Below are 54,745 nucleotides of genomic sequence, written 5' to 3'. Positions count from 1 at the left end.
TAGTGGACTGCTCCCCTCGGGGGGGGCCGGGTCGGCGGCTTCCGCCCGGGGGTTGCTCTTCGATGTATTCCGATATATCGTTGAGCTGTCGCGAACGATCAACGATGGAAGGAGCGACATCATGCGTTCCCAAGGACATGCACATGGACACGGAAAGCGCGGACCCGGACATCACGGGTGGGGCGAGTACGAGGGGTCGCGGGCGGCGTTCGGGCCGTTCGGGCCGCCCTTCGGCGGCGGGCCGTTCGGGCCCGGCGGGCGGGGGCGCGGCGGACCGCGCGGACGCGCCCGGCGCGGTGACGTGCGGGCGTCGATCCTGGCGCTGCTCACCGACCGCCCGATGCACGGCTACGAGATGATCCAGGAGATCGCCGACCGCAGCGGCGGCGCGTGGCGGCCGAGCCCCGGCTCGGTGTACCCGACGCTGCAACTGCTGGAGGACGAGGGCCTGATCGGCAGTGAGACCGAGGGCGGCAAGAAGCTGTTCACGCTCACCGACGCCGGCCGGACCGAGGCCGAGGCCGGCCCCGACGCGCCCTGGGAGGACGCCGGTCGCGGCGTCGACTGGGACGCGCTCCATGAGGTCAGGAAGGCCGGCGGCGGGCTGATCGAGGCGTTCCGCCAGGTCTGGGCGACAGGCACACCGGAACAGCGCGACAGGGCGCTGACCGTGGTGAACGACGCGCGCAAGAAGCTGTACCTCATCCTCGCGGACGAGGACATCGGGAAGTAGGACCCGTGGCGGCGCCGGACGGACCGGCGCCGCGTCCGACGTATCCGAGCGGTCCGCCGCCGGGCATCGCGCCCGGCGGCGGACCGCTCGCGCGTGGCGGGCCCTACCCGCCGCTGGAGCCGCGCACCAGCAGCCGGGTCGGCACGATGTAGGAGTGCACGAGGTCCGCCGGGCGCCCGGCCTCGGTGTCCAGCAGCCCGCGCAGCGCCGCGACCGCGGCCTCGCCCAGCGCGCGCTGGTCCTGCGCGACCGTGGTGAGCGCCGGGCGGACCAGCGCCGCCGCGTCGATGTCGTCGAAGCCGACGACCGCCAGGTCCCGCGGCACCGACAGCCCCGCGTCCGCCGCCGCGTGCATCGCCCCGATCGCCATCTGGTCGCCCGCCGCGAAGATCGCGGTCGGCGGCTCGGGCAGGTCCAGCAGCCCCCGCGCCGCCGCCTCGCCGCTGGCCAGGAAGAAGTCCCCCTCGACCACGTAGGAGTCCGGCACCGGCAGCCGCAGCCGCTCGCACGCCCGCCGGTATCCGGTCAGGCGCTCGGCCGCGGGCGGCAGGTGCAGCGGGCCGGTGACCGTGGCGATCCGGCGGTGCCCCAGCTCGTACAGGTGCTGGACGGCCGCCGCCGCGCCCGCCGCGTTGTCGGAGCTGACCCGCACCGTACGCGGGCCGGTGAACGCGGTGTCGATGCCCGCGCAGGGCACCGTGGAGGCGGCGAGCGCGCGCAGGCAGCGGTCGTCCGGCGGCGTGGTCAGCACGATCACGCCCTCCAGGTTGTGCCGCCGCACCGCTTGGAGATAGGCCCCGTCGGGCTCGTCGGCACCCGCGGTGGTGAGCAGCATCAGGTGGTAGTCGGCCTCGGACAGCGCGGTGCGCACCGCGCTGAGCAGCCCGAGCAGGAACGGGTTGTGCAGGCCCTGCGCCTCCTGCCCGCTGTCCCAGATCAGCCCGATCGTGTCCGAGCGCCGCCGGACCAGGGTGCGGGCCGGCTCGTTGGGCGCGTACCCCAACTCCGTGGCCAGTTGGCGTATCCGCGCGCGGGTGGCCTCGCTCACCTCCGCGCGGTCGTTGAGCGCCCGCGAGACGGTGGCGGTCGACACCCCGCTGCGGCGGGCGAGTTCACGGATGTTCACGAGGTACCCGTTCTGCGCGAGTTCGGACAGGAAAGCGCTCCCGTAAGGGTGCGGCACGACAACGGCCTGCGTACAGTCCCGGCCGCCGGCGAATACCTGCGGGGGCGTCCGCGGGGCCGGAAGCGTTTACGGCTCCGGCGGCCTGCTCGGGCCCGCCGGGCGGGGCAACCCGCGCTTCCCCCGGGCGCGGTGTGTGATGGACGGTGCCCGCTGCGACAAGGTGGCGGGACGGCGCAAGCGGGACGGCGCAAGCGGGCCGACCCAAGCAACACGGCGCAAGCGGCACGGCAGAAGGGGCACGGCATGGACGAGCAGGCGGACGGCGGCAACAGCCCGGGCGAGGGCCCCGGTTCGGACCCGGCGCGGCGCGCGGACGAGGAACTCCTCGCCCGTACCCGCGCCGTGCCCGTACTCGCCGGAGCGCTGCCGCACCTCGATCCGGAGCGGGTACCGGACGCCCCCGGGCCGCTCTTCGCCCGCTGGCTGGCCGAGGCGATCGACGCCGGAGTGCCCGAGCCGCAGGTCATGACGCTCAGCACGGCCGCCCCCGACGGCGCCCCCAGCGCCCGCGTCCTGATCCTGCGCGGCATCGACACCGCCGGCTGCGCCTACGACTTCGCGTCCGACTCCCGCAGCCGCAAGAGCCGCGATCTGGCCGCCAACCCCCGGGCGGCCCTGACCTGGTACTGGCCCGCGCAGGGCCGGCAGATCCGGATGGCCGGACCGGTCGAGGTGCTCGGCCGCGACGCCGCCGCGCGCGACTTCCGCGGCCGCGGCGAGTCCGCCCGCGCCGCCGCCTTCGCCGGCCCGGTGAGCGCGCCGCTGGAGTCCGCCGGACAGTACGACGCGGCGCTGCGCGCGGCCCGCGACCTCGTCGCCGCCGAGCCGGAGCGGGTGCCGGCCACGCACACCCTGTACCGGCTGCACGCGGCCGAGGCCGAGTTCTGGCAGGCCGACCCGGCGCGCTTCCACGTACGGGTCCGGTACGGGCGGGCGGCCGCGGGGGAGGGGTGGTCGCGGACGCTGCTGTGGCCGTGACCAGGGTCTTCCGGATGATCGGCTTCCGGATCGCCGCAGGTGGGCGGGCGGCACCCGGCGTGACGCTGCTGTCGTGGACTGCCATCATGTCCTGATGCGGTCAACTCAGGTGCGGAGCAACGGTGTCGGGCTCGCCCTGCTGTCGGCCGCGGCCTTCGGCGGTTCCGGGGTGGCGGCGAAGCCGCTCATCGAGGCGGGCTTCGAGCCGCTGCACGTGGTGTGGATGCGGGTGGCGGGGGCGGCGCTGGTGCTGCTGCCCGTCGCGCTGCGGCACCGGCGGCTGCCGTTCCGGCAGCCCGGGCTGGTGATCGGCTTCGGGCTGCTCGGCATCGCGGGCGTCCAGGCGCTGTACTACCTGGCGATCTCCCGAATACCCGTCGGCATCGCGATCCTCGTGGAGTACCTCGGCCCGGCGCTGCTGCTCGGCTGGGTGCGGTTCGTGCAGCGGCGCCGGGTCAGCCGCTCCGCGGTGGCCGGTGTGGTGCTCGCCGTCGGCGGCATGTGCTTCGTGGTCCGGATCTGGTCCGGGCTCGCCTTCGCTCCGGTCGGCCTGGCCTGCGCGTTCGGCGCGGCCTGCTGCCAGGTCGCGTACTTCCTGCTGGCCGGCCACCGGGGGCGCGACGGCGTGGCCGCGGACATCGGCCGCGAGCGGGCGGACGGCCTGCTGGACGGCGGCGGTGACGAGGAGGGCGGGCCGGACCCGGTCGCGGTCATCGCCCACGCGCTGCTGGTCGCCACCGCGGCGCTCACCCTCGTTGCGCGCCCGTGGGACATCGCCTGGACCTCCCTCGCGCACCAGGTGCCGCTGGGCGACGCGGACGTCCCCGGCATCCTGCTGGTCGGCTGGATCGTGCTGGTCTGCACGGTCGTCGCCTACCTGACCGGTGTGATGGCCGTACGGCAGCTGAGCCCGCCGGTCGCCGCGGTCGTCGCCTGCATCGAGGCCGTGGTCGGCGCGGTGCTCGCCTGGTTCCTGCTCGGCGAGCACCTCGGGCTTCCGCCGGTGCTGGGCGGTGCGCTGGTGCTGGCCGGGGCGTTCGTGGCGCAGACGGCCCTGCCCGGCGCGGTGCCGGAGCCCGGCCCGGCCGCACCGCCGGCGCTTCCCGAGCAGCCCGCCGAACCGGACCTCGCGCCGCCGCGGTAGCGCGGGGGCCTGCGGGCGCGGGCCGGCGGATCTGTGGGTCGGCGGTCTGCGGGTCGGCGGTCTGCGGGTCGGCCGGTCTGCGCGTTGCCGCCTCCGCCGGCTTGTGTGATCGCGTCCGTCCGTCGGCCGCACGGGCGTTAGGGTGGTCGCATGCGCTCTTTCGCTGTGCTTCCCCCGCCCGCCGCCTGACGCGGGCGGCGTGAACCGGGCCGCAGGCCGGTCCGGGTCCAGGTAACGGCCCGCCGTGGCGCCGTTCGGCGCCCCACGGCGATGTGTGCTGCCCGCAGACGGTGATGTTCGCTCCTCAACTCACCTTTCCGGCGGGAGACTTCCTTTGTCACGTCCACAGGTTTCGGCTGCCCGGGTCACGTCCGGGCGAGGGCTGCTGTATGTGGTGTTCGCGGCGACCGCGTGGGGCACGGCGGGCGCCGTCGCCGCACTCCTCTACCGCGGGAGCGGCCTCGGCCCGCTCGCGCTGACCTTCTGGCGGGCGGCGGGCGGCTTCGCCCTGCTGCTCGCCGCGCGTGCGCTGCGCCCGGCGCGGGGCGCGGCCCCGGATGCGCTGCCCGCGCCGCGGGCGGCCGCGCCCGGGGCCGTCGCGCCGGCGCCGGTCGCCGTACCGGCCGGCGGCACCGCGGGGGCGGCGCCCGACCCGTACGAGGGCGTCTATGAGGGCGCGTACGACGCCGACGCGGGCGGGCTGCGGCCGTCGACCGTACGACCGGTTCCGGCCGTGCCGCTGCGGGCGCGGCTGGTGCGGATCGCGGTCACCGGCGCCGGGCTCACCCTCTTCCAGGTCGCGTACTTCTGCGCGGTGCGGTCGACCGGGCTCGCGGTGGCCACGGTGGTCACGCTCGGCTCGGGGCCGGTGCTGATCGCGCTCGTCGCCCGGGCGGTGATGGGCGAGCGGCTCGGCCGGGGCGGCGCGATCGCGGTGGGCGGCGCACTGGTGGGCCTGGCGGTGCTGGTGCTCGGCGGCGGTCACGCCCAGGTGCGCCCGGCCGGGGTGCTGCTGGCGGTGCTGTCGGCGGCCGGGTACGCCGGGATGACGCTGCTGACCCGCTGGCACGGCAGCCGCGGCGACGCCGGCGACCCGCTGACCACCTCGCTGTGGTCGTTCGGGATCTGCGCGGTCGTCCTGCTGCCCGCCGCGTGGGCGGAGGGCCTGCTGCCGCACGCCGAACACCTCGGCCGCACCCTGGCGCTGCTGTGCTTCCTCGCCTCGGTGCCGACCGCGCTCGCCTACGCGCTGTACTTCGCGGGCGCGGCGGTGCTGCGCGCGGCCACGGTGTCGGTGGTGGCGCTGATCGAACCGGTGTCGGCGGCCGTGCTGGCGGTCACCCTGCTCGGTGAGCGGCTCACCGCGGCCACCCTGGCCGGGACGCTGGTGCTGCTGGTGGCGGTCGGGGCGCTGGCCTGGGAGGAGGCCAGGCAGCAGCCGGACGGCGCCGAGGCGACCGCTTCGTCAGCCGGCTGACCGGCGGCGCAGCTGGTGGGCTCGCGCGGCCGCGTCGCCGGGTGCGGCGCGGTCCGCGAGCAGGCCGGTGACGCGGCGCTGCACCTCCTCGGGCTTGTTGCCGCCGTACTTGAACTTGGCCCGGACCCGGGTGACTTCGATCCGCACCCCGCGGATGCCGGCGAGCATGCGGCCGAAGGGCTCCTGGCCCGGGGCGACCGGGGCGGTGCCGGCATCGGGCTGGAAGTGGGCGAGTTGGCGCTCCAGCAGGTCGGCCTTGGCCCGCGGGTCGTCCAGGACGTGGGCGGTGCCGGTGAGTTGCACCGCGGCGTAGAAGCTGGTGGGGGTGCCGTGCTCGGGCGGGGCGCCGGGCGCGGCGTGCCAGGGGCCGGGGATGAAGGTGTGGTCGTCCACGACGCTGAGGGTGACCTGCGGCGCGGCCGCCAGCGCCGGCCACATCGGGTTCGGCCGGGCCAGGTGCAGCAGGACCTCGCCGTGCGGGCCGGGCGCCGGGTCGTAGAGGAAGTGGGTGGGTTGGACGAACGGGGGCTCGCCGTCGAGGCCGTTCACCGCGAGCTGGCCGAAGTCGTGGGCGGCCAGCCACTGCTGCCACTCGGTGTCGTCGGCGGCCGCGTCCCAGGGGTGGATCAGCATGCCGCGCCCTCCGTCCGGGCGGTGCCGCGCGGGCCGGCGGGCGCGAGGTAGCGGGGCAGCGGCGCGGCCGGGGCCTGGTGGGCGGCTGGGACGGGGGCGGCGTAGGCGGGCGCGACCGGGACCACCCCGGCCCAGTGCGGCAGGTCGAGGTCCTCGGGCTCGTCGTTGGGCCCGCCGGTGCGGATCTTCGCCGATACCTCGTGCAGGTCGAGCCGGATCACGGCGGTGGCGGCCAGCTCCTTGGAGTTGGCCGGGCGGGAGTCGGCGGCCCGGCCCGGTACGGCCTGGTCCACGATGGCGTCCAGCGCGAGGGCCCGCTCCTGCGGGTCGGTGACCTGGTGGGCGGTGCCGTGCACCACCACGGAGCGGTAGTTGATCGAGTGGTGGAACGCCGACTTCGCCAGCACCAGCCCGTCGACGTGCGTCACCGTCAGGCACACCGCCAGGCCCTCGGCGCCGCGCGCGCCCCGCAGCGGCCGCGAACCGGTCGACCCGTGCACGTACAGCCGCTCGCCGTGTCGCGCGTAGAGGGTGGGCAGCACCACCGGGGCGCCGTCGCGGACGAAGCCGAGGTGGCAGAGGTAGCCCGCGTCGAGGATGGCGTGCACGACGTCGCGGTCGTAGGAGGCCCGGTCGGCGGAGCGGGTGGGGACGGTGCGGTCGGTGGCGGGGTAGGGGCCCGGGGCGGACGCGGTGGAGGCGGCGGAGCCGGCAGGGGGTGCGGGTTCGGCGGGGGAGGGCGCGTCGGGGGCGGTCGGCACGGTGGACATGGCGCGATCCTTTGAACTAGTGCATACTGTCGTTTGTGCTAGGAGAATACTCAATCACCGGGCGCGGCGCATCGGCAATTGCGGCCGACATCGAACGCGCGGTCGGCGCGGGCGCGTTGGGGCCCGGTGCCCTGCTGCCGCCGCTGCGTGAACTCGCCCGCGAACTGGCGGTGAACCCCAACACGGTGGCCGCCGCCTACCGGCTGCTGCGCGACCGCGGTGTGATCGAGACCGCCGGGCGCCGCGGCAGCCGGGTGCGGGAGCGCCCGGCCGTCGCGCCGCGCGCGGCCATCCGGATCGAGGTCCCCGCCGGCACCCGCGACCTGTCGACCGGCAACCCCGACCTCGCGCTGCTCCCGCCGCTCGCCGACGCCCTGGCCGCGGCCGCCGCCCACCACGCCATCGCCCCCGGCCTGTACGGGAGCACCGCTGTCGACCCCGACCTCGCCGACCTCGCCCGCGCCGCCCTGGACGCCGACGGGGTGCCCGCCGGGCCGATCGGCCTCGCCTCCGGCTCGCTCGACGCGATCGAACGCGTCCTCACCGCCCACCTGCGGCCCGGCGACGCGGTCGCCGTGGAGGACCCGGGCTGGGGCAGCGTGCTCGACCTGGTACCCGCGATGGGGCTGCGCGCGGTGCCCGTCGCCGTCGACGACGAAGGGCCGCGCACCGCCGGCGTCGAGCGCGCGCTGTCCGCCGGGGTACGGGCCCTGCTGGTCACCGACCGCGGCCAGAACCCCACCGGCGCGGCCCTGTCCGCGCCCCGCGCGGCCGAACTGCGCGCCCTGCTGGCCGCCCACCCGCATGTCCTGGTCGTCGACGACGACCACCTGCACGGCATGGTGGACCTGCCCCTGCACTGCCTGTCCGGCGCCACCGACCACTGGGCGCTGATCCGCTCCACCGCCAAGGCGTACGGCCCCGACCTGCGGCTGGCGGTCTTCACCGGCGACGAGGTCACCGTCGCCCGGGTGCGGGGCCGGCACCGGCTCGGCGCCGGCTGGGTCAGCCACCTGCTGCAACGCGCGGTGGTGCACCTGTGGGAGCAGCACGCCGTGGACCCGGTGCGTACCGCCCGCTCCTACGCCGTACGCCGCGACGCGCTGATCGGGGCGCTCGACGCGCGCGGGATCGCCGCCCACGGGCGGTGCGGCCTCAACGTCTGGGCGCCGGTGGCCGACGAGACCGGCGCCGTCGCCGGGCTGCTCCAGCGCGGCTGGGCCGTCGCACCCGGCGCCCGCTTCCGGCTCGACTCCTCACCGGGCATCCGGATCACCGTCTCCCCGCTGGGCCCGGCCGACATCGAGCCGCTCGCCGACGCCGTGGCCGAGGTGCTGCACTCCCCGGGGGCGAGCCGCTTCGGCTGAGCCCGGCCGGCTCGGGGGCGCGCCGACTCCCGTGCATGCGGCGGCTTCCCTGCACGCCGACCTTCCTGCACGCGGCGGGCGCCGGGCCGCCGCGGTCAGTGCGCGGCGGCCGGGGCCAGCAGGTCCGTCGGGTCGGTGTTCGCCCCGCACAGCACCACCGCGACCTTCTCCCCGGGCGCGGCCCGGTACCCGTGGGAGGGGTTGCCCGGCGGCAGCAGCGCGGCCAGCGCGGTGGCGGCGGCGTGCTCGACCACGATCCGGCGCTCCTCCCACAGCAGTCGGCGGGCCGCGACGATCTGCTCCTCACCGACCAGCACCGACCGCGCGTCCTGCTGCCGCACCGCGGCCAGCGCCCCCTGCCAGGCGCGGCGCGCGCCGAGCGCGTCGGCGGCCACGGACGCCACCTCCACGTCGACCAACTCGCCCGCCGCCAGCGCCGCGTTGAGCGCCCGGCAGTGCTCCGGCTCGACCGCGACCGCCCGCACCCCGTGCTGCCGCGCGGACGCCGCGACCCCGGCGAACAGCCCGCCGCCGCCCACCGAGACCACCACCGTGTCCAGGTCCGGCACCAGCGCGTGGATCTCCTCCATCAAGGTGCCCGCCCCGGCGCTGACGTACGGGTCGGCGTACGCGTGCGCGGCGAGCGCCCCGGACTCCGCGGCGAAGTGCTCGCACGCTTCCAGCGCCTCCGCGTACTGCGTGCCGGCCAGCCGGACCTGCGCGCCGTAGCCGCGCAGCCTGGCCACCTTCAGCGCCGGGGCGTTCTCCGGCAGGAACACCGTGGCGGTCAGGCCCTGCTGGCGGGCCGCCCAGGCGCACGCCAGCCCCGCGTTGCCGCCGCTGGCGATACAGACGCCGGCCTCGGGAAGGGTGCCCGCCTCGCGGTGGGCGGCGAGGAAGTTCTGCGCGCCGCGCGCTTTGAAGGAGCCGGTGTGCTGCATGTACTCCAGCGCGAGCCACACCTGCGGCTCCTGCGGGTCCCGCGCGCCGCCCGCGGGCGGGACGACCGTCACCGGCCGGACCCGGCCGGCCACCCGGTCCGCGGCGGCCTTGACGTCTCCGTAACTGATCTCGTGCACCTGGGCTCCGTAGCGATAGGGGTTCGTGAGGGCGGGCGGCGGCCGGTCGCGGGTGGAGGCGCGCCGCACCGACACGCTACGCCCGGCCGTCCCTGGGCCGCCGCTGGGTCAGCGCCGCACCCACCAGGATCACCACGGCCCCCACCGGTTCGTTCCAGCTCAGCGACTCGCCGAGGAGCAGCACGCCGGCGGCGGTGGCGACGATCGGTATGAGGTAGGTGACCATCGACCCGATCGTGGGGCCCTTCTCCGCCACCAGTCCGTACTGGACCAGGAAGGCCGCTCCGGTGCCCAGCGCGCCCAGCGCCAGCACCGCGAGCACCGGCCTCACCGGGAACGACGACGGCATCGAGGTGAACAGCGGGGTGATGACGAGGAGTTGCAGCGCGGCAAGCGCCAACTGGCTCGCCGACATCGCCAGGTGGGAGCTGCCGGTGGTGCTCAGCGTGCGCCGCACATACGCCCAGCCCACCGCATAGCAAAGCGCCGCGGTCAGCGCCATCAGCGTGCCCTTCGGGTCCTGGCCGGAGAAGCCCTGCCAGGCGCCGAGCACCGTCAGCACGCCCGCGAAGCCCAGGCCCACCCCGGCGAAGCGCTGCCGCGACGGCCGGTCCTCCGACAGCGCCACCAGCGAGACCAGCATCGAGAACAGCGGGGTGGCCGCGTTGCATATCCCCGCCAGCATCGACGGGATGCTCTGCTCGGCGGTGGCGAAGAGCGTGAACGGCAGGGAGTTGAGCAGGATGGCGGCGACGAACAGATGCAGCCAGGTGCGGGCCCCGCGCGGCAGCCGCTCCCGCTTCACCGCGACCGCGACGGCCAGCACCGCGGCGCCGAACACCAGGCGGCCCAGGGTGACCTGGAGCGGCGCGAACGCTTCGTTCCCCACCTTCATAAAGAGGAAGCTGAAGCCCCAGACCAGGCCCAGCGCGGTGAAGCGCACCCGCCAGTCCAGCAGCCGCCCCAGCCGCGGCAGGCGCGCGGCGGGGACCGGCTCGGGGAGGGCCGCGGCAGGCACCGGGACGAGTGGTGCGGCGGACGGCGCGGCGGGAGACCCGGCGGACGGCGCGGCGGACAGGTCGGCGGCCGCGCCGGGACGGGCGGAAGTCGTCATGGCTCCACGATGACCGCTACGACGTCGTAGAACAAGCGAGTTTTTCTGCACGAACACCGTAGAATCACTTACATGTTGTCCCTCGAACGGCTCCGTATCCTGCACGCCATCGACACCTACGGCTCGGTGAGCGCCGCCGCCGACGCGCTGAACGTGACCACGTCCGCGGTCTCGCAGCAGATGTCCAAGCTGGAGCGGGAGACCGGGCAGGCGCTGCTCGGGAAGAACGGGCGCGGGGTGCGGCTCACCGACGCCGGGCGGCTGCTGTCCGGGCACGCCGAACGGATACTGTCGCTGGTCGAACTCGCCCACGCCGACCTGGAGGCGCACCGCGGCGCCGCGGTCGGCGAGCTGCGCGCCGCCGCCTTCCCGACCGCGGTGCGCGGGCTGTTCCCCGCCGCGCTCGCCCACCTGCGCGCCGCCCACCCCCAACTGCGCACCGTCGTCCACGAGATGGAGCCGCACGACGCACTGGCGCGGCTCGGCCGCGGCGACATCGACCTCGCCGTGGTGCTCGACTGGTACAACAAACCGCTGTCCCTGCCCGGCGGCCTCGCCAAGGCGCCGCTCTTCGACGACATCGTGGACGTCGCGCTGCCGCTGGGGCACCCGCTGGGGGACCGCGCCGAGATCGCGTTGGACGAACTGGCCGGCGACGAGTGGATCGCCTGGCCGGACGGCGGCTTCTGCCACGAGTGGCTGCTGTTCACGCTGCGCGGCAAGGGCATCGAGCCGCGCGTCGCCCACCACGCCGAGGAGCACGCCACCGTGCTCGCGCTGGTCGCCGCCGGACTCGGGGTCGCCGTCATGCCGCGGCTGGGCCGCGACCCGGTGCCGCCGGGGGTGCACATCATCCCCGTCCGCCACACCATGCGGCGCCATGTGTACGCGGTCTGGCGCGAGGACGCCGACCGCCGCCCGGCGATCCGCGTCGCCGTGGACGCGCTGCGGGCGTCCGCGGGCGGTCACCGGCCGCCCGCGGCCTGAGCCGCGGGCGGCCGCCGGCCGGCCATCCGCAGGACCGGCCGGTGGGCCGGTCCGGGTTCGGGGCCCGCCCCGCGAACCCGGACCGGCGTTCGGGAGTCAGGCGAGCGTGATCTCGCCGCCCGACACGGTGACGTTCTTCGCGGGCAGCGCCGAGGTGGCCGGGCCGCTGGCCACGGAGCCGTCGGCCACCTTGAAGGTGCTGTTGTGGCACGGGCAGACGATCACCCCGTCGGCGACCTTCGCGACCGTGCAGCCCTGGTGCGTGCACACCGCCGAGAAGCCCTTGAACTGGCCGCTGCTCGGCTGGGTCACCACGACCTTCTGGTCGGCGAAGACCTTGCCGCCGCCGACCGGGATGTCCGAGGTCTTGCCCAGCGACGTGCCGCCCGCACCGCTCCCGGCCGACGGGGTGCCGGAGCCCGCGGCCCCGGTCGAGCCCTGCGCGGCCGAGGAACCGCCGGCGTCGTCGGAGGAGTGGGAGGAGCCGGAACCGCAGGCGGTCAGGACGGCGGCGAGGCCCACGCCACCGGCCGCCGCGACAACGCCGCGGCGGGTCGGTGACTCGGGGATTCCGGAGCTTTCTGCCATGGGGTTGCATCCTGTTCATGGGTCGGACCGGACGGCGGGGCCCTCGCCGCCCGGCAGCGTGCTGTCACGCGTACCCGTTCATACGGCCGCCCGCGGCGCGGTGTTCAACGCGTCCCGAAGAAATTTCACCTGGTGTCGCAGCAGCCCCTCCACCACCACCGGATCGCTCGGCCCGTGCGTGGCGTGCGACAGCGGAAGCACCTGGTGGTAGCGGCCCGCGGCGAGCAGCGCCTCCGACAGGCGCAGCGTGTGCGCGGCCACCACGTTGTCGTCGGCGAGGCCGTGCACCAGCAGCAGCGGCCGCTCCAGCGCCGCCGCCGACGTGATCGGCGAGCACCGGTCGTACGCCTCCGGGTCATCGTCGGGGTGGCCGAGGAACCGCTCGCGCCAGTGCGTGTCGTACAGCCGCTGGTCGCTGGGGGCGGCGCCGCTGATCGCCGCGTGGAAGACATCCGGGCGGCGCAGCACCGCCATCGCCGCCAGCGAGCCGCCGAAGCTCCAGCCGCGGATCGCCACCCGGCCCAGGTCCAGGTCGGGGCAGTGCGCGGCCGCCGCGTGCAGCGCGGTCACCTGGTCGGCGAGCGGCACCTCCAGCGTGTCCTTGTACACGCTCTTGTCCCACCGCGGACCTCGCCCCGGGGTGCCGCGGCCGTCCGCGACCACCACCGCGAAGCCCTCCTCGGCGAACCACTGCGCCTCGGCCAGCGGCCAGGTCGCCGCCCGCACCACCAGCCGCAGCGCGGGGCCGCCGTACGGCGCGAGCAGCACCGGCAGCGGGCCCGAGCCGGGCCGGTGCCAGGACGGCAGCAGCAGCGCGGTGCGGACGGCGTGCTCGCCCGCCCGCAGCCAGGTCACCCGCGGCGTCACCACCGGCCGGGCCGCCAGGCACGGCACCCGCAGCTCACCCCCGGACCCCGCCGCCCCGGCGGGCGGCAGCACCCGGATGTCGCGGCCGCCCTCGGTCAGCGACGACAGCAGCAGCGCGCCGCCGGCCCGCTGCCCGGTGTGCAGGCCCGGCCCCTCGCTCAGCCGGACCGCGCCCTCCTCGGGCCCGTACGACCACAGGTGCTCCTCGGTCGGCTCGTCGCACGCCGTGAACAGCACCGACTCGCCGTCCACGGACAGCACTTCGCACACCTGGAGGCCCTCGGGCGTGACGGGCGCGCCGCCGACCGCAAGGAAGCGGGTGCCGCCCGCGTCCTCGGTGTGCACCAGGGCGCCGGACGCGGTCCGCGCGGGAGTGCCGGGCACCAACTCCACCCACTTCGGGTCGCGCTGCTCGTGCAGCAGCCGTGTCGCCCCCGTCGCCGGGTCGGCGGTCAGCACCCGTACGGTGCCCTGGTCGCGGCTCTGGACGCTCAGCAGCGGGCCGTGCGCGTCCCAGGAGACGGCCGTCAGGTACTCGAAGCCGGCCCGGTCCCAGACGACCTCGGTACGGCGGCCCGACCCGTCCGCGTCCAGGAGGTGCAGCGACACCTCGGCGTTCGCGGTGCCCGCCGCCGGATAGGCCGTCTCGCGCGGCGGGTGCGCCGGGTCCGCCGGGTCGGCGATCCACCAGCGCGCCACCGGCGCGGTGTCCACCCGGGCGGCCAGCAGCCGTTCGCCGTCCGGCGCCCACCAGTAGCCGCGGTGGCGGTGCATCGACTCGGCCGCCACGTGCTCGGCCAGGCCGTACGCCACCTCGCCGCTCTCCGGTGCGGCGAGCACCCGGTCCGCGCCGGTCGCCAGGTCCCGCACGTGCAGCGCGCCGCCGGTCACATAGGCGACGCGGCGGCCGGTCGGGTCGGGCCGCGGGTCGATCACGGGCCCGGCGGTGGGGTGCCGGCGCGGCGGCCTGAGGCCCGCGGGGTCGGCGGTCCACAGCGCGCCGTCCAGGGCGAACGCCACCAGGCGCACCGCCCGGTCGGCCGCGTAGCCGACGATGCCGGTGGTGCGCTGCCGGGCCCGCTCGCGCCGGACCAGCTCCTCCGGCGGCACCTCGCCGCCCGGGTCCGCGAGCGCGGCCGGGTCGGCGAGCAGGCGCTCGCCGTCGGCGTCCAGCCGCCACAGGCAGCCGGCGCGGTCCTCGGGGCCGCGGGTGCGCACATAAAGAACCGACGAACCGTCGGGGGAGAGGGTGAGGGCCTGCGGGACGCCCAGCGAGAAGCGCTGGGTGCGGGCGAACTGGCGGGGGAAGTCGCGGTGATCGGTGATCGTGTCCATAAGGGCAGTCTTCACCCCGCTAACCTGGGGGGATGTTGAGAGAAGTGACCGGCATCCGCTATGTCACGCCGCTGCGTGAGGGCGGTTCGGTGCCCGGTGTGGTCGAGGCCGACGACCTCGGTACCTACGTCGTGAAGTTCAGCGGCGCGGCCCAGGGGCGCAAGGCGCTGGTCGCCGAGGTGATCGCGGGCGAACTCGGCCGCCGACTGGGGCTGCGGGTGCCCGAGTTGGTGCGATTCGACTTCGACCCGGTGATCGGACTCGGGGAGCCCGACCAGGAGATCCAGGACCTGCTCAAGGCGAGCGGCGGCCTCAACCTCGGGATGGACTTCCTGCCCGGCTCGCTCGGCTTCGACCCTCTGGTGTTCACCATGGAACCCGAGGAGGCCAGCCGCATCGTCTGGTTCGACGCGCTCATCGGCAACGTGGACAGGTCGTGGCGCAATCCTAACATGCTGGTCTGGCACCGGAACGTGTGGCTGATCGACCACGGCGCCTCGCTCATCTGGCACCACAACTGGAAGTCGGCGCAGGCCGCTTCCGCCAAGCCGTACGACGCGACCGACCACGCGCTCTCCCGCTTCTCACCCGAACCCGCGGCGGTGGCGGCGGAGTTGGCCGCACAGGTGACGGAGCCGCTCCTCACCGAGGTGACCGCCCAGGTGCCCGACGAGTGGCTGGTCGACGAGCCCGGGTTCGACGCGCCCGACGACGTGCGCGCCGCCTACCGCGAACTCCTCGGTGCCCGGGCGCTGGACATCCACGAGCGCATTACCACGGCCCGCCAGAAGGCGAAGCAACCGCCACCCGAGTGGCTGCGGACCTGGGTCGAGGGGAAGAACGCGAAATGAGCGGGCGCGACGTCTTCGAGTACGCGCTCGTGCGCGTCATGCCGCGGATCGAGCGCGGCGAACTGATCAACGCGGGCGTGCTGGTGTACTGCCGCGCCCAGGCGTACGTCGGTGCCCGCGTCCACCTCGACGTCGCGCGCCTGCGCTGCCTCGACCCGGACGTCGACGTCGAAGGCGTCGAGGCGGCGCTGCGCGGCTACGAGGGCATCTGTGCGGGGGGCGCTGCCGCTGGGCAGGCGGGGGAGGACGACCCCGGGCGGCGGTTCCGCTGGCTCACGGCTCCGCGCAGCACGATCGTGCAGCCCGGGCCGATCCACACCGGCCTCACCCAGGACGCCCGTAAGGAGGCCGACCGCCTCCTCGCCCTCCTCGTCCGCTGAGCGGAGTGCTCTTCCGCCCCTCCCCCCGGGCTGCCCGGTCCTGTGGGTGCCGGGACCTTGCGGTCCGCGGTGGTTGTTCGCGCAGTTCCCCGCGCCCCTTGTTGTCGCTCGGGTCTTCCCGCGGAAGAAGCTCGCGCCCCGAAGGGGCGCGGGGAACGGCGCGACCAGCCACAGCGGACCGCAAGGTCCCGGAACCGACAGGACGGGGCAGGACCGGGGGTCCTGTTGACAGCGTCAGCGCCCCCTCTTACGGTTCGGGGCGTGACCTACTAAGCGGTCGCTCATGTGAGGGCGGGCGTGCCAACCGGCCGAGGTTGAGGAGACGAAGATGTCCACCACCGAGCAGCGCGTCGCGATCGTCACGGGCGGCGCCCGCGGAATCGGCGCGGCGACCGCGGTGCGGCTGGCCACGGAGGGCCGGGCCGTCGCCGTGATCGACCTGGACGAGGACGCCTGCAAGGGGACCGTGGAGTCGATCACGGGCGCGGGCGGCCGCGCGATCGCCGTGGGCGCCGACGTGTCGGACGAGGCCCAGGTCCAGGCGGCCGTCGCCCGGGTGGCCGAAGAGCTCGGCGCGCCCACGATCCTGGTGAACAACGCGGGCGTGCTCCGCGACAACCTGATCTTCAAGATGTCCGTGGCGGACTGGGACACGGTGCTGGGCGTCCACCTGCGCGGCGCGTTCCTGATGACCCGCGCGGTGCAGAAGCACATGGTGGACGCCAAGTTCGGCCGCGTGGTGAACCTCTCCTCCTCCTCGGCGCTGGGCAACCGCGGCCAGGCCAACTACGCCGCCGCGAAGGCGGGCATGCAGGGCTTCACCAAGACCCTCGCGATCGAGCTCGGCAAGTTCGGCGTCACGGCGAACGCGGTCGCCCCCGGCTTCATCGTCACCGACATGACCGCGGCGACCGCCGCCCGCGTGGGCATGGGCTTCGAGGAGTTCCAGGCCGCGGCGGCCACCCAGATCCCCGTGCAGCGGGTCGGCCGCCCCGAGGACGTGGCGGGCGCGATCGCGTTCTTCACCGGCGACGCGGCCGGCTTCGTCTCCGGCCAGGTGCTGTACGTGGCCGGCGGCCCGCTCGACTGACCGCGTCACCCTCCACCAGCAGCGAAGGCGTACCAGGACATGACTGAACTCCCCCCGGACAGCGGCCGCGCCGCGATCGTCACCGGTGCCAGCCGCGGCATCGGGTACGGGATAGCCGAGGCGCTCGTCGCCCGCGGCGACCGCGTCTGCATCACCGGCCGCAACGAGGACGCCCTCAAGGAGGCCGTCGAGCGGCTGGGCGGCGGTGACCGGGTGATCGGCGTGGCCGGAAAGGCCCACGACCAGGCGCACCAGGAGGCGGCCGTCGCCCGCGTGATGGAGGCGTTCGGCCGGATCGACCACCTCGTGAACAACGCGGGCACCAACCCGGTCTTCGGCCTGCTCACCGACCTCGACCTCGGGGTCGCCCGCAAGGTCTACGAGACCAACGTGCTCTCCGCGCTCGGCTTCGCGCAGCAGACCTGGCGGGCCTGGCAGAAGGAGAACGGCGGCTCGATCGTCAACATCGCCTCGATCGCCGGGATCGCCCCCTCGCCGTTCATCGCCGCCTACGGCATGAGCAAGGCCGCGATGGTCAACCTCACCGTGCAGCTCGCCTCCGAGATGGCGCCCAAGGTGCGGGTCAACTCGATCGCCCCCGCGGTGGTGAAGACGAAGTTCGCCGCGGCCCTGTACGAGGGCCACGAGGAGGAGACGGCGGCCGGCTACCCCATGCAGCGGCTGGGCGTGCCCGAGGACATCGGCGGCGCGGCGGCGTTCCTGCTGTCGGACCAGGCCGCGTGGATCACCGGGCAGAACCTGGTGATCGACGGCGGCCTGTTCCTGAAAGCGGGCGTCTGACCGGGCGGAATGCCGACGGGGACCGGATTGTCAGAGGGGCGCGGTAGTTTCGGGGGCAGTGAAACCGATCGCGTACCGGAGGTTCCCGACGTGCCCAGCATGCTGCCCGACTCCTGGCAGGCCGTTCTCGGCGAGGAGTTGGACAAGCCCTACTTCCAGCAGCTCACCGACTTCGTCGCGGCCGAGCGGCGCGAACACCACGTCTTCCCGCCCGAGGACGAGGTGTTCGCCGCTCTGGAGGCCACACCGTTCGACAAGGTGAAGGTGCTGGTGCTCGGTCAGGACCCGTACCACGGCGCGGGTCAGGGCCACGGGCTGTGCTTCTCGGTGCGTCCCGGGGTGCGCACCCCGCCCTCGCTGCGGAACATCTTCAAGGAGCTCAAGGACGAGTTCGGGTACCCCGTGCCGGACAACGGGTATCTGATGCCGTGGGCCGAGCAGGGCGTCCTGCTGCTCAACGCGGTGCTGACGGTGCGTGAGGGCGAGGCCAACTCGCACAAGGGCAAGGGCTGGGAGAAGTTCACCGACGCGGTGATCCGCGCCGTCTCCGACCGCCCGGACCCGGCGGTGTTCGTCCTGTGGGGGAACTACGCGAAGAAGAAGAAGCCGCTCATCGACACCGGCCGCCACACCGTCATAGAGGGCGCGCACCCCTCGCCGCTGTCGGCGAAGCTCTTCCTGGGCAGCCACCCCTTCACACAGATCGACGAAGCGGTGAAGTCCCAGGGCCACGAGCCGATCGACTGGCGCATCCCCGACCTCGCGTCGGCGTAAGCGGGGGCAGTGGTGTACGGGCGGCGCTGAGCGGGGGAGCGGGCACCGGCGGCGGGCGCGGGCGGTCAGCGGCGGTAGACCTCGTGGCAGATCGAGGACGCCCGCCCGCCCCGCGCCCACCCGCCGTATGTCTCGCCGAGCCCGCACACGTCCGGCGCGGTCGGGAGCAGCGGGCGGGCCGGCCCCTTGAGGCGGGGGACGGCGGGCCGCAGCGCCGGGCGCGGGGGAGCCGGCGCCGGTACGGCCCTGGCGGTGGGCCGCGCATCCGGTGCGGGGGCGTCCGGGCGCGCGGTGGCCAGCACCCGGTGGGCGGGCGTCGACGCCACCCGGGCGTCGTCGGGCCGCGCGGTCCGGGCGGGCGGCGCGGACGCCGAGGGCGCGGGAGCGGGGGCTCCGGGCTGCGGCGAGACAGTGGTGCACCCGGCGGACGCGAGCACCGCGCACAGCGCGAACACCGGGGGCAGGAACGGGGAGAGGCCACGCACCCGCGCCACTGTGCCGTACCCGCGACCGTCCGGGTATTCCCCGCAGGGGTGAACATGCGGCGCCCCCGTATGCTGCCCGGACACGGCACCGCACGGCACGGCACCACACAGCACGGCACCGGCCCGGCACCGCCCGGCCGGGTAGGACTGACGACGGCACCGCACGGCACCAGGAGCACGGATGGCAGCGCGCGACGGCAGCGCCCCCCTGAAGATCGGCGTCATCGGGCTCGGTGACATCGCGCAGAAGGCGTACCTCCCGGTGCTCGCCGCGCAGCCGGGCCTCGAACTGCACCTGCACACCCGGACCGCCGCCACCCTGGCCGCCGTCGGCGACGCCTACCGGCTGCCGCACCGCCACCCCACCCTGGACGCGCTGCTCGACCAGGGCCTCGACGCGGCCTTCGTCCACGCCCCCACCGCCCACCACGTGGAGATCGGCACCCGCCTGATCGAGGCGGGCGTCCCCACCTATGTCGACAAGCCGCTCGCCTACGACCTGGACGGCGCGCGCGGTCTGGTGGACCTCGCGGGCACCCGCGGTGTACCGCTGGCGGTCGGCTTCAACCGCCGCTTCGCGCCCGGGTACGCGCAGTGCCTGGACCACCCGCGCGACCTGATCCTGATGCAGAAGAACCGGGTCGGGCTCGCCGAGGAGGTCCGGACGGCCGTCTTCGACGACTTCGTGCACGTGGCCGACACGCTGCGGTTCCTGGCGCCGGGCCCGATCGAGCAGGTCCGCGTCTCCGCCCGGGTCCGCGACGGGCTGCTGCACCACGTGGTGGTGCACCTGTCCGGCGACGGCTTCACCGCGATCGGGTCGATGAACCGGATGAGCGGCTCCACCGAGGAGACCCTCGACGTCAGCGGCGCCGACGCCCGCCGCCAGGTGCTCAACCTCGCCGAGGTGGTCGACCACAAGGGCCAGCCGACCGTGCGGCGCCGCGGCGACTGGGTGCCGGTGGCGCGGCAGCGCGGCATCGAGCAGGTGGCGCTCGCCTTCCTCGACGCGGTGCGCGCCGGCACCCCCCTCGACGCGCGGGACGCCCTGCGTACCCACGAGTTGTGCGAGCGGATCGTCGCCGAGATCACCGGGAGTCCCGTGCCGGGTCCGGCGACCGCCTGAGCGCGGCCACGTCCGCGGGGACCCCTTCGCCGCCCACCGGACCGGCCCCGGCGGCCCGGCGGCGCAGCGCGCGGACCCCTTCAACGGCCCCGGCGGCGAGCATCAGCAGCAGCGCCAGCCGCGGCACCCAGTCGCCGAACCGCACGTACGGGCTCGTCCCGGTGGCGGTCGGCACCTCGTACACCGCGGTGGCGCCGCCGCTGGTGCCGATCCGGTGCCCGACGGGCGCGCCGCCGGGACCGTAGACCGCGCTGATCCCGGTGAGGGTGGCGTGCACCATCGGCCGCCAGGTCTCCGCGGCCCGCAGCGCCGCGAGCGAGGCGTGCTGCGCCGGGGCCCAACTGCCCTGGAACGACGAGGTGGAGGACTGGGCGACCAGCAGCCGCGCGCCGTCCGCGGCCAGGTGGCGGCTCATGTCGGGGAACGCCGACTCGAAGCAGACCAGCGGCCCGAAGCGCAGCGCCCCGGTGTCCATCACCACCTGCCGGCGGCCCGGCCTGCGGTCCTGCCCGGCGGCCTTCCCCACGGACGTGGCCCAGCCCAGCAGCGACCGCATCGGGATGTACTCCCCGAAGGGCACCAGCCGCATCTTGTCGTACGTCGGGCCGGTCACGCCGTGCGGGCCGACGAGTGTGGAGGTCTTGGAGATGCCGGTGCCGTCGGCGCGTTCGGCGTCCACGTTGACCAGCAGGTCGGCGCCGACCAGGCGGGAGAGCGCGGCGAGCGTCGCGGTGGTGCCCGGGTGGTCCGACAGGTCGACGCCGACGCTGCTCTCGCCCCACACCACCAGGTCGGGGCGGCTGCCGGCGAGTCGCCGGGTGAGGCGGACCTCGCGGGCGAACCGGGCGGCCGGCCCCTCGACCACCCCGGGCTGCACGACCGCGACCCGGACCGGCGCGGTGGCGTGCGGGCGCGGCGCCCACAGCCATACGGCGCCGGTCGCCACCGAGGCGGCGAGCAGTGTCGCGGCGGCGGCACGGCGCGCGGACGGCAGCACGCACAGGACGGCGACGGCCGTGTTGACCAGCACCAGCGCCGCGCTGACCAGCCACACCCCGCCGAGGGAGGCGAGCCGCAGGGCCGGGCCGACCTGCCACTGGCTCGCGCCGAGCAGGCCCCAGGGGCCGCCGAGGTACTGCCAGGAGCGGACCAGTTCGATCAGCAGCCAGCCGCTGGGCAGGAGCACCAGGGCGGCGCCCACCGCGGGGGCGCCGCCGAGCAGGCGGCGGACCAGCCAGCCCCAGGGCGCCCACAGCGCGCCCAGCAGCAGGGCGAGCACCGGGAGGAAGACGGTCATGCTCGGCAGCAGCCAGTTGTGGACCGCGAGCATGAAGCCGGCGCCGCCGAACCACCCGTCCAGCGCCGCGCGCCGGGCGCTCGGCGCCGAGCGGATCAGCAGGAGCCAGGGGACCAGGGCGAGGTAGGCGAGCCACCACAGGGACGGTGCCGGGAAAGTCAGCGCCGGCACCGCGCCCGCCACTGCGGAGGCCACTCCGCGGCTCCACCCTCGCGTACCCGGGAGCAGGGTGCCTGTCGGGCTCATCCGCGGCTCCCTCCGGGTGGGGTGGTGCTGTCGGCTCCGGGACCACCTGCCGGTGGGGGCTGGTCGCGCAGTTCCCCGCGCCCCTGATTTTGCTCGGGCCTTCCCGCGAAAGAAGCTCGCGCCCCAAGGGGCGCGGGGAACGGCGCGAGCAGCCACGGCGGACCGCAAGGTCCCGGCACTCCCGGGACGGGTCCGCCGGGTGGGTCAGGCCGAGGCGTCCGCTGAGGCGTCTTCGGACACTGCGCGGGCGCGGGTGGTGACGACGGCGGCCGCGGCGAGTGCGGCGGCGCCGAACGCCGCGGCGATCACCCAGGGCCGGTCCAGGCAGTGGCCGGTGGCGTGGTCGAGGGAGAGCCGCCCGGGCCCGGACAGCCCGAGGGACGCGGCGGTCCAGCCGAGCAGCGCCGGGTGTTCGAAGCCCCCGGACATCGCGAAGAACCCGGCCGGGGCGTGCACTGCGACGGCCCCAGCCATGGCCCCGGCGGCGGCCGCACCGGCCGCGGGGGTGGCCAGGCCGAGTGCGAGGAGGGCGCCGCCGCCCGCCTCGCCGAGCCCCGCCGCGACGGCCGCGGGCTTGCCGGGCCGGAAACCCATGTGCTCCATGGCCCCGGCGGTGGCGTCGAGCCCGCCCCCGCCGAACCACCCGAACAGTTTCTGCGCGCCGTGCGCGAAGAGCGCCGACCCCGCGCCCAGACGCAGCGCCAGCAGTCCGATGTCCTTGCGGTACGCCGTTCCCATGACCGCGTCCTTTCGTTCGCCCGGGCCCGGTCGTCGAAGGGCCCACCCGGCCAGTGTGTGCGGCCCGGCGGGCATCGCGCCGCGCCAGGCGGTCTGTCCGGGCGAACGGGGGGCGCCGCGGCGGGCGGCTTACGGCAGGCGGTTCCAGGAGGTCAGCACATGGCGGCCGTGTTCGATGCCGAGCCGGCTGACCGTACCGGTGGCGAGCTGGAAGAGCGCGCCGTCGGCGGGGGGCAGGCCGAGCCGCCGGGCGGTGAGCACCCGCAGGAAGTGCGCGTGCGCGACGAGGACGACGTCGCCGCCCTCGCCGTTGGCGAAGGCCGCCTCGACCCGGGCGAGCACCCGGTCGGCACGGTCGCCGACCTGCTCGGGGCTCTCGCCGGGATGCCCCTCGGGCCCGGGCACGACGCCGTCGGTCCAGATCTCCCAGCCCGGGCGGGTGCGGTGGATGTCGCGGGTGGTGACGCCCTCGTAGCCGCCGTAGTCCCACTCGTGCAGGTCGGGGTCGATGCGTACGTGGTCCAGGCCGGCGAGCTTCGCGGTCTGCTGCGCGCGCTGGAGCGGGCTGCTGATCACGCACCCGATGTGCCGGCCGGCCAGCAGCGGCACCAGCGACCGCGCCTGCTCCTCGCCGTGCTCGGTGAGCGGCAGGTCGGTGTAGCTGGTGTGCTGACCGGACTGCGACCACTCGGTCTCGCCGTGCCGGATCAGAACGAGCTCACCCATCGGACACCTCCCGTGGCGCCCCGCGGCGCCCGTTTGTGATCATATGCCGACCGCCCGCCGCGACCACCGCGCGGCCGTCGGGCCGACCCGTCGGCACAACTGCGGACCGGCCGAAAGACTTCCCGCCCGCGGCGTCGTTACGATGGCGCGCGGGTCGCTCCGGTTGCGGCGGCGGCGTGTTCTCGGTCGGATCGAAGCAGCGTACGGGGGACACCCGCGGGTCCGCGCGGCACACGGGGCGGCCGAGGCGGCGGCAGGGCGGAGCGTTCCGCCCGGGCGGCGGCCAAGTGACCAGCAAGCGGCAGCGACCAGCAACAGGAGCCGGAATGAACGACGCACCCCGCACATACGACGTGGTCGTCATCGGAGCGGGCCCGGTCGGGGAGAACCTGGCCGAGCGGACCCGGGCGGCCGGGCTCAGCACGGTTGTCGTGGAGAGCGAACTCGTCGGCGGTGAGTGCTCCTACTGGGCGTGCATGCCGAGCAAGGCGCTGCTGCGGCCGGTGGCCGCCCGGGCCGACGCGCGCCGGCTGCCGGGGCTGGCCGCCGCCGTGGCCGGGCCGCTGGACTCCGCGGAGGTGCTGGCCCGCCGGGACGAGTTCACCTCGCACTGGAAGGACGCGGGCCAGGTGGGGTGGCTGGACTCGGTCCACATCGACCTGGTGCGCGGCCGCGGCCGGCTCGACGGGCCGCGCCAGGTCGTGGTCGACACCCCGGACGGCGGTGTGGTGCGGCTGGCGGCCCGGCACGCGGTCGCGGTGTGTACCGGCACCACCGCGGCGCTGCCCGACCTGGCGGGGCTGGCCGACGTCCGGCCGTGGACCAGCCGCGAGGCGACCAGCGCCAAGCAGGTGCCCGAGAGCCTGGTGGTGGTCGGCGGCGGCGTGGTCGCCGTGGAGATGGCGACGGCCTGGCAGGCGCTCGGCGCGCGCGTGACGGTGCTGGTCCGCGGCGGCGAACTGCTCGGCCGGATGGAGCCGTTCGTCGGCGGGATGGTCGCCGACGGGCTGCGGGAGGCGGGCGTCGACGTACGGTTCGGGGTGTCCGTGGCGTCGGTGGTGCGCGAGGGCCGCGAGGTGCGGGTCGGGCTCGACGACGGCGGCGAACTGACCGCGGACGAGATCCTCTTCGCGGTCGGCCGCGAGCCGCACACCGGCGACCTCGGGCTCGACACGGTCGGACTCACGCCCGGCGACTGGCTGACGGTCGACGACACCTGCCAGGTCACCGCGGTGCCCGACGGGTGGCTCTACGCGGCCGGCGACGTCAACCACCGGGCGCTGCTGACCCACCAGGGCAAGTACCAGGGGCGGATGGCCGGCACCGCGATCGCCGCGCGCGCCACGGGGCAGCCGGTGGACAACGCGCCCTGGGGCGCGGCCGTGGCCACCGCCGACCACGCCGCCGTGCCGCAGGTCGTCTTCACCGACCCGGAGGCGGGCTCGGTCGGCCTGACCCTTCAGGAGGCCGAGCGCTCCGGGCGGCGGGTGCGCGCGGTGGACTACGACCTCGGGCAGGTCGCGGGTGCGAGCCTGTACGCCGACGGCTACACCGGCCGGGCCCGGATGGTGGTGGACCTCGACCGCGAGGTGCTGCTCGGGGTGACCTTCGTCGGGCCCGGGGTGAGCGAGCTGGTGCACTCCGCCACGATCGCGGTCGTGGGCGAGGTGCCGATCTCCCGGCTGTGGCACGCGGTCCCCTCCTACCCCACCATCAGCGAGGTGTGGCTGCGCCTGCTGGAGACCTACCGCGGCTGACGGCCCGCGCGGCCCGCGTGACCGGCAGGTGCCCGCGGGATCGGCAGGTGTGATCGGCGCGTGTCCGCCATACGCATCGATTCCGCGCCGTGGTCCGTGCGCGGCATGGCGAGCCCCCAGGAGATGTGACGCTGAGTAGCTAAGGTGCGGCGTGCGAACCATTCCATAACGGTCATCGCGCATGTTTCTGGCGAAAGGTCATGATGACGTACAGATCCCATCTCGCCGCGGCGGCCGCACTGCTGCTCGCCCTGGGCGGCGCGCCGGCCGCGGGTGCCGTCGGCGCGCCGGGCGGCCCGGCCGTCCAGCCCCGCGCCGTGCCCGCGCCCGGCCCCGGCAGCTCCGTGGTGACGGTGCGTACCGGCGGCGACCGCGACCCCGCGACCGACACGGTCCTGCCGCTGGCCGGGGTCCGGCTCGCGCTCTTCCGCGACGCCGACGCCGCGGACCCGATCGACGCCCCCTGGGCCCAGTGCACCTCCGACGCCGACGGGGACTGCAACTTCGTCGTGCCGCAGACCGGCGCGGGCGAGGCCGAGAACGGCAGCGTGCTGACGGTCCGCCAACTCGCCGCCCCCGCCGGCTGGTACACCAACCCGGTGCTGCGCACCGGCCCCGGCAGCGGCTCGAACTCGGTCGCCTCGCCGTACGAGTTCCAGACGCCGGCGCTGGAGGGCGGGGCGACCTACCGCTCCACCCGCGAGTTCATGTACAGCTCCAGCAACTCGCTGCCCACCCGCTCGGGCGGCATCTGGCAGTCCTCGCGGGACAACCCGCCGCTGCCGCAGTCCTGCGGGCTGGACGTCGCGGTGGTCCTCGACCTGTCCGCGTCCGTCGGCAGCCAGCTGCCCGCGCTGAAGGCGGCCACCGACGCGTTCACCGATGCCCTGACCGGCACGCCCTCGCGGCTGGCGCTGTTCTCCTTCGACCAGGCGTCGCCCGCCACCAGCGTGGACGCCAACCACCCCGAGCTCCAATCGGTCTCGACCCCGGCCGGTGCCGCCGCCTTCAAGAGCCTCTACGCGGACTGGACGCTCGGCAAGGGCACCAACTGGGACCGCGCGCTGCACGCCGTCGCCCAGGCACCGGAGCACTACGACGCCACCGTGGTCCTCACCGACGGCAACCCGACCCGCTTCGGCAGCCTGCACGGCGACGGCGCCAACACCCACTTCATCGACGTGGAGAACGGCATCTTCTCCGCCAACTCCGTCAAGGCCCAGGACACCAGGGTGATCGCCCTCGGCGTCGGCAGCGGCGTGGCGGGGCTGTCCGGACTCAACCTGCGTGCCATCTCCGGCCCGACGGCCTTCGACGGCGGCAACACCACCGCCGCGGACTACTTCCAGACCACCGACTACGGCCAGGCCGCCGACCAGTTGCGCGCCCTGGCACTCGAGCACTGCACCGGCAGCCTCACCGTCGTCAAGCAGATCGTGCCCGAGGACACCACCGGCGAGGACGTCACGGGCGCCGAACCGGCCGGTCCCGGCTGGACCTTCGACGCCTCCACGACCACACCCGGCGTCACCGGCCTGCCCGCCACGCAGACCACCACCTCCGACGGCACCGGCGCCGTCACCTTCCAGCCCGGCTTCGGCCTGAACCCCTCGGCGGACGTCACCGTGGGCGAGATCCAGCACCCCGGCTACGCACTCGTCACCCAGGACGGCGGCAACGCCGTGTGCACCGACCTCGACACCGGGCAGCGCGTACCGGTGGAGAACACCGGCACCGACGAGATCCCCGGCTTCACCGTGGACGCACCCCGCCAGGCCGCCATCAGCTGCACCGTCTACAACCGGCCCGTCGGCAGCACCGACGACTCCGCGGACATCACCGTCGACAAGGAGTGGAACGTCGACGGCCACCTGTACGCCGAGGGCACCCAGCCCGACGGGCTCAGCGCCCAGCTCACCTTGACCGGTCCCGGCGGCGCCGGGGCCACCCCGCAGCCGTGGGGCGACCCCCGCACCGGCTACACCATCGGCGACCGCGTCACCGTGGCCGAGAGCGTCCACCTGACCGCGCCCGGCTGCACGCTCGGCGGTTCGGAGGTCACCAGCGTCGACGGCGCCGGCACGCACCTGCCGCTGCCGTACGACGCGACGCTCACCGCGCACCACCAGCACCTCGTCGTCACCAACACCGTGACCTGCTGCCCGGACGACGGCGGGCAGCACGGCTACGGTGCCGGGCCGCAGAAGGCCCAGCCGCGGCCCGCGGCGGTGCACCCCGCCCGTCGCTGAGCCGGCGGGCCGAGCAGGAGCAGAAGGACCCGGGGCCGGGTGCGCGGACAGACGCGCGCCCGGCCCTCGGCACGCCGACGCGGACCGCGCAGGGGGGCGCACAGCAACGGCGGGGCACGGCCGTGGAAGGGCGGGGTGAGCCGTTTGTGGTTCAGGGCGCCGGGTCAAGGCGCTCAAAGGTTGGGGATAGATGATGATGTGCCTTGCCCGGTGGCGCGAGTCCAGCCGGACACGACTGTCGCCGGGCATGGTCGCTGTATCCGCACCCGCACCCGCATCCGTGACCGAGGAGACGAAGTCCCATGAGCCGCACGGTCGACTGCCCGCCGCCGCACGCCCTTGCCCGCCCGCGACCGGTGCGCCGGACCCCCGTGCCCGGCGCGGCGGCGGGCGCCCGGTGACGGGCCGCCCAGCGCAGGACCACGGGCCGCACCGGGCGGACGACGCGGGCGCCGGTACGGCGCAGCCCGCGGCCGGCTGGGTGCGCCGGATCGGCGCGTACTGCCTGCGGCACCGCCGGGACGTGCTGATGGCGTTCGGCGCCGCCGTCGCCGTCGCGATCGCCACGGCGACGCTCCCGCTGGTGCTGCGGCACGTCGTGGACCGCGTCGCCTCCGGGCGTACCGGGTCGCTCACCGCGTGGACCGTGGTGCTCGCGGGGCTGGGCGCGGTCCGCTTCGCCGGCGGCTTCACCCGCCGCTACACCGCCGGCCGGCTGTCGCTCGGCGTCCAGTACGACCTGCGCAACGACGCGTTCGCCGCGCTGCTGCGGCTGGGCGGCGCCCAGCAGGACACCCTGCGCACCGGCCAGATCGTCAGCCGCTCCATATCCGACATCACCCTGATCCAGACCCTGCTGCAGTTCCTGCCGAACATGACAGGAAACGCGCTGATGTTCGTGGTCTCGCTGGTCTTCATGGCGTGGCTGTCCCCGCTGCTGACCCTGGTCGCGCTGGTCGTCGGCCCGCTGCTGTGGCTGATCGCGCTGCGCAGCCGCCGCGACCTGTTCCCCGCCAACTGGCACGCCCAGCAGGAGGCCGCCGAGGTCGCCTCCGGTGTCGAGGCGACGGTGACCGGGGTGCGGGTGGTCAAGGGCTTCGGGCAGGAGGAACGCGAACTGGCCGGCCTGGAGCAGCGCGCCAAGCGGCTGTTCGCCTCCCGGCTGCGGGTCGTGCGCTACAACAGCCGCTACAACCCCGCGCTCCAGGCGGTGCCCGCGCTCGGCCAGGTCGCGGTGCTCGCCTTCGGCGGCTACCTGGCGCTGCACGGCCGGATCTCGCTCGGCACCTTCCTGGCCTTCACCAGCTACCTCGGCTCCTTCGTCACCCCGGTCCGCCAGGTCGCCACGCTGCTGACCGTCTGGCAGCAGGCCCGGGCCGGCGCCGAACGCGTCCTGGAGGTCGTCGACGAGGCACCGGTGATCACCGACGCGCCCGGCGCCCGCGAACTGCCCGACGAGCCGCCCGCGCTGTCCTGGCAGGACGTCACCTTCGGCTACGGCGACGGGCAGCCGCTGCTGCGCGGCTTCAGCCTCGACATCGCGCCCGGCGAGACCGTCGCCCTGATCGGCCCGGCCGGCTCCGGCAAGTCCACCGCGGCGGCGCTGCTGCCGCGCTTCTACGACGTCCCCGCCGGGTCGGTCCGCGTCGGCGGCACCGACGTACGGGAGTTGACGCTCGACTCGCTGCGCGGCCGGATCGGGTTCGTCTTCGAGGAGAGCCTGCTGCTGTCGGACACGGTCCGCAACAACATCGCCTACGGCGAGCCCGGCGCGAGCCAGGAGCGGGTCAGGGCCGCCGCCCGGATCGCCCGCGCCGACGAGTTCGTCGAGCGCCTCCCGCAGGGGTACGACACGGTCGTCGGCGAGCAGGGCCTGACGCTGTCCGGCGGCCAGCGGCAGCGCGTCGCGCTCGCCCGGGCGCTGCTGTGCGACCCGGCGGTGCTGGTGCTCGACGACGCGACCTCCGCGATCGACGCCCGGGTGGAGGCGGAGATCCACGCGGCCCTGCACGAGGCGGTCCGCCGCCCCACCACGCTGATCATCGCGCACCGCCGCTCCACCCTCGAACTCGCCGACCGCATCGCGGTGCTGGACGGCGGCCGGGTGGTCGACACCGGCACGATGGACGAACTGCGGTCCCGCTCCGCGCTGTTCCGCTCCCTGCTGTCGGCCGTGGACGCGCCCGAACCGGCCGGGGAGCATCGGACCGGCAACGTGATGGCCGCCGAACACGCGTCCGGATCGGGGGAGTTGGGGACACCCGCGGGCGCCGAACTGTCGGCCGCGAGCGACGACGGGCCCGACCCGACGGCCGCGCCCCCGGCGCACCCGGCCCCCGCCGTCACCGCGCACCTGTGGCGCCGCCCGGACGGCGAGGACGGCCCGGCGGGCGGTGAGGGCGCCGCGCTGCGCGCCGCGCAGGCGATCTCGCTCTCCTCGGCGACGGCCGGGCGCGGCCGGGGGCCGGGCGGCGGGGTGCTCGGCACGGCGCCGCCCACCCCCGAACTCCTGGCCGGGCTGGCGAAGATGCCGCTGCCCGCGGCCGACCCGGACGTGCCGGCCGACCGCACCCGGGCCGCCGACCCGCACTTCGGGCTGCGCCCGCTGGTGCGGCCGTTCCGGCTGGCGCTGCTGCTGGGGCTGGCGCTGGTCGCCCTCGACGCGCTGGCGCAGATCATCGTGCCGGTGCTGGTCCGCCGGGGCGTCGACGACGGCGTGGCGCACCACTCGGGCCGGGTGCTGCTGGAGGCGGCCGCGGCCGCGGCGGTGGTGGTCGCCGCGGACTGGCTGATCGGCATCGGCCAGATCCGCACCACCGGACGCACCGGCGAGCGGCTGCTCTACACGCTCCGGGTCAAGACGTTCGCCCAGCTCCAGCGGCTCGGACTGGACTACTACGAGCGCGAGTTGGGCGGCCGGATCATGACCCGGATGACCACCGACGTGGACGCGCTGTCGAACTTCCTCCAGACCGGGCTGATCACCGCCGTGGTCAGCCTGCTCACCGTGTTCGGCGTGCTGATCACCCTGCTGGTCATCGACGCCGGGCTCGCGGTGGTGCTGCTCGGCGCGCTGCCGCTGCTGGTGGTGGGCACCGCGGTCTTCCGGCACCACTCGGTACCCGCCTACCACGAGGCGCGCGAGCGGGTCAGCGCGGTCAACGCCGCCCTCCAGGAGAACGTCACCGCGATCCGCGTCACCCAGGCGTTCCGCCGCGAGCGCCGCAACGCCGCCGACTTCGCCGAACTCGCCTGGGCCTTCCGCGACTCGCGGCTGCGCGCCCAGCGCTACATGGCGACGTTCTTCCCGTTCGTGGAGTTCCTGGGCACCCTGTCCACCGCGGCGGTGCTCGCGGTCGGCGCCGGGCAGGTGCACTCCGGCACCCTGACCGCCGGGACGCTGATCGCCTTCCTCCTCTACGTCGACCTGTTCTTCTCCCCGATCCAGCAGTTCTCGCAGGTCTTCGACGGCTACCAGCAGGCCGTCGTGGGCCTGGGCCGGCTGCGCACCCTGATGCGCACCCCCACCGCCACCCCCGTACCCGAACACCCGCGTGAAGTGCGGCAGTTGCGGGGCGAGGTGGTCTTCGACGACGTGTCCTTCGGATACGCCGGGGGCGGCGGGCAGGAGGTGCTGCACGGTGTCCGGCTGCGGATCGCGCCCGGCGAGACGGTCGCGCTCGTCGGCGCGACCGGCGCCGGCAAGTCCACCGTGATGAAGCTGATCGCGCGGTTCTACGACCCCACCAGCGGCGCGGTCCGGGTCGACGGCCACGACCTGCGCGCGCTGGACCTGGCCGGCTACCGCGCCAGGCTCGGCGTGGTCCCGCAGGAGGCCCACCTGTTCAGCGGCACCGTGCGCGACGCCATCGCCTACGGCCGGCCCGGCGCCACCGACGCCGAGGTGGAGGCCGCGGCGCGCGCGGTCGGCGCGCACGACATGGTGGCCGGGCTCCCGGCCGGCTACCTCCAGCCGGTCGGCGAGCGCGGCCGCAACCTGTCCGCCGGGCAGCGGCAGCTGCTCGCGCTGGCCCGGGCCGAACTCGTCGACCCCGACGTGCTGCTGCTCGACGAGGCCACCGCGTCGCTGGACCTGGCCACCGAGAGCCGGGTGGCGGCCGCCACCGAGGCGCTGACCCGCAAGCGCACCACGCTGGTGGTCGCGCACCGGCTCACCACGGCCGCCCGGGCCGACCGGGTGGTGGTGCTGGACCGCGGCACCGTCGTGGAGACCGGCACCCACGCGATGCTGCTCGCGGCGGACGGGGTGTACCGGAAGCTGTGGGACGCCTTCCGGCAGCACGGCGCCGCCGCGACCGTCGACCAGCTCGCCGCCGGGGGCGGCTGACCCGGCGGCGTCAGGGGCGCGGGGCGAGCCCGAGGTGGTCGCGGAGCGTCGTGCCGGCGTACTCGGTGCGGAAGACCCCGCGCTCCTGGAGCAGCGGCACCACCGTGTCGGCGAAGGCGTCCAGGCCGCCGGGGGTGACGTGGGGCACCAGGATGAACCCGTCGCTCGCGTCGGCCTGGACGTACGCGTCGATCGCCGCGGCCACCGTCTGCGGCGAGCCGATGAAGGTCTGGCGCGCGCTGGTCCTGATCACCAGGTCCCGGATCGACAGGTGTTCGGCCGCGGCCAGTTCGCGGTACTCGCGGGCGACGGCCAGCGGGTCGCGGACCATCCGGACGCTGGCCCGGCCGCGGGCGAGGGTGTGCTCGCCCGGGTCGGGGTCGACGTCCGGCAGCGGGCCGTCCGGGTCGTAGGCCGACAGGTCGCGGTTCCAGACCTGTTCGAGCAGCTTGATCGCGGTCTGGCCGCTGACCTGGGCCCGGCGCACCTCTTGGGCGGCGTCCTGCGCCTGCGCGTCGGTGTCACCGAGCACGAAGGTCGCCGCGGGCAGGATCAGCAACTCCTCAGGGGTGCGGCCGTACTTCGCGAGCCGGCCCTTCACGTCGCGGTAGAACGCCTGGCCGGCCTCGAGTTCGGCGTGCCGGCTGAAGATCGCGTCGGCCGAGCGGGCCGCGAACTCCCGCCCCTCGTCGGAGTCCCCGGCCTGGAAGACAACCGGGCGGCCCTGCGGGCTGCGCGGCACGTTGAAGCGCCCCTCGATGGCGAAGTGCTCGTCCTTGTGCCGGAAGGAGCCCGCGGCCGGGTCGGCCAGGAAGCGGCCGGACGAGCGGTCGGCGGCGATCTCACCGCCGCGCCATGAGTCGAACAACTCCTGTGCGGTGCGCAGGAACTGCTCGGCGCGCGTGTAGCGGTCGGCCTGTTCGAGGAAGCCGCCCCGGCGGAAGTTCTCACCGGTGAAGGCGTCCCAGGAGGTGACCACGTTCCAGGCCGCGCGCCCGGCCGACAGGTGGTCCAGCGACGCGAACTGCCGGGCCACCTCGTAGGGTTCGTTGAAGGTGGAGTTGATGGTGCCGGCCAGCCCGATCCGCTCGGTGACGGCGGCCAGCGCGGCGAGCACCGTGAAGGTGTCGGGGCGGCCGACCACATCCAGGTCGTAGATCCGGCCGCCCTGTTCGCGCAGCCGCAGGCCCTCGGCGAGGAAGAGGAAGTCGAACTTCGCGCGCTCGGCGGTGCGGGCGAAGCGGGCGAAGGAGTCGAACGCGATGTGGCTGCCGGCCTCGGGGTCGCTCCACACGGTGGTGTTGTTGACGCCCGGGAAGTGGGCGGCGAGATGGATCTGCTTCGGCTGCGTGCTCATCGGCGTGTGCTCCTCCGGCTCGGGCGGGTCATGGGGTGGCGGTCGGGCCGGGCACGGTGACCTGGCGGAAGACGGTGGTGCGGCGCAGGGTGAAGCCGAGCGCCTCGTACAGGGCGATGGCGGGGGTGTTCGAGGCGGCGGCGTGCAGGAACGGGGTGTCGCCGCGGGCGCCGATCCCGGCCGCGGTGTGGCGGACCAGCCGCCCGGCCAGGCCCTGCCCGCGGTGGGCCGGGTCGGTGCACACCGCGCTGATCTCGGTCCAGCCCGGCGGGCGCAGCCGCTCCCCGGCCATCGCCACGAGCGCGCCCGCGCGGCGGATGCCGTAGTACGCGCCCATCTCGACGGTGCGGGGCAGGAAGGGGCCCGGCTGGGTGCGCGCGACCAGGTCGAGCATCTCGGGCACGTCCGCCGGCCCGAGCCGTACCGCCTCGGGGTCCGGCACGCCGCGCAGCGTGGTCGCCACCAGCTGCACGCCCGGGATCGGGTCGCTGCCGCTCCACCCGGCGGGCAGGTCGGCGAGCCCGGCGGCGGTGAAGGAGTTGCCCGGCCCGACCAGTGCGGCCAGGTCGGCCCACGCGCGCGGGTCGGCCGCGTCGGCGAGCGCGACGAAGGGCGACACGTCGGTGCGGTAGCGGCCCGCACGGCCGGCGAGCTCCGCCAGGTGGCGGTGCGGGCCGCTCAGCGAGGCCCAGGCGGGGTTGTCCAGGACGTGCGCGCCGGGCGCCGGGTGCTGCGGGCGGGGTGCGTGCGGCGGCGGGGGCGTGGTGTGCGGGCTGGTCGACATGGGGGCGGTGCCTCTCCGTTCCTGGTGCGGTGCGGTGCGGTGCGGTGCGGTGCGGTGCGGTGCGGCCGGCGCCGGGGGCGCCGGCCGGTGCGTGCTCTCGCGGGACAACGCCGGACCGGGCCGCGGAAAGTCCCGGGCCCCGCGGTCAGGAGTTGCTCAGCGGCAGCCCGGGCGGGTTGACGAGCGAGCGGTCCACCGCCTCGTCGCTGAGGTTCCACGCGGCCAGCCACTTCGCGTACTGGCCATGGGTGACCAGGTAGTTGATGGCGTCGGCCAGCGGTTTCGCCAGGCCGTCGTCCTTCTTGGTGGTGGCGCAGATCAGCCCTTGCAGGCTCGCCCCGGCACCGGAGTAGGTGCCCGCGCTGCGGGTGGCCTGCGGGCTGCCCGCGGTCTTGGCGACGTGGTAGGCGACGCTGGGGTTCGGCGCGAAGTAGGCGTCGATCCGGTGGGAGTTGAGCGCCAGGTAGGTGCTGTTCGCCTCCTGGTAGTACTTGATGGTGAGCTTCTTGCCGGCTGCCTTGAGCCGGGCCTGCCACTCCAGCAGGATCTTCTCCTGGTTGGTGCCGGAGCCGACCGCGACCGTCTTGCCCGCCAGCTGGCGGTAGTCGCCGGTGAACGTCCAGGAGTCGTCCTTGCGGACCTCGAAGCCGAGGTTGTCCTGCCGGTAGCTGGCGAAGTCGTACTTCTGCTTGCGCTGCTCGGTGTCGGTGATGTTGGAGAAGCCGACATCGGTCTTGCCGCTGTCGATGCCGATGAAGAGGTTGTCCCAGGTGGCGTTGGTGAGCACCGGCTTGAGTCCGAAGACCGCCGCGACCAGCCGGCCGAGGTCGGGCTCGGAGCCGGTGAGGGTCTTCTGGTCGGTGCCGGTGTAGCCGATCGGCGGGGAGCCGGCCGGCAGGAAGCCCAGGCCCACCACCAACTGGCCGCGCTTGCGCACGGCCGCGGGCAGTTCGGCGCGGATCGCGGCCACCTCGGGCACCTTCAGGGTGGTCTGGTGGGCGGCGCCGTTGGACAGCGCGCCGACCGTCACCGTGCCCTTGGCGTCCGCCGCGGCCGCGGCGGACGAACCGCCGCTGCCGCTGCCGCAGCCGGTCAGGCCCAGCAGGAGGGTGGCCGCGGCGGCGGCGCTCAGGGCGAGGCGGGAAGCGGTACGGGGCATGGCGGCCTTCCTTGGCAGGGGCAACAGGCATACGGGCGTACGGAGTTACGGGGCATACGGGCGTACCGGTGTCGGTGTCGGGACCGGGACTGACGGGCCTGCGTACGGCCTACGGGTGCGGCGGGCCCGGCGGATACGGCCGGCACGGCCCGGGCGGCGGCTCACAGGACACGGCTGAGGAACTCCCGGGTCCTGGGGTGGCGCGGCGCCGACAGCACCTGCGCGGGCGGCCCGTGCTCCACCACCCGGCCCCCGTCCAGGAAGACGGCGCTGTCGGCGACCTCCCGGGCGAAGCCGATCTCGTGGGTGACCACGATCAGCGTGGTGCCGCCCGTGGCCAGGCCCTTGATCACCGCCAGCACCTCGCCGACCAGCTCGGGGTCGAGCGCGGAGGTCGGCTCGTCGAAGAGGATCACGCCGGGCTCCAGGGCCAGCGCCCGCGCGATCGCCACCCGCTGCTGCTGCCCGCCGGACAGCTGCCGCGGATACGCCTCGGCCCGGTCGCCCAGTCCGACCCGCTCCAGCAGCTCCCGGGCGGCCGCGCGGGCCTTGGTCCGGGTGCTGCGGCCGGTTGCCACGGGCGCGGCGGCCACGTTCTCCAGCACGGTCAGGTGCGGGAAGAGGTTGAAGTTCTGGAAGACGAAGCCGATCCGGGCGCGCTGCGCCAGGATCGCCCGCTCACCCAGCTCCTTGAACCGGCCGCGGTGGCGCCGCACCCCGATCGGCTCACCGCCGACCTCGACGTGCCCGGCGTCCAGCTTCTCCAGGTGGTTGATCGCCCGCAGCAGCGTGGACTTGCCCGAGCCGGACGGCCCGAGGATCACCGTGACCTCGCCGGCCGGCACCGTCAGGTCCACCCCGGCGAGCACCTGCTGCGCGCCGAACCGCTTGTACGCGCCCCGCACGGTCACCGCGGCCGGCCGGGCCGCGTCGGCAGGGGTCCATTCGGCCCGTTCAGCCTGCTCGGTCCGTTCGGCCGCGATCCCGCCCGTCTGCTCCGCCGCGCTCATCGGGCCGCTCCCGCCGCGAAGCGGGCCCGCGCCCGTACGTCCAGGAGCGCGGCGCGCACCCGTTGCAGGGGCGTCGGCGGCAGGGTCCGCAGCGCGCCGCGGGAGAAGTACCGCTCGACGTAGAACTGCGCCACCGACACCACGCTCGTCAACACCACGTACCAGACTGTCGCGACCAGCAGCAGCGGCACGATGTCGCTCGGGTAGGTGCTGCCCAGCGTCTCGACCCGGCCGAAGACGTCGAGCAGCGAGACGTAGAAGACCAGCGAGGTGCTCTTGACCAGCCCGATGAGCTGGTTGACGTAGGCCGGCACGATCGCGCGCAGCGCCTGCGGGAAGATGATCCGGGTGAACTGGTAGCGGCGCGGCAGCCCGAGTGCGGCCGCCGCCTCGTGCTGGCCCTGGTCCACCGAGAGCAGCCCGCCGCGCACCACCTCGGCGGCGTACGCGGCCTCGTTGAGGCTGACGCCGACCACCGCGACCACCATGCTGGTCGCCGCCCTGGACTCGTCGAAGTCCACGAAGTGCGGCCCGAACGGCACCCCGAGGCTCAAAGTGGCGTACAGCGCCTGGAAGTTGGCCAGGAAGAGCAGCACCACGATCAGCGGCACCGAGCGGAAGAGCCACACGTACACCCAACTGGCGATCCGCAGCACCGGGCTGCGCGACATCCGGGCGAGCGCCAGCACGATCCCGGCGAGCAGCCCGAACACCGCGCTCCAGGCGGTGACCTGGAGCGTGATGCCGAGGCCGTCGAGGATCACCGGCCGCAGGAACCAGTAGCGGAACCTGCTCCACTGGAAGAAGGGGTTGGTGACCAGGCCGTGGCCGATCTGCGCGACGACCACCAGCACGGCCGCGGTCAGCACCCACCGCAGGGGGTGGCGCAGCGGCACCACCCGCTCTGCGTCGGCGTGTTCGCGGCCACCGAGCGCGTCGCCGGAGGGCGCGTCGTCAGGGAGCGGGCCGTCGGAGGGTGGGGCCTCGGCGGGCTGGGCGGCGGCGCGGGGCAGGTCGGTCATCTGGCGACTCCGGCGCGGGGAGGGGCGGCCGCGGCGCACCGAGCGTCGTCCACCCGGGAGGGCGGCACACGCGGCGGCGGACGGCGGCGGGGGAGGTGGGGAACGTGCGGGCGGCTGGTGCGGGTACCTGGGCGGGCCTGCGGCCCGGGCGGGTTCAGCGCCGACAGAGTGCGCTGCTGACGCGCAGCAGGTCGATGTGCCGGGCCAGGACCGGGCGGTGCGGATAGCGGCAGCGACACCGCTCCGAGCCGTTCGCCGCGTCCATCCCGCCCACCTCGCCCGCCCGTCGTCGCGGGCCTCGCGTCACTCCACCACGGCCGGGCGGCATCGCCTCGACCCGGCCGTCACCGTAGGCAGCGCCCTGACAGGTGTCAACGACGCCCCCGCCGTTACACCCCCGTCTGTACGGTTTTCCCCCGCCGGGTTTCACGCCCCGTTCAAAAACCCGCCCGGCGGGCCGGTCAGAGCCGCAGGCCCTCGGCGAGCATGCGGAAGGGCGCCTCGTACAGGGACGGCAGGTCCGGCGCGCCGTCGCGTTCGACCCAGTAGCGCACCACGGCGGTGGACACGGCCATGATCGCGGCGGCCGCGGCGTGGACGTGGAGGTCGTCGGGGCCGCGGCCGGTGCGCGCCATGATCACCTCGGCCAGCCGGTCCTGGCTGCGCTGCAACTCGTCCCACGAACGGGCCCTGATCGCCGGGTCGTTGAAGCCGAGCCGGGTGCGCAGCAGCAGCTCGTCCAGGTCGGACTTGATGACCGGGCCGAAGGAGCCGGTGAGCGCGGCCAGCAGGGAGTCCATGATCGGCTCGCCGGCCGGGCGGGCCAGCAGCGCGTCGGCGAGCACCGAGTCGTAGTCGTCGACGAGGACCACGTCCTCCTTGGTCGGGTAGTACCGGAAGAAGGTGCTCGGGGAGACCTCGGCCGCCTCGGCGATCTGGTCGACGGTGGTGGCTTCGTACCCCTGCTCGGCGAAGAGCCGGTACGCCTCCCGCCGGATCGCCTCGCGGGTGCGCTGTTTCTTGCGCTCCCGCAGGCTCGGCGCCGCCACGGCCGGGGTCTCCTCTGCGCTGCTCATGCCGTCGATTGTCCGGGTCAGGCGCCGCCCGCGGCCACCCCGTCCGCCGTGTCGGCCGCGGCGGGCGCCGGGAGGACGGGCCGGGCAGGGGAGCCGGCGAGGTCGGCGGCGGGCGCGGCCGGCGCCCTCCGGGGGAGCAGCAGCAGCCCGAGTACGGCCGCGAGTGCCGCGCAGGCGCCGCAGGTCAGCAGCACCAGGTCCATGCCGTGCGTGAACGCGGCGTGCGCGGAGCCGAGCAGGCGGCCGTCGTGCAGCCGGGCGGCGACCGCGTCCGCGCCGGTGACCGAGTCGCGGGCGGCACGCGCGGCGGCGGGGTCCAGCCGGTCGGTGTCGAGCCGGCCGAGGTAGCCGGAACTGAGCACGCTGCCCAGGGCGGCCACCCCGAGGACGCCGCCGACCTGCTGGACGGTCTCCAGGAGGCTGGTGCCCTGCCCCGAGCGCTCGGCGGGCAGCGATCCCATGACCAGCCCGGTCGCGGGCACCATCGCGGTGCCGAAACCGACGCCGATCAGGGCCAGCCACAGTGCGGCGGTGCCGTAGCCGTCGCCCGCCGTGGTGGTCGCGCCGAGCAGGGTGCCGGTGGCGAGCAGCAGCAGCCCGGCGGGGATCACCAGGCGCGGCCCGAAGCGGTTCGCGACCGGCTCGCTCGCGGCGGCGGCGACCATCAGCCCGGCGATCAGCGGAAGGATGCGCAGACCGGTGCCGAACGCGTCGTGTCCGAGCACCGACTGGAGGTACTGCGGCACGACGAACAGGATGCCCATCACCGCGAAGTTGACGAACACCGCGAGCAGGGTTCCCCAGCGGAAAGCGCGGTCGGCGAACAGGCCCAGGTCGACCAGCGGGTGCGCGGTCCGCCGCTGCCGTACGAGGAAGCCGGCCAGCACCGCGGCGCCGCCGACGATCCCGGCGAGCACCCGCGGGCTGCCCCAGCCGTCGTCCGGCACCAGGATCGTGCCGTAGACCAGGGCGGTGATGCCGACGGTGCTCAGCACGGTGCCGGCGGCGTCGAACGGGACGGCACCGGCCGCGGGCGCCCGGTCGCGGTCGCCGGGCAGCAGCCACACCGCGGCCACCAGCGCGACCGCGGCGACCGGCACGTTGAAGACGAACACCGCACCCCACCAGTAGTGGTTGAGCAGCCAGCCGCCGACCAGTGGGCCGGCCGGCATGCCCAGCGCGGTGGCGGCGGTCCAGGTGGCGATCGCCTTCGGCAGCTCCTGGCGGGAGAAGATCCGCGGCAGGATCGCCATCGACAGCGGCATGATCATCGCGGCGCCCGCGCCGAGTACGGTGCGCACCGCGATCAGTTCGCCCGGCGTCGCGGCCTTCGTCCCGGCGAGCGAGGCGAGGCCGAAGAGCGTGATCCCGCCGACGAGCAGGCGCTTGTGGCCGTAGCGGTCGCCGAGCAGCCCGACCGGCAGCATCACCACGGACAGGGCCAGCAGGTAGCCGCCGCCTATCCACTGCAACTGGGCGCTGTCGGCGCCGAGTTCACCGGCGAGCGTGGGCAGGGCGACGTTGATGACGGTGCCGTCGAGCCCGATGACCAGCACGCTCAGCGTCAGGGCGGCCAGGGCCAGCCAGCGGCGTGGCGAGTCGGCGAGAGGGGGTGTGGTGACGGTCTCGTGAGTCGACATGGGGCAGCCTCCTGGGAGTCGTCTATAAAAAGACAGTACACTCCCAAAAAGTTGTCGTCTCTCATTTTGACGAGGGCCTTCGGGTCGAACGGACCGTCAACTCGCCTTGCGCCCGGAGGACGCGGTCTTCTTCGCGGCGGTCTTCTTGCCGGCGCCGGACTTGGCGGCGCTCTTCTTGGCCGCGGTCTTCTTCGCGCCCGCGCGCTTGGACGACGCCGCCTTCTTCGCGCCGCGGGCAGGCCCGCGGGAGGGCCCCCCGGCCTGCTCGCCGGACGGCTTGGCCTGCTCCACGGAGGCGCGCAGCGCCGCCATCAGGTCCACGACCTTGCCGCCGCCGCCCTCCTCGGACACGGTCGGCGGCTCCGCGCCCTCCAACTTGGCGGTCACCATGGCCTCCACGGCCTGCGCGTACTCGTCGTGGTAGGCGGTCAGGTCGGCCTCGCCGAGCGCTTCGATCAGGGTGTCGGCGAGCTTCAGCTCGGAGTCGCTGATCTTGACGCTGCCCTTGGGCGCCGCCTCCGCGGGGTTGTTCAGCTCGTCCGGCCAGCGCAGCGTCTGGAGCAGCAGCACGTCGTCGCGCGGGGTGACGAGCGCCAGGTGCTCGGAGTTGCGCATCGCGAACTTGCCCACCGCCGCCTTCCCGGAACGCTCCAGCGCCTCGCGCATCAGGACGTAGGGCTTGTTCGCCCCGGCCGAGGCGGGCGCCAGGAAGTACGGCGTGTCGAGCTGCATCGAGTCCACCGACGCCAGGTCCACGAAGCCGCTGACCTCGATGGTCTTCGCGGTCGGCAGCGGCAGCGCCTGGAGGTCGGAGTCGGTGACCTGGACGAGCTGGTCGTCGGGCGTCTCGTAGGCGCGCCCGATGTCCGAGGCGGTCAGCACCTCCTCGTCCAGCTCGCAGGTCTTCTGGTAGCGGACCCGGCCCTGGTCGGCCAGGTGAATCTGCCGGAAGCTGACCTTGTGGCTGGAGACGGCGGAGCCGAGCTTCACCGGTATCGAGACCAGACCGAAGGCGAGGTTGCCCGACCAGACGCTGCGCATGGCGTGTCCTTTATGTCAGGTTGTGGGATGTTTATGGTATGCCGATCACCGAGGTCGAGGGCCACCGGATCAGGCTCACCCACCTCGACCGCGTGCTGTGGCCGGCGACCGGCACCACCAAGGCGGAGCTGCTCGCGTACTACGCCGCCGTCGCCGACCTCCTGCTGCCGCACACCAGCGGGCGGCTGGCCAGCTTCGTGCGCACCCCCGACGGCGTGGACGGCCAGCGCTTCTTCCAGAAACGCCCGCCCGCGGGTACGCCCGAGTGGGTGACGACCACCGCGCGCGTCCGCAGCAGCGGCGAGCTGATGGACCAGGTCGAGGTGAACGACCTCGCCACCCTCGTCTGGTCCGGCAACCTCTCCTGCGTGGAGATCCACACCCCGCAGTGGCGCGCCGCCGACCCGGACACCGCCGACCGGCTGGTGCTCGACCTCGACCCGGGCCCGGGCTGCACCGTCGCCGACTGCTGCCGGGTCGCTCTGGACCTGCGCGAGCGGCTGGCCGCCGACGGCATCGCCGCCTGGGCCAAGACCAGCGGCGCCAAGGGGCTGCACCTGCTGGCCGCGCTGCGCGGCGCCACGCCCGACCGGGCGCGGGCCTACGCCAGGACGGTCGCCCGCGAGCTGGAGGCGGCGGACCCGCGCCGGGTGGTGTCGCGGATGGCGAAGGCGGACCGCGCCGGGCGGGTCTTCATCGACTGGTCCCAGAACTCGGCGAGCAAGACCACCGCCGTGCCGTACACGGTCCGCGCCCGCGACCGGCCGACCGTCTCCGCGCCGCTGACCTGGGACGAAGTGGCCGAAGCGGTCGCCGAGGCCTCCGCGCCCGACCGCCTCGCCCTCACGATCGGCGACATGCCCGACCGGCTGGCGGAGGTCGGCGACGCGCTCGCCGCGCTGCTCGACGAGGGCGAGGGGGGCGGCGCGGGCGAGCTGCCGGGGTGAGGGCCGGGGACCGGCCCGCCTACTGCTGGGCGCCCGCCAGGTGCTCCGCCAGCTCCTTCTCGTCCTCGTCGTTGAGCGACGTCTTCAGCACGGTCCCGCCGTAGGAGCCCATCGCGTCGGCGAACTTGTCCTCGGTGATCTTCGACGCCATCACCACCACCGCCGACGTGCCCGGCTTGAGCATCTCCTGCACCTGGCCGCGGAACTGGTCGTCGATCCCGGACTTGCCCAGCTTGCCGAGCAGCCCGCCCATGGCCGCCCCCGCCAGCAGGCCGAGGCCGGGCACCAGGAAGAGCAGGCCGAAGACCATGCCCCACACCGCGCCCGAGGCCGCCGACACCCCGACGATCTTGCTGGGGGTGTCGACATGGGTCCGGCCCTCCGCGTCCACCGAGACCACGGCGAGCCCGTTGAGGTTCACCACGTAGTCCTGCTGGAGCTGCTGGACCTGCTCGTAGGCGCGCTCGGCGGTGGCGTGGTCGTCGTAACCGATCACGATGAGTTCGGACATCGGGGCCTCCTCGGGGCGTGGCGTGCACGACGTGAGGAACCCTATGTCCGAATTGTCGGCACGTCCTGGTGGGGCGGGTCAGCCGCGCGGCTCCCCGTGCCAGTGCCACTTCTCCAGCCGCGCCCGGCCGGGCAGTTCGATGCGGCCGGTCGACCACAGCAGCGCCGGCCACGGCTCGGCGTCCGCGGGGGCGTCCGGGAAGAGCCGGTGCAGCGTCCGCGCGCACAGGTCGGCCGGCGGCTGCCACGGCAGCCCGAACGCGGCCGCCACGTCATGGGTGTGCACCAGCGCCTCCACGACACCCATCGCCCCGAACCCCTCGGGGTCCGCGGCGCCGAACACGTGGTGCGCGCGCACCTCCGGCGCGGTCACCCGCACCATCGCCACCAGCAGCGCGCCGCACGCCTCCAGCGCCTGGAGCAGCCCGGCCGGGCCCTCCGTGCGCGCCACGAAGACGGTGCTGGTCGGCCCGTCCGGCCGCTCCTGCCGCCAGGAGACCGGCACATGTGTCGTCAACGGCGGTGTCGCCGGGCCGAGTTGGAGGGCGTACGCGAACAGGTCGTCGGCCAGGTGCTCCACGGTCTCCCAGCAGGACCAGGTCAGCTCGCCCGCCGGCCGCTCCCAGCCGTCGGCCGGCACCTTGCCCAGGGTGTGCACCGACAGGCGTACGGCCAGCGCCACGTCGTCGGCGGTGACCGGCCCCGGCGCGGGCGGGGACCAGATGCCGAACCACTGCTCGGCGCCGTACTCCTCGAACCGCCCCGCCGCGGTGAACCCCAGCTTCGTCGCGACGCGCACCGCACGGGAGTTGGCGGTCTGGGTGGTGAGGACCACCTGCTCGCCCGGATGCGCGGTGGCGCACCAGCCGAGCGCGGCCCGGCACGCCTCGGGTGCGTAGCCGTGCCCCCACGCCCGCGGCAGGAACATGTAGCCGAGTTCGGGCTCGCCGCCCTCCGGCCGTACGTGGCCGGGCCGTTCGGCGTCGCGCGGGTCGAGCGTGACCAGGCCGATCATCGCGCCGTCCAGCTCCACCACGAAGACCCCCGGCCGCTGCCCGGGCACCTCGGGCATCGCCCGCTCCAGCTCCGCGCGCGGCCGGGCCCCGCCGACGTAGGTGCCCACCTCCTCGGAGGAGAACAACTCCACGAACGCCGGACGGTCCCGGGCCTCGGCCGCGCGCAGCACGAGGCGGTCGGTACGGAGCGGGGCCGGCGGCCAGGCGGCAGGGTGCACAGACGTCATGGCGCGCCAACCTACCCGAGGCTCCCCAGGGGAAGGGCGCGTTCCGCGTGCGACGGACTATGGCGCCGCACCTCGCCGCGCCGCACCCACCCCCGCCGTCGCCGCACGCGACGGCATGCCGCGGGTCACCCCCCGCACAGCCGCTCCAGGCCCGCGCGGCTGTCGGCGTCCGCCGGGCGGAAGAGCAGCAGCCGCTGGTCGGGGTCCTGGAGCGGCACGAGGACCTCGAAGTCCAGCGCGATCCGCCCCGCGTCCGGGTGCCGGACCACCTTGCTGCCGCGGCCGGTCACCTTCACGTCCCGCTCGGCCCACAGCCGCGCGAACTCCGGGTCGGCGGCGAGCAGTTCGTCGACCAGGCCGGTCAGCGCCCGGTCCTGCGGGTGCGCCGCCCACGCGGTGCGCAGATGGGCGACGCCCTCCCGCAGTACCCGGTCCCGGTCCACGTACAGCTCGCGGACCCGCGGATGGCGCAGGCACAGCCACATCGCGTTGCGCCGGGCCGGGGGCAGGGTGGCGAAGTCCAGCAGCAGCCGGGTCGCCTCGCGGTTCCAGGCGAGGATGTCGAAGCGGTGGTTCAGCAGCAGTGCCGGGAGCGGTGACAGGTCGGTGACCAGGCCCGCCAGCGGGGCCGGCGCGGCGGTGGCGGGCGGACCGGGGTCGCGCGGGCGCTGGCGGGTCAGGTCGAAGAGGTACGCGCGCTCGGCCGCCGGCAGCCGCAGCGCCCGGGCCAGCGCCTCCACCACCTCCGACGACGGCCGCAGCCCCCGGCCCTGCTCCAGCCGTACGACGTAGTCGACGCTGACCCCGGCCAGCTCGGCGACCTCCTCCCGGCGCAGCCCCGGGGTGCGCCGGGCCTGGCGGCGCGCGGCCAGGCCGAAGTCGCGCGGGTCCAGCCGCTCGCGCCGGGCGCGCAGGAAGGCGGCCAGCTCCTGCGCGGTGTCCACGGTGTGGGTCGTCATGCCGGTGCAACACCGAGGGTGGGACGGACCTTCCCAGGAAGCGGCTTCCCTTACTCCCCGTGCGCGGCCGTCGCAGCCTTGGAGGGTCCCGGTCTTCCGGGCCACCTGACAACTTACGGAGGACACCATGCCGCTCACCCTCGACACCTACCGGCTGCTGGGCCGCTCGGGCCTGCGGGTCTCACCGCTGGCACTGGGCACGGCCACCTTCGGCACCGAGTGGGGCTGGGGCGCCGGGCCGGACCAGTCCCGCGCCCTGTTCGACCACTACGTGGACCGCGGCGGCAACTTCCTCGACACCGCCGGCACCTACACCGAAGGCAGCTCCGAGCGGCTGCTCGGCGAGTTCGCCCGCGGCCGCCGCGACAGCCTGGTGCTGGCGACGAAGTACTCCACGCTGCGCCGCCCGGGCGACCCGAACTCCGGCGGCAGCCACCGCAAGAACCTGTTCGCGTCGGTGGAGGAGAGCCTGCGCCGGCTCGGCACGGACTACCTCGACCTGCTCTACCTGCACGTCTGGGACTCCACGACCTCCGCGGACGAGGTGCTGCGCGGCCTCACCGACCTGGTCCAGCAGGGCAAGGTCCTCTATGTCGGGATCAGCAACGCCCCCGCGTGGCAGGTCTCGTGGATGCAGGCGGTCGCCGACCTGCGCGGGTGGGCGCCGCTGGTCGCGCTCCAGATCGAGTACAACCTGATCGAGCGGACCGGTGAGCGCGACCTGATCCCGATGGCGCGGGAGATGGGGCTCGGCGTGGTGCCGTACTCGCCGCTGGCGGGCGGGGTGCTCACGGGCAAGTACGGGCGGGAGGACCTGGAGGAGGGCGCGGCCGCCCCTTCCCCGGCTGCCGACGGCGAGGACAGCAACCGCAAGGAGTTCAACCGGGCCCTGGGCACCGTCACCGAGCGGAACCTGTCCGTCGCCGACGCCGTGCGGGAGGTCGCCGCCGAGCTGGGCCGTACGCCCGCGCAGGTCGGACTGGCCTGGACGTTGCAGAACCCGGGCGTGACGGCGTCGACCGTCGGGGCCCGCACCCCCGCGCAGCTGGCGGACAACCTCGGCGCCCTCGACGTGGACTTCACCGCCGGCCAGCTGGCCCGGCTGGAGGCCGCGAGCGCCGTCGAACCCGGCTACCCGCACACGATGTTGGCCGGCGAGCACATCCGCCGGGTGACCTCGGGCGACCTGAGGATCGAGCCCCGCCGCTGACGCACGGGCAGTGACGCCCGGCCCAGCGTCCGCCCGCCGTGGCAGCGGGCGGACGGACCGGGCGCTGCTACGATGACAGCCCCCGGAAGGGGATCAGGAGTCCGCTCCTCGAGTCCCGTGGATACCGGCCGGGGCAACTCGACAGGACGGACCGGCGTGAACATCGGTACTCAGGACGCAGTCGATCCGAAGCCGGTGTCCGGCACCGCCCCCGCCAAGAAGCTGCTTCTGCGCGCACTCGCGGGCGAGCGGACCGAACGGCCGCCGGTCTGGCTGATGCGGCAGGCCGGGCGCTACCTGCCGGAGTACCACAAGGTCCGTGACGCGGCGGGCGGCATGGTGGGGCTCTGCACCACGCCGGAGCACGCCGTCGAGGTCACCCTGCAACCGCTGCGCCGCTTCCCGCTCGACGCCGCCATCGTGTTCGCGGACCTTCCGCAGGTCGCCGCCGCGCTGGGCCAGACCCTGGACTACCGGGCCGGCGAGGGGCCGGTCCTGACGCCGCCGGTCCGCTCGTCGGCGGACATCGCCGAGTTCCTCAGTGCCTCCCGCCTGCACGAGGAACTGGCCCCGGTCTACGAGACGGTGCGCCGGCTGACCCGCGCCCTGCCCGCCGACGTGGCCCTGATCGGCTACGCCGGCGCGCCGTGGACCATTGCCACCTACATGGTCGAAGGGCGCGGCGGCGCCGCTTCGGAGCACTCCGTCGTCAAGCAGTGGGCGCTGGGCGACCCCGACGGGTTCCAGCCGCTGATCGACCTGCTGACGACGGCCGTCATCCAGTTCCTCAGCCGCCAGATCGAGGCGGGCGCGGAAGCGGTCCAGCTGTTCGACACCTGGGCCGGGGTGCTTCCCGACGCCCTCTTCGACCGCTGGTGCGTCAAGCCGGTCGCCGCCGTCGTCAGCGCGCTGAAGGCCCGGTATCCGCAGGTGCCCGTCATCGCCTTCCCCCGGGGCGCCGGCCTGTCCTACGACGGCTTCGCCGAGGCGACCGGCGCGGACTGCATCGGCCTGGACTCCACAGTCCCGCTGGCATGGGCGGCGGACAAGCTCCAAGGCGAGCTGGGCCGCTGTGTGCAGGGCAACCTCGATCCCCAGCTCCTGATCGCCGGCGGCCCCGCGCTGGCCGCCGGGACCGAGCGCATCCTGCGCGGCCTGAGCGGGGGGCCGTTCGTGTTCAACCTGGGACACGGCATCGCGAAGACCACGCCCATCGAGCACGTCAGCGCCGTGGTCGAGCAGGTGCGCGCCTGGAGCACGCCCGCCGTCTGACGCGCCAGCTCGCCCGCCCGGCGGGCTATTCCGCCACCTCGGCCCCGGTGAGCGGGGCCGGGGCGGCCGCGAGGAGGTCGGACTCCTCGTCGGTGAGCAGGCGGGAGCGCAGCAGGAACCGTACGCCCTCGGGCGCCTCCACGGAGAAGCCGCTGCCGCGCCCCTTGACCACGTCGACGGTGAGGTGGGTGTGGCGCCAGTACGCGAACTGGCTCGCACTCATCCAGAACGGCACGCCGTCCCCGACCCGCCCGAGCAGCACGTCCGCGGCGCCCACCCGGAACTCGCCGCGCGGGTAGCACATGGGGGAGCTGCCGTCGCAGCAGCCGCCGGACTGGTGGAACATCAGCGGGCCGTGGCGGGCGGTGAGGCGGGCGAGCAGCTGCTCGGCGGCGGGGGTGAGGGCGACGCGGTGGGGGAGCGGGGGCGTCATGCGCGGTCCTCCTTGCTCGCGGGTCGGCGCGGGCCGGCCCGCGGGCGCCGCACCGTACATCGAGGCTACCGCCGCGGTCGGCCCGCCGGGAGCGTCCTGACGTGACGGTTCGTCAGGCGGGCAGGGGATCGACGGCCGTGCCGTCGCCGAGCGGGACCGGCTCGAACAGGGTGGGAGGCTTGGGGGGTGTGGCGAGGAGTGCGCCGAGCCTCGGTATCTGGCCGGCCACCTTCGCACTGTGCTCGGTGAACGCCTGGATCGAGGCGAACATCTGGACCACCAGCAGGGGACCGCTGTCCTCGCCGCGCGTGCGGTGTACGGAGTAGTGCAGGCAGCCCGGTTCGGCGCGGATCTGCTCGGCGAGCTCCGCCAGGACCTCGAGCAGGTCGGCGCGTCGTCCATCCTTGGGCTCCATCGTGGACACGGCGAGCACCGTGCCGGGCGCCGCGGGCCGGGTGCCGCGAAGCAGGTCCAGGGCCTCCTCGGCCTCGGCCCGGCTGCGCATCCGGATCTCCCGCCCCGCCTCCTTCGACGCCGAGGCCGCGACCGCGACCTCACCGACCTGGTCGGCGGTCACCTGGTCCGGGTCGCCGGCGCCGGTCAGGCGTGTCGCCACCGGCCCGAGCTGTAGGGCGAAGACCCGCTGTCGGCCGTCGAGTTCGGCGGTGAGGACCTGCTGCATCATCCGCAGGGCGGCCTGTTCCATGCTGACCAGGCCGCTGCCCGGAATCGGCGTGACCGCGGACTCCCCGACGATCAGCGTGTAGGCGCCGCGGGGGCTCAGACGGGGCAGGAAGGCCCGCGCGACGGCCATGTGCGCGGTCGCGAGACCGACGAAGGCGCTCTGCCAGTCGGCTTCGTCGATCTCCCAGAGGGACCTGCCGGCCCACCAGCCGCCGATCGGGGCCACCACGTCGTCCACGCCGCCGAGCCTGCGCACCATCTCGTCGGCGAGCTGCTCGGCGCCGGCGAACGTCGTGTAGTCGTGGACGAAGAGGTGCAGGCGGTCGGTCGCGGCGTCACCGAGCACGCGCCGGAACTCCTCGGCCCGCTCCTGGGTGCGGGTGGGGACGACGACGTCCGCACCGGCGGTGAGGTATCGGCGGACGATGCCTTCCCCCACGGCGCCGGTGCCGCCTGGAACGGCCACCTTGCGGCCGGAGAGGTCGGCTGGGGTGCTGCTGTTCATGAGATCGCTCCTTGGAGCGGCGCGGGACAGCCTGCCGCTGGTCCCTGCGCCGACGTACGGATATGTTGGCCTGGCCAACGTTGGTTAAGCCAACATAGCTCGGGAGCGTTGGGAAGTCCAACGGTTAGGATGGCCGGATGACGGAAACGGACACGGACACCGCACCGCGGCCCCCGGCCCGGCTCCGCGGGCTCGCCAGCTGGCAGGCGAACAAGGCGTCCACGCTCGGCGCGCGGCTGACCGCCCAGCGCATGCCGCTGAGGGCTCGCTCGGACTTCGCCGTACTGGCGGCTCTGGAGGAGTACGGGCCGCTCAGCCAGGCCGATATCGGCCGCCGCCTCGGCCTCGACCGCAATGACGTCAGCGGCGTCCTCGACCGCCTCGAAAGCCAGCACCAGGCCGACCGCCACCCTGACCCCGGCAACCGGCGCCGCAACGTCGTCACCCTGACCGCCGCCGGCCGGCAGCGTCTCGAGGAACTCCAGCGGCACGCCGACGCGGTCCAGGACGAACTCCTCGCCGGCCTCGACCCCGCGGAACGCGAGCAACTCCACTTCCTGCTCGCGAAGCTGCTCGACAGCCACACACCGCAACCGGCGTAGCGGCGTCCGGAGGGGTGCGGCTCCCTCGCGCCGCGGCGCCGAACTCCCCGCGGCAGGGCCCGCGTTCAGCCGAGGAACGGCCGCAGCAGCGCGAGCAGCGCCTGCGGCCGGTGCAGCGGGATGATGTGGCCGCAGTCCTCGATCACGTGGCCGGCGAGGTCGTCGGCGATCGGCCGCAACTGCCGTTCCAGCGCCGCGCCGACGGGGTGCGCGCCGATCGCCAGCGTCGGTACGGTCAGCCGGGTCCGGGCGATGGCCTGCCGGATCTGCCGGGCGGTGTCCGGCAGCGCCCGATAGAAGCCGAACGCGCGGCGCAGGGCCGGCCTGCCGGTGTACGCGGCCGTGAACGCGTCCCGCACCTCGGCCCGCAGCCCCTGGCCGAGGGTGCCCGCGTCGAGGAACCAGCCGATGTAGCGCGCCTCGTGGCCGGTCAGCACCTCCTCCGCCAGGCCCGGCACGGCGTGGAAGCCGAACCACCACGGCGGGCCGCCGGCGAGGAAGTCCTCGGCGCCCGGGAGCGTACCCAGCAGCGATTCCATCACCACCAGGCGGCGCACCAGGTCGGGGCGGCGCATCGCCAGCAGGAAGGCGGGCGGGGTGCCCGCGTCGATGCCGACCACGGCGGCGGAGGTCTCGCCGAGGGCAGCGAGCAGCGCTTCGGCGTCGGCGGCGAGCGTGCCGGCGTCGTATCCGCCCTCGGGGCCGTCGCCGTATCCGCCCTCGGGTCCGCTCTCAGGGTTCCGCGCGCTCAGCCATCGCAGGTCGGGGGCGATCACCCGGTGGTCGCGGGCGAGGTCGCCGATCACGTCGGTCCACAGCCGCCAGGTGTGGGGGAAGCCGTGCAGGAGCAGTACGGCGGGGCCTTCGCCGGCGGTGGCCACGTTCAGGGTGACGCCGTTGGCTTCGACGCTGTGCAGGGCGATGTCGGTGGGCATGGTGGGGTCCTCCCAAGGGTGGTTACCAATGGTGACAACCCCACCGTAGGAAACTATGCTGGACCGGCCAAGACCGTACTTCTGCCACAGGTGGTGAGCTCGAGGTGACCGCCTCCCCCGCTTCCCCGGCGCCCCCGCGCCGCGGCGACCTGTTCGACCCGCTCTGCCCGACCCGGCGCCTGCTCGACCGGATCGGCACCAAGTGGACCTCCATGGCCGTCAAGGTGCTCGCCGAGGCCCACCCCGGCGAGGTGCGCTTCGCCGAGCTCCAGCGCCGCATGCCAGGGGTCTCGCAGAAGATGCTCTCCGTCACGCTCCGCAACCTCCTCCAGGACGGCCTCGTCTCCCGCCGCGTGGAACCCACCGTCCCGCCCCGCGTCCACTACTGCCTCACCGACCTCGGCCTGTCCCTCGAGGTCCCCCTCGCGGCGCTCCGCGCATGGGCCGAGTGCCACATGGCCCAGATCGACGCGGCCGCCGCCCACGCCGAGGACCCGCGCTGACTCTCCGTGCCCCGCCGCGGGGGTGGGGCCCGGATCGGCATGGGGACGTCGGACAGGTCACTTCGGGGCACCGGCCGGCGCGGGCACCACGCCGAGCTGCGTCAGGAGCGCCGCCACGTTCCAGTAGTCCCGGTTCTCCGAGATCAGGCCGTCGCGTCGCTCGCCGATGGTCAGACCCGGAACGGTGAACGCCTGTCCGGTTCCGGGCAGGCCCATGGCCGGGTTCACCCGGTCGTTCGTTCCGGAGAGGTCCCACTCGAACGCGTAGGAGCTGCCGGAGACGAGGTACTTCCGCACCGTGAACCGGTAGTCGCTGGAGAGGCCGGCGTCCATGCCCGACAGCAGCTGTTCCACGGCCGCCCGGCCGGTGTACGAGCCGCCGAAGGCCGTGTCGACCACGACGACGTCCTCGCTCATCATCGCGACGACATCGGCCGGGGCGTGCTTGTTGACCGCCTCGACGTAGTCCGCGAGCCACGTCGGCAACTGGTTCTTCGACATCATCACCTCAAGTTCGACCATGCGTCAGGGCGTTCCGTCCGCTGTTCCACATCGTGGGCCCGCGCCCGGACCGCCGGCCAATGCCGATCCGCGCCCGCGTCATGCCGATCCGGCATGGGGGCAGGCCCGCGGGACGGGGTGGCTACCATGCCTGCCATGGATCTCGACATCCGGCGGCTGCGCTACTTCGTCGCCGTGGCCGAAGAGAGCAGCTTCGTGCGGGCTGCGGCGCGGCTGTACATGACGCAGCCGGCCCTGAGCCGTCAGATCCGAGCGTTGGAGGACGACCTCGACGTCGCGCTCTTCGTCCGTGACCGGCAGGGGACGGTCCTGACCCGTGCGGGACGCCAACTGCTGGAGGACGCCCGGCCGATGCTGGCCGCGTCGGTGGCGCTGGAACAGCGGGTACGCACCGCGGCCCGTGCGGAGAACCAGTTCACCGTCGGGTTCATGCCCGGTGTCGTGGTCACACCCATCGTGCGGGAGTTCTCCCGGATGGCGCCGGATCTGCGGGTCGACGTCGTCCACACCTCGATCACCGATCAGGTCGACTACCTGCTCGACGGGCGCGTCGACGTGTGCTTCGTCCGGCTGCCGCTGCCTCCGGGAACGTTCAAGGTGGTTCCGCTCTTTCCCGAGCCCCGCGTCGCTGCCCTGTCGCGCGAGCACCCCCTTGCGCGGCGCAAGGCGGTGAGTATCGACGACCTGCGGGACATACCGCTGCTCCAGGCCCCCGAGGACGTTCCCGAGTGGCGGGGAAGTGCTTTCTCCAGCCCGGCCGCGCCGGGGAGAGACCTCAACAGCCTCCCGGTGACGATCGAGGAGTGCCTGGAGGCGGTCGCGTCCGGCGCCGGTTTCCACGTCATGCCGGCGGGAATGGCCGACTTCTACCGCCGGCCGGATGTCGAGTACCTCACGCTCGACGGCGTGGCCCCGCGCATGGTCGCCCTTGCCTATATGGAGCACCGCACGATGCCCGAACTCCAGCGGTTCTCCGAGATCTCCCGGCGCATGCTCGGCCCGGCTCCCGACTGACGAGCCCTCCGCCCGAGTCCTTGTTCCGCGCCGGCAGTCCGTAGTGCGCGGTGCAGTTCGCCGAGGACGGCGGGGTTCTGCCGGTGAAGGCCGCCGGCACGGCGTCTCCGTGGGCACGCCGTACGTGCCGTTCCCGGTGGAGCACGCCGTACCTGCCGTCCTCCGTGAACCGATAACCTGCATCACCATGATGCGTGCCTGGGTCCCGCCGATGCTGCTTGCGCTCAGCGGCTCAGCCGTCGCGGCCGGGGAGCTCTTCCAAGGGAGCCCCGCCACAGCCGCAGCACTCCTGCTGGTGTTCCTGGCGCTGGCCGGCGCGACCTCTCCCTTGATCTTCCCGAGGTCGATCGCTGTGCAGGAAGCACAACGCCGCAGCGCGGCCGACGGCCGACCGGTCGTCTTCTGGCGGCCGGGCTGCATGTACTGCATACGGCTGCGCATCCGGCTGGGCCGCAGCGCCCGCCAGTTGCACTGGGTCAACATCTGGCGCGACCCGGCAGGAGCCGCGGCGGTGAAAGCGGTCAACGACGGCAACGAGACCGTGCCGACCGTCATCGTGGCCGGCCAGCCGCACACCAACCCCGACCCCGCATGGGTGCGCGGACAACTCTCCTCTTCCGTGTGATCAGAAACTGCAAGGCAAGCTACGGGCGAACTGGGTGCTCAGCGACCGCGGGTGGGGGGAGGCCGCGCCGCTCCTCGGACGAGCTGACGGCACCCCCCTTCGATCCGCACCACCACCGCCGCCGCCGCCAAGTCGGGCCTGCCGCAACCCACATCGCGGTCGCCCTCACCGTCGCCGCCTGCCGGGCCGGCCACTCGCTCTGCTGCACCAGCTCGGTGACCAGCCGCTGCGTCGGTCTCCGCGCTCGAAGCCAGCCCCGGTCAACGGTCCGCATGATTAACTCACCTGGAAATAGCCCCGGTTGATCCGTATCACCAAGGATTTCCTGAATGCCGGAATATGCAGAAGTGACGGAAAACCAGGCCCCGCCGCCGTAAAGTCGCAGGCCACGAAGAGTGCTCCCCGCGCGTGCGGGGTTGGTCCCGACTTCGACAGGTCCAGCGTCAGGTCGAAGCCGTGCTCCCCGCGCGTGCGGGGTTGGTCCCCCGCCCGCTGTTGAGCCGCGTCCGTCTGCGGTGCGCTCCCCGCGCGCGCGGGGTTGGTCCCCCCTCGCGGTGGCCTGGGTGCCGGCGTCGGGGGTGCTCCCCGCGCGTGCGGGGATGGCCCGCCCCTGGACCCATACCGCGGCCTCGGCCCGGTGTGCTCCCCGCGTCCGCGGGGCTGGTACCGGGCGTCGATGGGGCGGCGCAATTGCCGCATCCAGCCGTACGTGGGCCAGTTCGGCGCGTGCGGCGACGAGTGAGGCGCCTCCCGGGTGGAGGACGTGCTTCCGCGCGGCCCCCACCCAAACTTCCCCCCACGGCACCGAGAGAACACGTGCCGCCTCGCCCACGACGTGCGCAGGGAAAAGAGGCGGACACCCGGGCGCCCCTCTTTCGGAGGAAACCGGGGCGCCCGGCGGACGTAGGCCGCGTCACGGCGGGAGACTGCCGTCGTGCGGTATGCCCGGACTGGCGACCGAGGTGCCGATATAACTGTCCATGTGAGCCGCCCAGCGGTGGCCCTGCCCGAGCGGTACGGGGGAGCGGCGCCGTACCGCACATCGTGCGGAACCTCGGCGTCGAGCACCGGTACACGAGTCGTACCCTCGCCGAGCCCGCGGGCGCGGAGGTCCGGAACGCCGTGAGGGTGACCGTCGTCAACCACCTCGGCGTGCAGGCCGCGGCCGACGCGCTCCACTCCCGCGCCTGGACGCCGACGAGATCGACGCCGTGATCGCCGTCCACTCCAGCGGCAGCGCCGTGCCCGGCCTCGGTGCACCTCGTCGCCGCGCAGCCTGACCGGCGCGTCCTGGTCGTCGTCGCCGAATCGCGCACCACCTCGTACGGGCCCGCCGAGCCCGGCGTGGTCGCGGCGATGTACCGCGCGCTGTTTGGCGACAGCGGGGCCGCGGCCGTCGTCACCGCAGAATGGCGCGGGCCGGGTCTGCGCGTAGAGCGGACCTGGTCGCACCTGTTGTCCGATAGCGCGCGCGGTACTACTGGATGACGGTGCGGGACCGCGTGGGTCAGCATTTGACTCGCCGTCGGCGGCCGTGACCGAGGTCGCCGAGTGCATGCCGCCCATGGTCGACTGGCTCAAGGAGTCCGGGACGCCGCAGTGGGTCGTGGCCCCCTCGGAGGACCGAAGATCATCGACTCCGTGGCCGACGGCCTGCCGGTCCCGGGCGGCCTGCGGCACTCCTGGGACAGCCTGCGGACGTCCTGCGCCGTATCCACGAAACCCCGCCCCCGCATGGCGCCCGGTCTGGTGGCCACGTTCGGCCCGGGGTTCTTCGCCTCGACGGTCACCGGGACCTGGCAGGCCCACGAGTGACGCGCAGTTCGTATGGGGCGGGCGGACCGTACGGGAGTTGGGTGCGGCCGCGGTCCTGTCCGGGTGGGAGTGGGGGCGCTCGGTGGGGGCTTCGACAGCGGTCGGCAGTGCCTGACGGTGGCTGGGCCTGTACGACGGCGCCTTGACCGTCGGGGTCGTACGTGGTGTGCGGTGCGGGCTGCTCGGGCACCGACAACGCTTGCTCGTACGTCTCCACGGCCCCCGGCCGGCGGGTGGGTCCGCGTGTTCTCGGTCTCGGGCGGTCCGGTGCCGGGCCACCGTGGTGCACCCGTCTCCGGTACATTCGGCGGAGCCGCCGCGCGCGGGTGTCCGGAATGCCGGAATGTGCGGAAGTGACGGAAAACCCGGCCCTGGCATCGTAAAGGCGCAGGTCACAAAGTGTGCTCCCCGCGCCCGCGGGGCTGGTCCCAGGGCGTACTTGGCGATGTAGTCGGAGTGTCCGTGCTCCCGCGCACGCGGGGCTGGTCCCGCTACCTCGCCAAACGGAAATCAACCCGCTGAGTGCTCCCCGCGCACGCGGGGCTGGTCCCCGCTGCGCCGCCGTATGCGAGTGCACCGGGTCGTGCTCCCCGCGCATGCGGGGTGGGTCCCAGCGCGGTGCACGTCCCGGCCGCGGTGTCCGGGTGTTCCCCGCGCACGCGGGGTTGGTCCCTACCAGGCGCCGTACGACGCCGACCCCGCCGAGTGCTCCCCACGCGTGCGGGGTTGGTCCCACAGCCGTCCTGGATTC

50 protein-coding genes and 1 pseudogene are annotated in these 54,745 nt (G+C 74.4%); 24 read left to right on the top strand and 27 right to left on the bottom strand.

Features of this window, described 5'->3' with window-relative positions; translation table 11 throughout:
• Positions 1-121 precede the first annotated feature (121 nt).
• On the top strand, positions 122-733 hold the full coding sequence (locus WA788_RS28325) for a PadR family transcriptional regulator (protein WP_335982019.1): 612 nt from the start codon (positions 122-124) through the stop codon (positions 731-733).
• Positions 734-836: 103 nt separating this feature from the next.
• On the opposite strand, the gene WA788_RS28320 is transcribed toward WA788_RS28325, so the two are convergent.
• The gene (locus WA788_RS28320; protein WP_335982017.1) at positions 837-1,916 is read right to left on the bottom strand and encodes a LacI family DNA-binding transcriptional regulator; all 1,080 of its coding nucleotides are present in this window, start codon (positions 1,914-1,916) and stop codon (positions 837-839) included.
• A 246-nt stretch (positions 1,917-2,162) separates the two neighbouring features.
• Between WA788_RS28320 and WA788_RS28315 the strand changes: the two genes are divergently transcribed.
• From WA788_RS28315 to WA788_RS28305, 3 genes are all read left to right on the top strand, one after another.
• Positions 2,163-2,897, top strand: a complete 735-nt coding sequence (locus WA788_RS28315; protein WP_335982015.1) for a pyridoxine/pyridoxamine 5'-phosphate oxidase — start codon at positions 2,163-2,165, stop codon at positions 2,895-2,897.
• A gap of 94 nt (positions 2,898-2,991) precedes the next feature.
• Positions 2,992-4,041: an EamA family transporter gene (locus WA788_RS28310; protein WP_335982013.1), complete on the top strand. Its 1,050-nt coding sequence runs from the start codon at positions 2,992-2,994 to the stop codon at positions 4,039-4,041.
• Between the two features lie 391 nt (positions 4,042-4,432).
• Positions 4,433-5,518 carry a DMT family transporter gene (locus WA788_RS28305; RefSeq protein ID WP_335982011.1) on the top strand — a complete coding sequence of 362 codons (1,086 nt, stop codon included), beginning with the start codon at positions 4,433-4,435 and terminating at the stop codon, positions 5,516-5,518.
• Here WA788_RS28305 and WA788_RS28300 read toward each other — a convergent pair.
• Together WA788_RS28300 and WA788_RS28295 are read right to left on the bottom strand one after the other, a co-directional pair.
• Complete coding sequence (locus tag WA788_RS28300) at positions 5,507-6,151, bottom strand: FMN-binding negative transcriptional regulator (protein ID WP_335982009.1); 645 nt, start codon at positions 6,149-6,151, stop codon at positions 5,507-5,509. The genes WA788_RS28305 and WA788_RS28300 overlap by 12 nt on opposite strands.
• Positions 6,145-6,921, bottom strand: coding sequence for a pyridoxamine 5'-phosphate oxidase family protein (locus WA788_RS28295; protein ID WP_335982007.1), 777 nt, complete (start codon positions 6,919-6,921; stop codon positions 6,145-6,147). The genes WA788_RS28300 and WA788_RS28295 overlap by 7 nt, the downstream gene beginning before the upstream one ends.
• A gap of 35 nt (positions 6,922-6,956) precedes the next feature.
• Between WA788_RS28295 and WA788_RS28290 the strand changes: the two genes are divergently transcribed.
• Entirely contained in the window at positions 6,957-8,288 is a 1,332-nt protein-coding gene (locus tag WA788_RS28290; protein ID WP_335982004.1) for an aminotransferase class I/II-fold pyridoxal phosphate-dependent enzyme, read from the top strand.
• Between the two features lie 95 nt (positions 8,289-8,383).
• Here WA788_RS28290 and WA788_RS28285 read toward each other — a convergent pair whose 3' ends face one another.
• Entirely contained in the window at positions 8,384-9,367 is a 984-nt protein-coding gene (locus WA788_RS28285; protein ID WP_335982002.1) for a serine/threonine dehydratase, read from the bottom strand.
• 76 nt (positions 9,368-9,443) lie between these two features.
• Positions 9,444-10,481 carry a DMT family transporter gene (locus WA788_RS28280; protein ID WP_335982000.1) on the bottom strand — a complete coding sequence of 346 codons (1,038 nt, stop codon included), beginning with the start codon at positions 10,479-10,481 and terminating at the stop codon, positions 9,444-9,446.
• A gap of 72 nt (positions 10,482-10,553) precedes the next feature.
• Here WA788_RS28280 and WA788_RS28275 point away from each other — a divergent pair, with 72 nt between their 5' ends.
• Positions 10,554-11,468 (top strand): LysR family transcriptional regulator, encoded by a 915-nt coding sequence (locus WA788_RS28275; RefSeq protein ID WP_335981998.1) that lies wholly within the window; start codon positions 10,554-10,556, stop codon positions 11,466-11,468.
• A gap of 96 nt (positions 11,469-11,564) precedes the next feature.
• Here WA788_RS28275 and WA788_RS28270 read toward each other — a convergent pair whose 3' ends face one another.
• Both WA788_RS28270 and WA788_RS28265 read right to left on the bottom strand, forming a co-directional pair.
• The gene (locus tag WA788_RS28270) at positions 11,565-12,056 is read right to left on the bottom strand and encodes a Rieske (2Fe-2S) protein (RefSeq protein ID WP_335981996.1); all 492 of its coding nucleotides are present in this window, start codon (positions 12,054-12,056) and stop codon (positions 11,565-11,567) included.
• Positions 12,057-12,134: 78 nt separating this feature from the next.
• Positions 12,135-14,258, bottom strand: a complete 2,124-nt coding sequence (locus WA788_RS28265) for a S9 family peptidase (RefSeq protein ID WP_335981994.1) — start codon at positions 14,256-14,258, stop codon at positions 12,135-12,137.
• Between the two features lie 32 nt (positions 14,259-14,290).
• On the opposite strand from WA788_RS28265, the gene WA788_RS28260 reads away from it, so the two are divergent.
• The 5 genes from WA788_RS28260 to ung all read left to right on the top strand — a co-directional run bounded on the left by WA788_RS28260 (position 14,291) and on the right by ung (position 18,154).
• Complete coding sequence (locus tag WA788_RS28260) at positions 14,291-15,109, top strand: HipA family kinase (protein WP_335981992.1); 819 nt, start codon at positions 14,291-14,293, stop codon at positions 15,107-15,109.
• On the top strand, positions 15,106-15,489 hold the full coding sequence (locus tag WA788_RS28255) for a DUF3037 domain-containing protein (protein ID WP_335981990.1): 384 nt from the start codon (positions 15,106-15,108) through the stop codon (positions 15,487-15,489). Before WA788_RS28260 ends, WA788_RS28255 begins: the two co-directional genes overlap by 4 nt.
• Positions 15,490-15,817: 328 nt before the next feature.
• Positions 15,818-16,579, top strand: coding sequence for a 3-oxoacyl-ACP reductase FabG (gene fabG / locus WA788_RS28250; protein ID WP_335981988.1), 762 nt, complete (start codon positions 15,818-15,820; stop codon positions 16,577-16,579).
• Positions 16,580-16,618: 39 nt separating this feature from the next.
• Positions 16,619-17,380: an SDR family oxidoreductase gene (locus tag WA788_RS28245; RefSeq protein WP_335981985.1), complete on the top strand. Its 762-nt coding sequence runs from the start codon at positions 16,619-16,621 to the stop codon at positions 17,378-17,380.
• Between the two features lie 90 nt (positions 17,381-17,470).
• Positions 17,471-18,154, top strand: coding sequence for a uracil-DNA glycosylase (ung, locus tag WA788_RS28240; RefSeq protein ID WP_335981984.1), 684 nt, complete (start codon positions 17,471-17,473; stop codon positions 18,152-18,154).
• Between the two features lie 65 nt (positions 18,155-18,219).
• Here the strand turns inward: ung and WA788_RS28235 are convergent, their stop codons facing one another.
• A complete protein-coding gene (locus WA788_RS28235; protein WP_335981982.1) occupies positions 18,220-18,639 on the bottom strand; it encodes a hypothetical protein in 420 nt (139 codons plus the stop codon).
• A 208-nt stretch (positions 18,640-18,847) separates the two neighbouring features.
• On the opposite strand from WA788_RS28235, the gene WA788_RS28230 reads away from it, so the two are divergent.
• Positions 18,848-19,765: a Gfo/Idh/MocA family protein gene (locus tag WA788_RS28230; protein WP_335982029.1), complete on the top strand. Its 918-nt coding sequence runs from the start codon at positions 18,848-18,850 to the stop codon at positions 19,763-19,765.
• Here the strand turns inward: WA788_RS28230 and lnt are convergent.
• The 3 genes from lnt to WA788_RS28215 form a co-directional block, all read right to left on the bottom strand.
• The gene (gene lnt, locus WA788_RS28225) at positions 19,728-21,308 is read right to left on the bottom strand and encodes an apolipoprotein N-acyltransferase (protein ID WP_335981980.1); all 1,581 of its coding nucleotides are present in this window, start codon (positions 21,306-21,308) and stop codon (positions 19,728-19,730) included. The genes WA788_RS28230 and lnt overlap by 38 nt on opposite strands.
• A gap of 204 nt (positions 21,309-21,512) precedes the next feature.
• Positions 21,513-22,046, bottom strand: coding sequence for a DoxX family membrane protein (locus tag WA788_RS28220; protein WP_335981978.1), 534 nt, complete (start codon positions 22,044-22,046; stop codon positions 21,513-21,515).
• A gap of 129 nt (positions 22,047-22,175) precedes the next feature.
• On the bottom strand, positions 22,176-22,772 hold the full coding sequence (locus tag WA788_RS28215) for a histidine phosphatase family protein (protein WP_335981977.1): 597 nt from the start codon (positions 22,770-22,772) through the stop codon (positions 22,176-22,178).
• A gap of 326 nt (positions 22,773-23,098) precedes the next feature.
• Here WA788_RS28215 and WA788_RS28210 point away from each other — a divergent pair, with 326 nt between their 5' ends.
• The 3 genes from WA788_RS28210 (at position 23,099) to WA788_RS28200 (ending at position 31,126) form a co-directional block, all read left to right on the top strand.
• Positions 23,099-24,529: a dihydrolipoyl dehydrogenase family protein gene (locus tag WA788_RS28210; RefSeq protein WP_335981975.1), complete on the top strand. Its 1,431-nt coding sequence runs from the start codon at positions 23,099-23,101 to the stop codon at positions 24,527-24,529.
• Positions 24,530-24,729: 200 nt separating this feature from the next.
• Positions 24,730-26,778 (top strand): vWA domain-containing protein, encoded by a 2,049-nt coding sequence (locus tag WA788_RS28205; protein ID WP_335981973.1) that lies wholly within the window; start codon positions 24,730-24,732, stop codon positions 26,776-26,778.
• A 481-nt stretch (positions 26,779-27,259) separates the two neighbouring features.
• Positions 27,260-31,126: an ABC transporter ATP-binding protein gene (locus tag WA788_RS28200; RefSeq protein WP_335982027.1), complete on the top strand. Its 3,867-nt coding sequence runs from the start codon at positions 27,260-27,262 to the stop codon at positions 31,124-31,126.
• Positions 31,127-31,136: 10 nt separating this feature from the next.
• On the opposite strand, the gene WA788_RS28195 is transcribed toward WA788_RS28200, so the two are convergent.
• From WA788_RS28195 to ku, 8 genes are all read right to left on the bottom strand, one after another.
• Positions 31,137-32,483, bottom strand: a complete 1,347-nt coding sequence (locus tag WA788_RS28195) for an NtaA/DmoA family FMN-dependent monooxygenase (RefSeq protein WP_335981972.1) — start codon at positions 32,481-32,483, stop codon at positions 31,137-31,139.
• 28 nt (positions 32,484-32,511) lie between these two features.
• Positions 32,512-33,267 carry a GNAT family N-acetyltransferase gene (locus WA788_RS28190; protein ID WP_335981970.1) on the bottom strand — a complete coding sequence of 252 codons (756 nt, stop codon included), beginning with the start codon at positions 33,265-33,267 and terminating at the stop codon, positions 32,512-32,514.
• Between the two features lie 145 nt (positions 33,268-33,412).
• Positions 33,413-34,426, bottom strand: coding sequence for a transporter substrate-binding domain-containing protein (locus tag WA788_RS28185; RefSeq protein WP_335981967.1), 1,014 nt, complete (start codon positions 34,424-34,426; stop codon positions 33,413-33,415).
• A gap of 161 nt (positions 34,427-34,587) precedes the next feature.
• A complete protein-coding gene (locus WA788_RS28180; protein WP_335981965.1) occupies positions 34,588-35,436 on the bottom strand; it encodes an amino acid ABC transporter ATP-binding protein in 849 nt (282 codons plus the stop codon).
• On the bottom strand, positions 35,433-36,458 hold the full coding sequence (locus tag WA788_RS28175) for an amino acid ABC transporter permease (protein WP_335981964.1): 1,026 nt from the start codon (positions 36,456-36,458) through the stop codon (positions 35,433-35,435). The genes WA788_RS28180 and WA788_RS28175 overlap by 4 nt, the downstream gene beginning before the upstream one ends.
• 461 nt (positions 36,459-36,919) lie before the next feature.
• Complete coding sequence (locus WA788_RS28170; RefSeq protein ID WP_335981962.1) at positions 36,920-37,534, bottom strand: acyl-CoA-like ligand-binding transcription factor; 615 nt, start codon at positions 37,532-37,534, stop codon at positions 36,920-36,922.
• 17 nt (positions 37,535-37,551) lie between these two features.
• Positions 37,552-39,174, bottom strand: a complete 1,623-nt coding sequence (locus tag WA788_RS28165; protein WP_335981960.1) for a DHA2 family efflux MFS transporter permease subunit — start codon at positions 39,172-39,174, stop codon at positions 37,552-37,554.
• A gap of 96 nt (positions 39,175-39,270) precedes the next feature.
• Positions 39,271-40,215, bottom strand: coding sequence for a non-homologous end joining protein Ku (gene ku / locus WA788_RS28160; protein ID WP_335981958.1), 945 nt, complete (start codon positions 40,213-40,215; stop codon positions 39,271-39,273).
• A 38-nt stretch (positions 40,216-40,253) separates the two neighbouring features.
• On the opposite strand from ku, the gene ligD reads away from it, so the two are divergent.
• Positions 40,254-41,162 (top strand): non-homologous end-joining DNA ligase, encoded by a 909-nt coding sequence (ligD, locus tag WA788_RS28155; protein WP_335981957.1) that lies wholly within the window; start codon positions 40,254-40,256, stop codon positions 41,160-41,162.
• 19 nt (positions 41,163-41,181) lie between these two features.
• On the opposite strand, the gene WA788_RS28150 is transcribed toward ligD, so the two are convergent.
• The 4 genes and pseudogenes from WA788_RS28150 to WA788_RS28135 form a co-directional block, all read right to left on the bottom strand.
• Positions 41,182-41,673 carry a DUF1269 domain-containing protein gene (locus WA788_RS28150; protein ID WP_335981955.1) on the bottom strand — a complete coding sequence of 164 codons (492 nt, stop codon included), beginning with the start codon at positions 41,671-41,673 and terminating at the stop codon, positions 41,182-41,184.
• A 78-nt stretch (positions 41,674-41,751) separates the two neighbouring features.
• Positions 41,752-42,396, bottom strand: coding sequence for a hypothetical protein (locus tag WA788_RS28145; protein ID WP_335982025.1), 645 nt, complete (start codon positions 42,394-42,396; stop codon positions 41,752-41,754).
• A pseudogene (locus tag WA788_RS28140) lies at positions 42,376-42,915 on the bottom strand (GNAT family N-acetyltransferase); the annotation flags it as partial. The gene WA788_RS28145 and the pseudogene WA788_RS28140, both read right to left, overlap by 21 nt.
• A gap of 125 nt (positions 42,916-43,040) precedes the next feature.
• Positions 43,041-43,874, bottom strand: coding sequence for a helix-turn-helix domain-containing protein (locus tag WA788_RS28135; RefSeq protein ID WP_335981954.1), 834 nt, complete (start codon positions 43,872-43,874; stop codon positions 43,041-43,043).
• Between the two features lie 127 nt (positions 43,875-44,001).
• On the opposite strand from WA788_RS28135, the gene WA788_RS28130 reads away from it, so the two are divergent.
• Both WA788_RS28130 and hemE read left to right on the top strand, forming a co-directional pair.
• Positions 44,002-45,084, top strand: a complete 1,083-nt coding sequence (locus WA788_RS28130) for an aldo/keto reductase (protein WP_335981951.1) — start codon at positions 44,002-44,004, stop codon at positions 45,082-45,084.
• 156 nt (positions 45,085-45,240) lie between these two features.
• Positions 45,241-46,356: a uroporphyrinogen decarboxylase gene (gene hemE / locus WA788_RS28125; protein WP_335981949.1), complete on the top strand. Its 1,116-nt coding sequence runs from the start codon at positions 45,241-45,243 to the stop codon at positions 46,354-46,356.
• A gap of 25 nt (positions 46,357-46,381) precedes the next feature.
• Here the strand turns inward: hemE and WA788_RS28120 are convergent, their stop codons facing one another.
• Positions 46,382-46,789, bottom strand: coding sequence for a DUF779 domain-containing protein (locus WA788_RS28120; RefSeq protein ID WP_335981947.1), 408 nt, complete (start codon positions 46,787-46,789; stop codon positions 46,382-46,384).
• Between the two features lie 112 nt (positions 46,790-46,901).
• Positions 46,902-47,978 carry an SDR family oxidoreductase gene (locus WA788_RS28115; protein WP_335981945.1) on the bottom strand — a complete coding sequence of 359 codons (1,077 nt, stop codon included), beginning with the start codon at positions 47,976-47,978 and terminating at the stop codon, positions 46,902-46,904.
• 137 nt (positions 47,979-48,115) lie between these two features.
• Between WA788_RS28115 and WA788_RS28110 the strand changes: the two genes are divergently transcribed.
• Positions 48,116-48,580: a MarR family winged helix-turn-helix transcriptional regulator gene (locus WA788_RS28110; protein WP_335981943.1), complete on the top strand. Its 465-nt coding sequence runs from the start codon at positions 48,116-48,118 to the stop codon at positions 48,578-48,580.
• A 65-nt stretch (positions 48,581-48,645) separates the two neighbouring features.
• On the opposite strand, the gene WA788_RS28105 is transcribed toward WA788_RS28110, so the two are convergent.
• The gene (locus WA788_RS28105; protein WP_335981941.1) at positions 48,646-49,515 is read right to left on the bottom strand and encodes an alpha/beta fold hydrolase; all 870 of its coding nucleotides are present in this window, start codon (positions 49,513-49,515) and stop codon (positions 48,646-48,648) included.
• 104 nt (positions 49,516-49,619) lie between these two features.
• Between WA788_RS28105 and WA788_RS28100 the strand changes: the two genes are divergently transcribed.
• Complete coding sequence (locus tag WA788_RS28100; RefSeq protein WP_335981939.1) at positions 49,620-50,018, top strand: winged helix-turn-helix transcriptional regulator; 399 nt, start codon at positions 49,620-49,622, stop codon at positions 50,016-50,018.
• A gap of 57 nt (positions 50,019-50,075) precedes the next feature.
• Here WA788_RS28100 and WA788_RS28095 read toward each other — a convergent pair whose 3' ends face one another.
• On the bottom strand, positions 50,076-50,540 hold the full coding sequence (locus WA788_RS28095) for an ester cyclase (protein WP_335981938.1): 465 nt from the start codon (positions 50,538-50,540) through the stop codon (positions 50,076-50,078).
• Between the two features lie 135 nt (positions 50,541-50,675).
• Here WA788_RS28095 and WA788_RS28090 point away from each other — a divergent pair, with 135 nt between their 5' ends.
• The 4 genes from WA788_RS28090 to WA788_RS28075 all read left to right on the top strand — a co-directional run bounded on the left by WA788_RS28090 (position 50,676) and on the right by WA788_RS28075 (position 53,994).
• Positions 50,676-51,554 carry a LysR family transcriptional regulator gene (locus WA788_RS28090; protein WP_335981937.1) on the top strand — a complete coding sequence of 293 codons (879 nt, stop codon included), beginning with the start codon at positions 50,676-50,678 and terminating at the stop codon, positions 51,552-51,554.
• 187 nt (positions 51,555-51,741) lie between these two features.
• Positions 51,742-52,179 (top strand): glutaredoxin domain-containing protein, encoded by a 438-nt coding sequence (locus WA788_RS28085; protein WP_335981936.1) that lies wholly within the window; start codon positions 51,742-51,744, stop codon positions 52,177-52,179.
• Between the two features lie 1,254 nt (positions 52,180-53,433).
• Positions 53,434-53,667, top strand: a complete 234-nt coding sequence (locus WA788_RS28080; protein WP_335981934.1) for a hypothetical protein — start codon at positions 53,434-53,436, stop codon at positions 53,665-53,667.
• 111 nt (positions 53,668-53,778) lie between these two features.
• Positions 53,779-53,994, top strand: a complete 216-nt coding sequence (locus tag WA788_RS28075; RefSeq protein WP_335981932.1) for a hypothetical protein — start codon at positions 53,779-53,781, stop codon at positions 53,992-53,994.
• The last annotated feature ends 751 nt before the right edge of the window (positions 53,995-54,745 follow it).

This window comes from Streptomyces sp. CA2R106 (assembly GCF_037034245.1).
Lineage (GTDB): Bacteria > Actinomycetota > Actinomycetes > Streptomycetales > Streptomycetaceae > Actinacidiphila.
This window is presented reverse-complemented; position numbering and strand designations above follow the sequence as displayed.

Coding starts and splice junctions, on each gene's coding strand:
- WA788_RS28325 (WP_335982019.1), top strand. CDS start 122: ATGCGTTCCCAAGGACATGCACATGGACACGGAAAGCGCGGACCCGGA.
- WA788_RS28315 (WP_335982015.1), top strand. CDS start 2,163: ATGGACGAGCAGGCGGACGGCGGCAACAGCCCGGGCGAGGGCCCCGGT.
- WA788_RS28310 (WP_335982013.1), top strand. CDS start 2,992: ATGCGGTCAACTCAGGTGCGGAGCAACGGTGTCGGGCTCGCCCTGCTG.
- WA788_RS28300 (WP_335982009.1), bottom strand. CDS start 6,151: ATGCTGATCCACCCCTGGGACGCGGCCGCCGACGACACCGAGTGGCAG.
- WA788_RS28295 (WP_335982007.1), bottom strand. CDS start 6,921: ATGTCCACCGTGCCGACCGCCCCCGACGCGCCCTCCCCCGCCGAACCC.
- WA788_RS28280 (WP_335982000.1), bottom strand. CDS start 10,481: ATGACGACTTCCGCCCGTCCCGGCGCGGCCGCCGACCTGTCCGCCGCG.
- WA788_RS28275 (WP_335981998.1), top strand. CDS start 10,554: ATGTTGTCCCTCGAACGGCTCCGTATCCTGCACGCCATCGACACCTAC.
- WA788_RS28270 (WP_335981996.1), bottom strand. CDS start 12,056: ATGGCAGAAAGCTCCGGAATCCCCGAGTCACCGACCCGCCGCGGCGTT.
- WA788_RS28265 (WP_335981994.1), bottom strand. CDS start 14,258: ATGGACACGATCACCGATCACCGCGACTTCCCCCGCCAGTTCGCCCGC.
- WA788_RS28260 (WP_335981992.1), top strand. CDS start 14,291: ATGTTGAGAGAAGTGACCGGCATCCGCTATGTCACGCCGCTGCGTGAG.
- WA788_RS28255 (WP_335981990.1), top strand. CDS start 15,106: ATGAGCGGGCGCGACGTCTTCGAGTACGCGCTCGTGCGCGTCATGCCG.
- fabG (WP_335981988.1), top strand. CDS start 15,818: ATGTCCACCACCGAGCAGCGCGTCGCGATCGTCACGGGCGGCGCCCGC.
- WA788_RS28245 (WP_335981985.1), top strand. CDS start 16,619: ATGACTGAACTCCCCCCGGACAGCGGCCGCGCCGCGATCGTCACCGGT.
- lnt (WP_335981980.1), bottom strand. CDS start 21,308: ATGAGCCCGACAGGCACCCTGCTCCCGGGTACGCGAGGGTGGAGCCGC.
- WA788_RS28220 (WP_335981978.1), bottom strand. CDS start 22,046: ATGGGAACGGCGTACCGCAAGGACATCGGACTGCTGGCGCTGCGTCTG.
- WA788_RS28215 (WP_335981977.1), bottom strand. CDS start 22,772: ATGGGTGAGCTCGTTCTGATCCGGCACGGCGAGACCGAGTGGTCGCAG.
- WA788_RS28210 (WP_335981975.1), top strand. CDS start 23,099: ATGAACGACGCACCCCGCACATACGACGTGGTCGTCATCGGAGCGGGC.
- WA788_RS28205 (WP_335981973.1), top strand. CDS start 24,730: ATGATGACGTACAGATCCCATCTCGCCGCGGCGGCCGCACTGCTGCTC.
- WA788_RS28195 (WP_335981972.1), bottom strand. CDS start 32,483: ATGAGCACGCAGCCGAAGCAGATCCATCTCGCCGCCCACTTCCCGGGC.
- WA788_RS28190 (WP_335981970.1), bottom strand. CDS start 33,267: ATGTCGACCAGCCCGCACACCACGCCCCCGCCGCCGCACGCACCCCGC.
- WA788_RS28185 (WP_335981967.1), bottom strand. CDS start 34,426: ATGCCCCGTACCGCTTCCCGCCTCGCCCTGAGCGCCGCCGCCGCGGCC.
- WA788_RS28180 (WP_335981965.1), bottom strand. CDS start 35,436: ATGAGCGCGGCGGAGCAGACGGGCGGGATCGCGGCCGAACGGACCGAG.
- WA788_RS28175 (WP_335981964.1), bottom strand. CDS start 36,458: ATGACCGACCTGCCCCGCGCCGCCGCCCAGCCCGCCGAGGCCCCACCC.
- WA788_RS28170 (WP_335981962.1), bottom strand. CDS start 37,534: ATGAGCAGCGCAGAGGAGACCCCGGCCGTGGCGGCGCCGAGCCTGCGG.
- WA788_RS28165 (WP_335981960.1), bottom strand. CDS start 39,174: ATGTCGACTCACGAGACCGTCACCACACCCCCTCTCGCCGACTCGCCA.
- ku (WP_335981958.1), bottom strand. CDS start 40,215: ATGCGCAGCGTCTGGTCGGGCAACCTCGCCTTCGGTCTGGTCTCGATA.
- ligD (WP_335981957.1), top strand. CDS start 40,254: ATGCCGATCACCGAGGTCGAGGGCCACCGGATCAGGCTCACCCACCTC.
- WA788_RS28150 (WP_335981955.1), bottom strand. CDS start 41,673: ATGTCCGAACTCATCGTGATCGGTTACGACGACCACGCCACCGCCGAG.
- WA788_RS28135 (WP_335981954.1), bottom strand. CDS start 43,874: ATGACGACCCACACCGTGGACACCGCGCAGGAGCTGGCCGCCTTCCTG.
- WA788_RS28130 (WP_335981951.1), top strand. CDS start 44,002: ATGCCGCTCACCCTCGACACCTACCGGCTGCTGGGCCGCTCGGGCCTG.
- WA788_RS28120 (WP_335981947.1), bottom strand. CDS start 46,789: ATGACGCCCCCGCTCCCCCACCGCGTCGCCCTCACCCCCGCCGCCGAG.
- WA788_RS28115 (WP_335981945.1), bottom strand. CDS start 47,978: ATGAACAGCAGCACCCCAGCCGACCTCTCCGGCCGCAAGGTGGCCGTT.
- WA788_RS28110 (WP_335981943.1), top strand. CDS start 48,116: ATGACGGAAACGGACACGGACACCGCACCGCGGCCCCCGGCCCGGCTC.
- WA788_RS28105 (WP_335981941.1), bottom strand. CDS start 49,515: ATGCCCACCGACATCGCCCTGCACAGCGTCGAAGCCAACGGCGTCACC.
- WA788_RS28095 (WP_335981938.1), bottom strand. CDS start 50,540: ATGGTCGAACTTGAGGTGATGATGTCGAAGAACCAGTTGCCGACGTGG.
- WA788_RS28090 (WP_335981937.1), top strand. CDS start 50,676: ATGGATCTCGACATCCGGCGGCTGCGCTACTTCGTCGCCGTGGCCGAA.
- WA788_RS28085 (WP_335981936.1), top strand. CDS start 51,742: ATGATGCGTGCCTGGGTCCCGCCGATGCTGCTTGCGCTCAGCGGCTCA.